Source organism: Methylobacterium sp. GC_Met_2 (genome assembly GCF_026540795.1).
Taxonomy (GTDB): domain Bacteria; phylum Pseudomonadota; class Alphaproteobacteria; order Rhizobiales; family Beijerinckiaceae; genus Methylobacterium.
The window spans coordinates 1-56,858 of the sequence record NZ_JALNUM010000009.1; the positions used below are offsets into that span (position 1 = coordinate 1).

Below are 56,858 nucleotides of genomic sequence, written 5' to 3' on the forward strand. Positions count from 1 at the left end.
GATGGCGACCTGCTGCGGCTGGCCGAGAGCCGCCGGCTCGTTGAAGCTGCATAGATGGCCCAATATCCAAACAGCCAGCACCCCGCGGCGCGCGGCCACGCAAAGACATCCGCCCGCGCGTGCTCGGTGCACTCACGCCGGAGGCCGCGACCGCCACAGAAAACGCCGAGCGCGCCGGTTTGCCTGGGCGGGAGCGAACCTTGCACGCCCTCCGAGCTCTGGTGCCCCTGGAAGCAGAAGGCCTCGCTGTAGGGAAAACTTATCTGAGCCGTACACGGTGGCGAGCGTCCGGCGACGGGGTCCATCAGACATAGGCACCCGCAAGTGTGGCCCATTGGACCCATAGGGGCTCATATAACCGCTGACGACCCAACTAGCCCTATCACGTCAATTCATACTGATTAAAAGAAGCGCCGATTTGGAGGGACAGAATGTCAACTCGGTTGGCCGCGGTTTCGTTCGTGAGTAGTTTGGTGCTGCTGATGACGACGCAAAATGGGCGAGCTGTCGAAACGAACTCCTATTTTGCTCTACAACCACAAATCAAACACGTTGAGCCACGGACAACCGCATCAGTGACGCTTGGCACGTTGAGCGTGCGACAGAACCCCTTGGATCGACCGTGGAACCCCCGTGTCTGTATCGGGTGCGATCGCAATAACGCTCCATCGTCAGATCAGGGGCACGCTCTCCGAGTTCGCTGACGAGTTAGGCCACCCATGCCATGACCCGTCGCCGAGATAAGACGAGATCGGTCCACACTGGATCCGCACGTTCCGTTGAGGGGAAACTAACCGACTTGGCCCGCTCGGCCGCGCCCCGATCTGCTCACGGGGCGGGGAAGCGTCCGATCTCACCAGCGATCGTGCCGATACGCAACGCAGCCCATCAGCATGATGCCAGCACTCTGTTGGGCGCCCTTCTCCGGCGTCGGCTTGACGTCGTCCGCGATTGATACTGGAGCGAACTGTTACTCGAGCCGCGCAGTTAGAGCCGCTCTTGAGGGCGTTGTGACGGAGCGGCGGTTGCCCTGTCGACCGGTTGAAGAACCCGCGATGCTACTACCGTCATTTACGGACGCTCACGGGGTCTGCACGATGGGCTGGCCGGATAGGCCCCGCGGGCCGCCTAGCAGGAGCGCAGCGCTCGCCACGAGAACGGCCGTGATGATCGCGAACATCCCGTGCGGGCCGTAGGCCGTTAGCGCAGGCAAAAGGACGAAGGGGGCCAACGCGGACGCGATCCGCCCACCCGCCCAGGCACAGGTTAGGATCGATGCCCGCCGTCGCGTCGGCAGCAATTCCGTTGCGTAGATCGACAGGATCGCCCCATAGATCGCTGCCGCTGTGTTGAACGCGATACCGAGCAGGACCAGGGTGACGAACCCCGTGCTCGCGGCGAAGGCGGTGCCCAGGCCCGCCATCGTCCCGCCCAGGACGGCAAGGCTGGCGCGCCGTTCCAGCCGGTCGACCACCAGGGCCGTAAGCAGCGTCCCCAGCGGCGGTCCCAGCAGCGAAAGGGCGGCGAAGACCAGGGATTGCTCGACCTTGAAGCCCTTCTCCAGGAGCACGACGGCGCTCAGCAGAGGGAAGCCCAGGGTCGCCCAGGGCGCGAGGGCGTAGAGGGCGATGAATAGGGTAATCCTGCGCATCGCAGGCGCCTCACCGGCGGGCGTCCGAGCATTGGGCGACGCCGGTGGCTCTCCGGTGAGAGCGGTTGATTGTGAGCGTGTTGAGTTCATGAACCGTCGACAAGCCTCCTGGGCCTCGACCGGGCGCCCGGCCGCGGCGAGCCAGCGCGGCGACTCCGGCAGGAACGCGAACAGTACGGCCGCGAGAGCCGCCAGGCCAGCCCCGAGGATCAGCGCCCAGCGCCACGCCTCGATCCCGAGTGGTGCGACCGGCGCGAGGATCTGGACCAGCATAATGACGGCCGAACCGCCGAGGAACCCGATCCCAGCGCAGATCATCAGCATCGCGCCGCGCCGCCGGGGCGGCATCACCTCGGCAAGGAGGGTCGCTACTAGCGGCGGAAAGCCGCCGATCGCGAAGCCCGACACTGCGCGCGTCGCCGTGAGCGACGTAAGATCAGTGCTGAGCGCGGCGGCAAGCGAGCCGATCGCCATCAGCACCAGGGAAGCCTGGAGCGCGCGCTTGCGCCCAAGGCGGTCGCCTAGCAGGCCGAAGACCGGCGCACCAAGCGCCCCGCCGGCGAAGACGGAGGCTAACAGGAGGGACAAGCTGCTGCGCGGCAGGTTGTGGGGCGGGGCGAGGAAGATGGCCGCTAGCGCGTTGCTCAGGGCGACTTCAGCGATATCCGCGAACAGGCCGAGCGTGCTGACGGCAAAAATCGCCACGTGGAGCCAGGTGACCGGCAGAGCATCGAGACGCCGCGCGATCGCCGCGACCGAGCCGTCGCGGCCGTTCTCGGCCTCGCCCGGCGCGTCCAGCCGGTCTCCCCGTGCCTTGATCAAGAGCGTGGTTTCTCCTGCGTCTCAGCGTCGGTCGGTATCCTCGACCGAGCGCTGAGCGCCGTGATTGTCCAACCGATCCATGCCGGGCCCGATCGCCTAAAGCGGCGTCCCGCGATTTAAAAATGTGCGCTACAAGACGAAGCGCATGGCTCTGGGTGCGCGAGCGGTGGGGCAAAAGTAAGCCCGCGGCGGCGGTGAACCAATTTATGGGTCCATCTAACGACGATGGCGCGAAACTCGCTGCGGACAACGTTTAGAACTAATTTACCATTCCATGCTGATCTCGATGCAAGTCGAGGTCACCATGCGACTGTCATTTCTGATCCTTTCTGTAGGCATCACATTAGCTTCGCCAGCTCTTTCGTATGAGAAGCTTGCAGCGCTACCGCCAGAATCGACATACCCATCTATCGAATCGACTACAGATCCGATATTTCACCGTAAAAATGCGGAAGCCAAAGCTATACATGATCAGTTTGATAAAAGATTAGACAGTGATAATCGCAAGATAATTGCATCAGTCTGCCTTGGTTGCAGCCCGGTGCAGCGCGATATCTGGTCGAAATTTCATCGCCAATTTAATGCGCATGAAGGAAGTTTAACATCTGCCGATTCCATCTACTCGAAATGGATGGGATTTAATCCGGCGCAGGCTGGCGGCGGATCCGATCGATAGTTGAAACACAAGTTTCAACCGGCGTACGAAAAAGCCCCGCGCGGCTGAGCCGGCGGGGCTGAAGGAGTGCTTGGGAGGAGCGCGGGCGGTCGCAAGCTACGGCCCAGCTACGGCCGGTCGCTCACCCACCTTGCAAGCCCGTCGCGCGACGGCGGGTGGTATCATCGCTGACCTGCGCACCCCGAAATTAGCTGCTGCGTCGGCACCCATCGAGGGTCGCCGGCGCTCGTCGTCTCTGAATCCATCCCGGCTCGGTCGAACTACCTACGTACTGCGCCGCAGCACGTCAACCACATTAATACTGTGTTAATTTCGCAATTGCGAAATGTCTCAAAATCGGACATAGCCAGTGAATACAGGCTTCGAGCAGCCTTCGGCCCCGCCTTGAGAGGGGGCTCTACAGTAAAGGTGGTAAAGACATGGACGCGACTGAGCGCGAACTGGTCAACCGCGGCGAGGTAGATCTGGCTAGGATGGCCGATCTCTCGGACACGCGTACAGCTCTGCGCTATTGTTTCGACGCATTCATCGCAGCCGTGATCTTGGTTTTGCTCGCCCCCCTGCTGGCCATCGTTGCACTGCTGATTCGCTTGGACAGTCGCGGACCGGCTCTATTCCTCCAGACTCGTACTGGTTTGAATGGAGGCACGTTCCTCATCTACAAATTCCGCACCATGAATGTGCAGGAAGACAGCGCTGTTGTGCGCCAAGCTCAGCGCGGCGATGCGCGGATGACGAGACTAGGCGCGTTCCTGCGCAAGACGAGTCTGGACGAGCTGCCTCAGCTCCTGAACGTGCTGCGCGGCGACATGGCACTGGTTGGTCCGCGTCCACACGCGCTGGCTCACGACAACCACTACGGTGCGCTTATCTCGACTTACCGGCAGCGTTTCGCTGTGCGTCCTGGCATCACCGGCTGGGCCCAGATCAATGGTTCGCGCGGCGCGACGCCTGAAGTCGCCGACATGCAGCGCCGGATCGAGCTCGACCTTTGGTACGTCGAGAACCGCAGCCTCGCCCTAGATATCCGAATCCTGCTCGTGACCGCATTACACATCCTGCCCCACCGGTCCGACGCCTACTAAACCGCGGCTCAAAGCGGCCGCTCGAAGCGCTTCGCTACCAGCGGCATGCGATGACGGGCATCCGACCGTTTTGACGGTGCGTCCACAGGATCGTCTGTCTCGGCATCCTCAATGACGGGCGCACGCAAAGCCTCGATCAAGAAATAGCCGAGACATACTAGTGGCGCGATTGCCCAGAGAATAATCATCTTCGAACCTGGGCCGAAAAATTGGCGGCAATAAATATTTCATAGCTTTGTGACGCAATCGTCAACGTCCGATTCATAAGCGCCAGTGACAAGTCCGACGTCCCGTCGTATTTATGGTTACCCTGGGGTTGCGTCGCCATCGACAGCGCAGGTTGGAAGGCTTCTGAGCCGTGGATGTGGCCACCTGCCAGTACGTTGCAATCGCATGGGTCGCGGGATTGGCGATCTTCTTGCAATTGGTTCATCACACTCCGGTGATGCCCAGGCACGATTAATCGGCCCCGCCTTCGAACTGGACGAAAAAACCGCCGCGGCCGGAGCCGGGTGGTTAAAGGTGGTTCGTGCTTAGGACCAATGGGCTGGTCGACCCTCGGGCCATCGCAGAGGTTCCTGTCACCCGGGCGGCAGCCGCTGCCGGCCTGCGACCCAGCCGCCGACGAACAGCTCGATGAGCAGGCCGATCCCGACTAGCATCATCGCCTCGCCTGGGTGCGTCCAGATCATCGGAGGTCCACCTCCGGAGCCTGGAAATCCGACGCCCCACTCTTGAACACGTCGGCGATGTAGGGCCGGGCCATCTCCAGCACGCCGGCTAGATCCGGCTTGATGAGCATGACGCTGCACGCCAGGAACACGCCCAGGAACGTGCCGATGCCCAAGCCGAGCCGGTTGCGCCGGGGCACCTCGTTTCGCACCAACCCGGGCGCGATGACGTGCATCACCGACGATAGGATGCTCATCGCGATCCAGAGCAGGTTCAGGTCCGAGTTGGCGAACCACCACGGATTACCCGAAACCCGGAACACTATGACGAATATGGCCTGGCAGAAGGTCGCCATCCAGCCGATCGTGACCCCGAAGATCAGGAAGTCACCGAGCTCGGGCTTCTTCGTCCGGAGCGCCTCGATGAAGTCCGGCCAGTAGACCACCACGACGATGGCGGACCCGGCCGCCTGAAGCGTCCGGGCCAGCAGGATCACATCGGCGTTCGGGAGGAAGACGTCGAGCACGCCGACGAGGGCGAAGATGATGATCGCCGCGAAAATCGCCTTGTCTTTGAGTGCTTCCGTCCCCCGGAAATCATAAATCACTGCCGTCGGTCTCCTCGATCTGGCGCTTGTCGTGCAGAAGGCGTTTGACGGCTGAATTGGCAGCGACCCGCATGTCGCTCACCCGGCGGACCTACTTCTCGGCCTCCCGGGAGACAGCGAGGCTGGAAATGGCGTGGAGCTTCTCCGCACGCTCCAGCCGGGTTGTGTCGGCCGTCAGGTCACAGTTCTCGCACTGCGGGCAGACCCAACGGCGGATGCGTTCGCGGTGGCAGTGAAGGATCATTTGGCAGCTCCCGAGGGCTGCCGGTCCTGACCGGTCTTCAGATCCGAGAGCTTCGCGTTGGTCTCACGCCGGCCAGCTGCTGCGGTGAGGGCGGCTTCAGTGGCGACCTTCTGGATCTCGCCCTGGCCGTCCCGCAGCTCCTTCATGTTCTCGGCGATGTCGGCGTTGGTCGCTGCCTGCCGCTCCAGGGCAGTTGCCATCCGCTCGGTGATTGCCTTGTTGTCGTTCAGCCGCTCCTGCATGCAGTCGCGCCACCGGCCGACGACGACCTTCAGCGCGTACAGCAGCAGAGCCACGGCCCCGACGAGGCCGTAGTCTTTCAGAAGCCCTGCGATCTCGACGCCGGTCACGAATCAATGGCTCCCGCAGGTGGCCCGCCACGCGGCGTTCAGCGATCTCAGCCGTCGCCGGGTCTGCGCGTCATCCGTCCGGGCGTAGGCGACCGGCGAGGTCATGACCTCGCAGAACCGGGCCGCGGAGTTGGCCGGCGCGGGGCCTAGGTCGCAGTGCAGGAGGGCGAGGCCGAGGGCGAACCCGAGGCACGTCATGGCTTCGCCTCGGGGAGAATGTCGCGATCGTCGTCCGGCTCGTCGGCAGCGGCGTCGCCGGCAGCCTGGGCGCGAGCCTCCGCCACCTCGGCCGCCGCGGTGGAGACGTTCGCCTGCCGGGCCGCACCGAGGTCGCGCTGATCCTGGTCGTGGCGCAGGCTGTCGACCTCCTTCACGATGACGTCCGAGAACGTCCGCGCGAGGAGGCCGAGCAGCGCGCTCAGCAGGGCTGAGAAGCTGAACATCACGCCAGCTTACGGACCGGGTCGGCGGTGGTGGCGCCGAGCGCCGTCGGGGTGGCCGAGGCCAGCGACGACACGTGGTCCTGGGGCAGCAGGGCGATGATGTGGTCGCGGATCGCCGCCGGGCCACCGACCCACTTCACGAACCACTCCGGCGCGTGGGCGACGGCATAGTTCAGCGCGTTGGCGAGCACCGTGCTGCGGACGTCGACCGACAGCTTCATGCCTACGGCCGCGCCCTGAACCGTGTTGAGGCCGAAGGCGATAGCGCGCTCGACGAGCTGCTGCGTCAGCAGGCCCTTGATCACCGACCCGGCCGCGGCGGGTACCCGGAGGAGATGCTGGCGCAGATCCCGCCGGCCATCCGCCGCCGCTACGTGATGGATTCCCGCGACCCGGGGCGAAAGCTCGGGCGGATCGTGCCCGAATTGCGCGGCCGGGTGCGGTTCAAGCACCTCAACTTGATGGATGCAGCCTACGCGGTCGATCACGACGTGGACGTCATCTTCTGCCGCAACGTCCTGATCTACTTCGACAAGGACACGCAGAAGGCGGTGCTCGGCCGCCTCGCCCTGCACCTGCGGCCGGGTGCCTTCCTGATCGTCGGTCATTCGGAATCGATGACCGGGACCGGCGTCCCGGGGCTCGAACAGATGTCGTCCACCATCTTCCGCAGGATGCGAGACCCCATTCAATGACCCGGCAGGATCCGATCCGCGTCCTGATCGTCGACGATTCCGCCGCGGTCCGGCAGACCCTCGTCACCATCCTGGAGGGCGCGCCCGACATCACAGTGCTCGGTACGGCCGCGGACCCGTTCATCGCGGCCCGGCGCATCCAGGAGGCGGTGCCGGACGTGATCCTCCTCGATCTGGAGATGCCGCGGATGGACGGGCTGACCTTCCTGCGCAAGATCATGGCACAGCGGCCGATCCCGGTGATCGTCTGCTCGGCCCTCACCGAGGCGGGCTCCCGAACGCTGTTCGACGTGCTGGAGGCCGGCGCCGTCGATGTCGTGTCCAAGCCCCGGATCGACACCCGCCAGTTCCTGATCGAATCCTCGGTGCGAGCCTCCGACGCGGTCCGGGCCGCCGCCCGGGCGAAGCTGCGCCCGAGCCGGCCGGAGCCCCGCCGCGTCGAGAAGAAGCTGACGGCCGACGCCGTGCTGCCGGCCCCGACCCCCAACCGGGCGGTGGCCAAGACGGACCGGATCATCTGCATCGGCGCCTCGACGGGGGGCACGGAATCGCTGCGCGACGTGCTGGAGCTGCTTCCGCCGGATTGCCCGGGGGTCGTGATCGTCCAGCACATGCCGGAGCATTTCACCGCCGCTTTCGCCCGGCGGCTCGACGGCCTCTGCGCCATCGCGGTGAAGGAGGCGGAGGAGGGGGACGCGGTGCTGCCCGGCCGGGCGCTGATCGCCCCCGGGGGGCGCCACCTCCTGCTGCAGCGGACCGGCAACCGCTACACCGTCTCGGTGAAGGACGGCCCCCTGGTCTCGCGCCACCGGCCCTCCGTAGACGTGCTGTTCCGCGCGGCCGCGCTGTGCCGGCGCGAACGCGCTCGGCATCCTGATGACCGGCATGGGCGATGACGGCGCCAACGGTCTCCTGGAGATGCGCCGGGCCGGGGCGCTCACGGTGGCGCAGGACGAGGAGAGCTGCGTGGTGTTCGGGATGCCCAAGGAGGCGATCGAGCGGGGCGCGGCCATGAAGGTCCTGCCGCTGGACCGGATGCACCACGAGATCATCCGCTTCGGCGCGATGCCGGCGCTGCGCCAGCCGGCGTAGGATGTGACGGGGAGCCCTGTCCCGGGCGGGTGCAGCGCCCGCGCCTGGCGGATCAACCGAAGCGCGCGAGGGCGAACGGGGCGAGGTCGATGTGCCGCGGCTCGCCGGCGAGGTCTGCGGCGATCGCCTCGCCGATGCCGGCCGAATGCTTGAAGCCGTGCCCCGAGCAGGCCGAGACCACGAGCACCCGGTCCATCGCGGGGTGCCGGTCGATGATGAAGCCGCGGTCGGGGGTCACCGTGTAGACGCAGGCCGCGGCCCGGACGACCGCCGGGGTGGCGCCGGCCAGCCGGTTCTCGACCCGCAGCTGGTACATCTCGGCGGATTCCAGCGGGTCGACGCGGCGCTCCACGGCGTCGGCGGTGGTGCTGGTGCCGTACTGCTCCGTGGCGACCTTGAGGGTGCGCTCCCCAGGCATCGGGGGGAAGCCGTAGAGGTAGTCCGTGTCGCCCGTCCCGTACATCCAGATGAAGACCGGCGCCTGCGGGCCGTAGGCGGCCGTGTCCGTCAGGGCGTACCAGTGCAGCACCTGGCGGCGGATCGTGAGCAGGCGGTCGAAGGGCTGGCCGAGCAGCGGGGCCGTCCATGCGCCGGCGGCGACCACCGCGCGGTCGGCGCGGATCTCGCCGTCGGTGGTCTCCACGCGGATCCCGTCCCCGTCCTGCCGCAGCGCCCGCACCGCGCAGCCGGTCCGGATCTCGGCGCCCGACGCGGCCGCGCAGGCGAGCTGCGCCGCGAGGCAGCGCTCCGGGATCACGTAGCCGCCGCCCGGCTCGTAATAGGCCTTCTCGTCGCCCGCGAGATTCAGGAAGTGCGGGAAGCGGCGGGCGACCTCGGCGCCGTCGAGTACCGCGTGGGCAATGCCCGCGCCCTCGGCCGCACTGATCGAGCGGCCGACGAAATCCGGCTTGCCGTGGTGGGACGAGACCCCGTGGCCGGGCGCCATGACGAGGGCGCCGCAGGCGTTCAGCAGGGTCTCGCCCGTCGCGGCCTCAAGCTCGCGCCAGATGCGGTGCGAGGCGGTGACGAACGGGATGTAGTCGCGCCCTTCGCCGACGGCCTGGCGGGTGATCCGCGTCTCGCCGTGGCTCGACCCGAGGGTGTGGGGCGGCACGAAGCGGTCGATCCCGATGACCGAGGCCCCGCGCTTGGCCAGCTGGTACAGGGTGGCGCTGCCCATCGCGCCCAATCCCAGCACCGCGACATCCACCCGCCGGGTCATCGGGCGTCCCCGGGCGTGCAGGCGCCGTCGTGCAGGTCGGCGACGGAGGGCGGTGCTGCGGAGCCGGGCATTCGGACGCGATCTCGGGAGAACGGTGGATGCCGCCCAGGATGCCGGTCCCGGCCGATTGCGCTTGACCGCAGGAGACGGTTTCTTGCACGCATGAGCCAGACCGGACCGCGGATATCGGAGGAGGGCGATCCGGCCTGCGGGGAGCGCCCGCAGGAGATCGGGTTCCTCCTCGTTCCCGGCTTCGCGCTGCTGTCGTTCGCCTCGGCCTGCGAGCCGTTCCGGGCCGCCAACGACCTCGCCGGGCGGGCCCTCTACCGGCTGCGCTATTTCGGGGAGGCCGGGGGCCCGGTCGTGTCCTCCTCCGGGGCCGAGGTTCCCACCGAGCCGCTGCCCCGCGCGCGCTTCCGTCTCCACACCCTTTTCGTCTGCGCGGGCGGTGAACCGGCGGGCTGGGACAGGCCGGCGATCCACGCGGCCCTGCGGCGGATGGCCCGGTTCGGTGTGCGCATCGGCGGGATCTCGGGCGGCGCCTACCTGATGGCCGCGGCCGGGCTGCTGGGCAATCGCGCCTTCACGATCCACTGGGAATATGCCGGGGCCACGCTCGAGGCGTTTCCGGATGCGCGCCTGACCCGCGCACGCTACGTCGCGGATGCCGACCGGCCGACCTGCGGCGGCGGGGTCGCGCCCCTCGATATGGCCTACGGGCTGATTGCTGAACGCATGGGGGCGGCGTTCGCCCGCCGGGTGTCGGACTGGTTCCTGCACACGGCCGTGGGCGCGGCCGACGACCCGCAGCGCGCCTCCGCGGCGGAGCGGTACCGGATCCATCACCCGGCCCTGCTCGCCATCATAGAGACGATGGAGAAGACGATCGAAGCGCCGCTCGGACGCCACGCCATGGCCCGCCTCGTGTCGCTCAGCGAGCGCCACCTCGACCGGCTGTTCATCGAGAAGCTGGGCCTGAGCTTCACGGCCCATTACCGGGCCATCCGCCTCGCCCATGGCCGGCGCCTGCTGCGGCAGAGCCCACTCCGGATCGGCGAGATCGCGGCGGCCTGCGGCTTCGCAAGCGCAGCCCATTTCTCACGCAGCTACCGATCCCAGTTCGGCTGCAGCCCGACCGCGGACCGATGACGTGCGATCTCAGGACCGGACGAGGCCGGCTCGGGCGGCCGGAATCGTGCCCCGTGCGATCCCGGTCAGCCTCGGCCTAGACACTATCGTCCCGGCAACGGGATGGACCTGACGTTGACCGTCCTGTGCCAGTGAGACGCCGACCATCCCGGCCTTCGCCCTCTCTCGACGCCGCACTGGAATCGTCGAAAGGCCGCCCTTTCTCCTGAGATACGGCATCGCGGCGCTGGCGGTCTTTGCCGTCGCCCTGCTGCGCTTCGCGGTGTTCGCCGCGTTCGCCCCGTGGTTCCTGTTCACGCCCGCCGTCGTGGTGGTGACCCTGCTGCTGGACGGGGGCGCCGGGCTGTGGGCCACGCTGCTGTCGACCCTCTGTGCCGGCTACGTGCTCCTCGCCCCTCCCGCGTCCGGCAACCTCGCGTCGATCCGGTGGACCGCATCCGCGCTCTACGCCGCGACGACGTCCGGCCTTGTCGGACTCGTGGTCGTCCTGCGGCAGGCCCTGTGCGCCTCGGATGCTGCCCGAGACGGCTTGCTCCGCGTGGCGGCGGATGCGGCGGAACGGGAGGCCTTCCTGACGAGCGTCCTGGCCAACTCGACCGACTGCATCGAGGTGCTCGACCTCGACGGCAGGCTGACCTTCATGAGCGAAGGCGATCAGCGTGTGATGGAGGTCAGCGCCTTCAACGCCATCGCCGGCTGCCCGTGGCCGGACTTCTGGACCGGCAGCGGCCACATCGACGCGCTGGCGGCCGTGCAGGGCGCGCGCGGGACGCTCGGCGAGCTTCGTGGGACGCGCCAGCACCCTGCGGGGCACCCCAAGTGGTGGCACGGCCAGTCCGATCCGGGGCCTGGACGGCACGTCGCAGCGCATCCTGTCGGGATCGGGCGACATCACGGCGTTGCGCGAGAGCGCGGAGGAGCGCGACCGCTTCGTGCGGCTGGCCAAGAACAGCACCGGCTTCATCGGCATGGCGCATGTCGATGGGCGCGTGGTCTACATGAACGACGCGGCCCGCGAACCGGTCGGGCTCGGCGCAGCCGACATCACCGAACGCGTCATCGCGGATTTCTTCCCGCCCGAAGAGGCGGTGATCGTGGCGAATGAAGTCCTGCCGGCGGTCGGGCGGGACGGGCACTGGGCCAGCGAGCTGCGCGTCCGCCATTTCGTCACGGGCGAGCCGATCCCCGTGCTCAACGCGATGTTCCCCGTCACCGATCTGGACGGGAACACCCTCGGCTACGGCACCGTCACCCGCGACTTCCGCGCCGGCAAGCGGGCCGAGGAAGACATGCGGAGGATGAACGCGAACTGGCCCACAGGCTGAAGAACGTGCCGGCGGTGGTCCAGTCCATCGTCCTGCAGACCCTGCGCTTCGACATCCTCGACGTCTTCGCGGAGCGGGGCTGGCGCGTGTTCGGGGCGGGCAACGCCGAGGAGGCGATCGCGCTGCTCGCGCGGCACGGCGAGATCCGGGTCGTGCTGACCGACGTGCAGATGCCCGGCGACATGGACGGGTTGAAGCTCGCGCATTACGTGCGCGAACGATTCCCGCCGACGCTCCTCTTCGTGGTCTCCGGGGAGGCGCCGGTCAGCCGCGAGGCCCTTCCGGTCCGTGCGACCTTCCTGCCCAAGCCGTTCGATCTGCATCGGGTCCTGAGCCAGATCGAACGGAGCGAGGTCTCCATCCCGCGGCCCTCGCGCGGATCCACGCGGATCAACGCGCCGCGCGGGCGCCAACCGTCAGCGCCCCGGCCGCGGCTTCAGACGAAGGTGTGTTCCCCACGGATCGCGGACCACGACGGCGTCCCCGTCCGCGCTGACGGTTACACCCACCTCGCGGCATCGAACCCGCGCCGATGCGAGCGTCCGCTCGTCCGTGAGCAGCGTGACCTCCGCGAGACCCGTCGTTCCTTCCGAGCGCATCGGGGTGCCACGGCTGTTCCAGACGTTGCCGGCCAGCTGATGGTGATAGCCGCCCGCCCCCAGGAACAGGGCGCCGGGATACCGGCACATCACGTCGAAGCCGAGCAAGCGCGTGTAGAAGCGCTCCGCCACATCCAGATCGCCCACCTGGAGATGAACGTGCCCGACGCATCCCGCGGCCGGCATCTCCGACCAGGGACGTGTCGCGGCACCGACGAGCCCCGCATGATCGAGCCGTTCGTTGCGCATCGCGACCGAGCCGTCCGAGGCCCGCGGCCACGCGGATGCGGGGCGATCGACGTAGATCTCGATGCCGTTGCCTTCCGGATCGTCAAGGTAGACGGCCTCGCTCACGCTGTGGTCGGCTCCGCCGGTGAGCGCGATGCCGTGCTCTTCCGCGTGCAGGAGCCAGGCACCGAGGTCGCCCCGGCCGGGCAGCAGGAACGCCGTGTGGAACAGGCCGGCCTCTCGGGGCTGCCGAGGCCGCGCATTCGGGTCGTGCCGCAGAACGAGAAGGGTCGTGTCGCCCGTCCCGAGCTGCATGGCGCCATCGGCTTCCGAGAGGATGCGGAGCCCGAGGATGTCCCGGTAGAACCGCGTGAGCCCATCGAGGTCGCGCACGACGACGGTCGCCGCGCCGATCCGGTAGGGTGCCTCGGCCAGGACGCGGTCCGGTCCGCCCGGGGGCTGGCTCGAAGGGGGTGTGGCCATGGTCCGTCTCCAGATCCGTCTGCCCATCTGAAAGATGGGGTCGCCGGCCGGGCCTCAACGGGTCTTCGTCACCCGGGCTGCGGGCTCCGGCGCCCCGCGCCAGGACTCGAACAGGCTGAAATGCGGTCTCTCGCCCGCGGCTTCGACGGCAACCGTCGCGGTGCGGCCCGAGACCAGGCGGGTCTCGTCGGATACGTCGTCCAGCTTGATCCGCACCGGGATGCGCTGGGCCAGCCGGACCCAGGCGAAGGTCGGGTTGACGCTGGCCAGCAGATTCGAGCCGGCGGTGCGCTCGCGGTCCTCGATGCCGCCCGCGAAGCTCTCCACGCGGCCGTTCAGCGTCGACGTCTCACCCATCAGGCGGACGCTGGCCCGGTCGCCCACGTGGATGCGCGGGAGCTTGGTCTCCTCGAAGTAGCCCTCGACGCGCAGCGTGTCGCGGTCGATCAGCGCCATCACCCCGCGCCCGGTGGTGACATAGGTGCCGGGACGCAACTCCATGTTAGTGATTCGCCCGTTGACCGAGGCCTTCACCGCGGAGCGTTCGAGGTTGAGCTTGGCGAGATCGCGGTCGGCCAAAGCCTGTCCGTAGGCCGCCTTGGCTTCCAGGTCGGTCGCCCGGGCCGCCTCGACCCGCTGCTGGGACGCGGCGGCGTCGCTGAGCTTCTGGTAGCGGACGTAGTCGGCGGCGGCCCGCTCGGCGGTCGCCTGCTTGCCCTCGACCATCGCCTCCGCCTGGCGCAGGGCCAGGTCGAAGCGCTCGGGGTCGATGCGGAAGAGAACGTCGCCCCGCTTCACCAATTGGTTGTCGGCGACCAGCACCTCGGTGACGAGGCCGGACACGTCGGGGGCCACCTGCACCACGTCGGCCCGCACCCGCCCGTCCCGGGTCCAGGGCGCCTCCATGTAGTAGTCCCACAGCGCCAGCCCGACGACGATGGCGGCGGCGACCATCCCGAGGGTGACGAGGAGGCGGACCAAGAGGGCGAGCAACCGAGGCATGGGGTCGATCCGGAAGATCTGTGCAGGGGCGAGGGGGGCGGCCGGACGCGCCTGCCGATCAGGAGGTGAGCGGCACCGCGACCGAAACGACGAGGCCGAGGAGCACGACGTAGAGGGCGAGGTCGAACAGGGGCCGGTGCCAGACCATGCGGTAGAACCCGCTCCAGGCCAGCACCCGCCGCAGGGGCAGGCTGACCGCGAGGGCGATCAACATCCAGGCCGCGAGGCTCGGCACGAAGACCCCGTAGAGATCGAGTTCACCCGTCATGCCGCGAGCTCCGGATGCATGGTCCTGGGCAGGGTCGAACGGTAGGCCGGCGCGTCCGGGAACAGGCCGCGCCGGATGCCCACAAGTCCCATCAAGGCGGCCCGTCCGGGCGCCTGCCGCGCATCGCGGGAGACGGCGTCGAGCGCCCCGTCGATGGTGTCGAGCAGGTCGGGGGCGGGCTTTCCCGGCTCGGCTCCGAAGTGGCGTGCCAGCGCGGCCAAGAGCGCCTCGACGGCCGCCCGGGCCGGCTCCGAGAGCTGCCGGCGGTCGCGCCGCAGCTCCACGACGTTGATGCCGACCCGGACCTCGGCGAGGAGGTCGGCGGTCCATTCCGCATCGTCGGACGGCAGGGCGGCCAGCCGCGGCGCGATCAGGCCAACCCGGTCGAGCATCAGGGCCGCGAGTTCGAGGCCGTTCTGCGCGCCCTGGCGCTCGGCGGCGCGGGCGAGGCTGCGGCGGTTGATGGCCCGCAACCGCCGCGCCGACCAGCCGGCGCCGACCGAGCGGACGAGGCGGGTGACGATGGCGGCGACCCACATCCCGACGATGACCGCGACGGACGAATTGGCGAAGGCCACGAAGTCGCCCGTGTAGCTGCCCTGGAGGGCGATCATGGCCGAGCCGTTGAGCGCCGCGCCCATCGCCAGGGGCGCGGTCTTCGGCCGGGCCATGAACACCCCGCAGATCAGCAGGCCCGGGGACAGCGCGAGCGCCAGCATCTCGAAGGAGGTGGCCAGCGGCAGGACGGCGAACAGGTAGGCGCCCGACCCGAGGGCGCCGAGGATGGCCGAGTTGGCGAAGCTCACGATGAATGGCGCGGGGTCGTCCTGGGCGGCGAAGAGGCTGCAGCCGACCGCGGCCATCATCGGGGCGGCCGAGCCGTGCGGCCAGCCGGTCGCGATCCAGATCGCGCAGGTGACCAGGACGGTCAGGAACACACCCAGAGCCGACAGCAGCGCCATGCCGTGATCGCGGTGGCGGATCGTGCGTGCCGCCGCGGTGTACCGGAAGGTCAGGTCCTCGGTGACCGGCGTGCCATCCGCGATGTGCCGTTGCAGGATGCGGGCGTCCTGGCGCAGGTCGATGAAGTCGCGCAGCCGCGCCAGGAGGCTGGCCAGTACCAGGGCGTCCCAGGATGGCCGCTCGCCGAGCCCGGGTTCGAGGGCGTCCGCGTCGGCCTTCAGGCGGTCGGCTTGCGCCTGCTCGGTGGTTCCGGCCGCGAGCCAGGCCGCCATGGCGTCGAGGAGGGTGCGCAGGCGCTGCGGCAGCGCGTTCGCCCGCTCCAGCGTCTCGATACGGTCCGAGACCGCGGAGGCGATGGGCAGGAACATCAGCATGTGCTGGCGCAGGGTCGCCATGGCCTCAGCCGAGCGCTCCGCACCGGTCATGTCGTAGCGCAGCGGCGTCGCCAGGGCATCGAACGCGACCGCATCCGAGGCGAGCTTCAGCCGGGTGGCCTGCGTGTCCCGCGACGCGCGGGTGCGGGCGAGGACGTCGATGGCCCACTCCCGCGCGTCGCGCAGCCAGAGGTCGAGCCGGCCGGAGATCACCGGCGCCACCGATTGCGGCAGCACGACCGTGTTGACGAGGCTTGCGCAGAGGATGCCGAGGGTGATCTCCTCGGCCCGGGCCACGGCGATATCGAACATCGTCCCGGGTTCGCCCACGGCCGGGAAGCCGATCAGCGCCGCCGTGTAGCCGCCGAGCATCATCAGGTAGCTGCGCGGGGTGCGGTCGAGCAGGGAGACGTACAGGCACGTCGCGACCCAGGCCGCGATGGCGAGCGTGAGGAGTTCCGGCGCGTTCACGAGGTTCGGCACGAGGGCGACCGTGACCACCGCCCCGAGCAGGGTGCCGAGCACCCGGTAGAGCGCCTTGGAGCGGGTGGCGCCGGCCAACACCTGGCTGGTGATGTAGACGGTGCCGAGTGCCCAGTAGGGATTCGGCAGGTCGATCCAGAACGCCAGAAACAGAGCCAGCATGCCGGCCCCGAAGGTCTTGAGCGCGAAGGCCCAGTCGCGCCAGCCCGGAAGGGTCATTCCGAGGCCTCCGCCTCGTCGAGCGCGACCGCGCCGCCGATATGGTCTTGCAGGGCCTGGAACACCCGTAAAGCTGCCTCCAGGTCGGCGGCGCTCACCTTGGCGAAGGCCGCATCCCGCAGCCGCTCCAGATCGGCCTCGATTCGCGCCACGACCGCCTGCCCCCCCGGCGTCAGGGTCAGCACCTTCGCGCGCCGGTCGGTCGGGTCCTCCCGGCGGGCGACGAGGCCCGCCTTCTCGAGTTGATCCAGCAGCCGCACCAGCGACGGGCCCTCGATGCCGATCGCATCCGCCAGGGTGGTCTGCCGCGGCGCGCCGCCCATGCGGGCGATAAGCACCAGTGGCATGGCCTTGGCTTCCGAGATGCCATGCGCCTCGGTCGCTGCGTTGGCGAGCCGCCGCCACTGGCGGCCGGACAGCAGCAGCGTTTGAGTGTAGGCCAGACGGAGCTGGCGGAGGGTTCCGGCTGTCATCTCACGCCCCCGGGCGATTGCGAAGGATGATCCTTGACGGCCCCGCGCCCATCGATAGCAAGCTATCAATTAGCGGGGCATCATTCAAGGGCGGGCGTGGATCCCTGGGCCGCCGAACGCTGCATCTCAAGGGAAGCGGACGCCTCGAACAGCACAGTATGTTGCCGGCGCAGAGGGCATCGGCCGCGGATAGCCCGGAAATTCATCTGCGACATCCACAGTGACGGGCTCAGGAAGGCCGCCGGTGACCTGCCGGGCCTCGGGTCGGGTCTGTGCGATGTCTCCGACAGGACGCAGCAGATCGGGCGCGGTCGGAGAGCTCGTCGAAGCACACGGACGCCCCGAGCTGCGCATGAACGACACCATTCTGCCGGGTGCCGTCGACGGCCTGCACATCCGACGGGTGTTCGCTTGGCCCTGCCCCTGAGAAGGGGTTCATGCAGATCCACGGGATCGACGGGGGCCTTCAGGCCGGTGGGCCAAAAACGAGCTGCGATTTCAGTGAGTTGGGTGCCCTGAGTGGCGGAGACGGAGACCGCCCTATTCGATAGTCCAATAAGATCCGGTTGCAGCTAGCGACAGCCAAAAATGGTTGTAGTGGCAGCGATATAGCGGTCAGCGGGCGCAGGCAACGTCGTCCAGCCTAATCCGATATAATCCGCTGGCAGCCCACATCGAATGTGGGCTATAATGGCTTTTTGGAATTGGGCGGACCCGGCAATGGGAGGCAAGGGGCGGCATCCCGAGAAAGCATTGACGAGCGTTCAGATACGCTCCCTCAAAACTCCGGGGCGCTACGCCGACGGCCACGGCCTCTACCTCGTTGTTGATCCGACAGGTTCGAAGCGATGGATCCTCCGCATCGTCATACAAGGACAACGCCGCGACATCGGGTTCGGTGGCGTCGGACTGGTAAGTCTCGCAGAAGCGCGGGAGAAGGCGCTTGCCTATCGCAAGATCGCCCGGAATGGCGGGGATCCGATTGCAGATAAACGTAAGGCAAAGGTGACTGTCCCAACCTTTGCTGAGGCGGCCGAGACTGTGCACGCCGAGCATAAGGCGACGTGGCGCAACCCAAAGCATGCAGCGCAGTGGATTACGACTCTGCGCGCCTACGCCAATCCGCATTTCGGCGCGAAGCGCGTCGATCAAATCGAGACCCCCGACGTGTTGCGGGCATTGTCGCCGATTTGGTTGACGAAGAGCGAGACGGCTAGTCGCGTGCGCCAGAGGATCGGTACGGTGCTCGATTGGGCGAAGGCGGCCGGATATCGCAGCGGCGACAATCCGGTTGAAGGGGTGACACGGGGCTTGCCGAAGCAGGGTGAGCGAGAGGAGCATCACGCGGCGCTGCCCTACGCTGAAGTTCCAGCTTTTATCGCGCGACTGCGGGGCATGGTTGGCCAAGGTGAGATCGGGCGGCTGGCTTTCGAGTTCCTGATACTGACGGCGGCACGCACCGGCGAGGTGCTCGATGCCCGGTGGGGCGAAATTGACGAGGCGCAGGCACTCTGGACGGTTCCAGCATCGCGGATGAAAGCTGGCCGCGAACACCGGGTGCCACTCAGCGGGCGGGCTTGTGAAGTGCTGTTGCGAGCGAAGGTGCTGGCCGGCGACAGCTCGCTTATCTTCCCAGGTCGGTCGGGAACGAAACCATTGTCAAATATGGTTTTTTTGATGGCTTTGCGACGAATGGGTGTACCAATCACAGGACACGGCTTTCGCTCGTCTTTTCGCGATTGGGCAGCTGAGGCGACGAATTTGCCGCGCGAGGTCGCTGAAATGGCTCTCGCGCACACTATCGAAAATCGGGTCGAAGCTGCCTACCGCCGTGGCGACTTGCTGGGTAAACGACGAGAGTTGATGGAGGAGTGGAACACGTTTCTCGCTGAGCCGGACCAATCGTCAAAGAGGGAACAGGGCGGATAAAGTGAAGCGCAACAAACAATCGCCCCGCGCCTTGAAGGGCAAACGGCACGCACCTGCCGAGCAGGACCGTATAATCACGCTTTTCGACGCAGCTCGTGAGCGAGGCCTGCAACCTGCCGAAGCCATCAAAGGTCTCGGAGCATCGCGCGCATCCGTGTATCGATGGAAGCGTGACCGCGATCCATCGCATGGTATGCCGTCTGCAACAGTCGCGCAGGAGATGAGTATCGACGATGCCATCGCGCGTCTGGTTGATACATTTAACACTGACCGGCTTTCATTTCTTGAAGCTCTTTTCAAATTTATAACGTGGCTTCGCTGGCCCACTGCAACTTCGGATCACCCGGCGGCAATAACGATCTGCGTCATTTCTTATCTTTCAAAACATCACGGAGCGATCACGGCTGATCAACTTGATTCTGAGGATCGTGAACTGCTTTTTCGACATCTACGGTTGGACATATTATCGAAATTATTTTCCGACTATATATTCGCGATGCCGTCGTTTGAGCTTTGGAAAATTGACAATCAAAAATACACCGAACTTGATGTATTAGGTCACCTTGCTTGGTTTATCGTTGCCTATAAATCGAAATCGGATGATCACCGCGATGCCGTAAGCTTGAATAAGGCGCACTATGTCTTTCAAAACAATCTATTCGGTCGTAGATGGAAAATTGCACATCGCACTTTTAGATCATTTTGGGTAGCGCATGGGGCCTCCGCCCCCTTTCACTATGTCGAACGCTTTCACCCAACATTGGAATTTACGCTAGATCCCGCAAGTAATGATTTTAGCCGAACAGTAGATGAGTTACTACAGCGTCGGGTCGATCTTCGCTCCTATATGGCTCGATGCCGAACAGTAACTGACATGATATGTCGAAAATTTGATCGACGTGCCATCGAGGCCTTGCACTTCCCGCACTTTCCTAACGACCTCGAATTTGAACTTGTTACGCCACCGCCGCTGCCCATTCTCACTGATGAAATTTTGAAAGGCTTTGGAAGAGGTGATAAACGCTGATTTTGCAATGACTTACTTGTGTTGCAAGGCGGTAGCTCTCTGCCGCGCATAACGTGCAGAGGGCATGTTCTTCCTCGTTCAAAGCGCCACAGCGGCGCTTGTTTGAGAGGAGAACATAGTGGCCACTCAAAATTTAGAGGTTGCAGTTGAGCATAAGGCTGACGGCCTGCCGCCGACCGGCTACGTCAGACTCGTCAACATAATTGCTCCCGGAGGACCGTTGCCGATCAGCAGGTCATCCTGGTGGGACGGCGTGCGCACCCAGCGCTACCCTCAACCTGTAAAATTTGGACCGCGGATTACCGCATGGCGCTGTGAAGATATCCGCGCTCTGATGCAGGGGGGCGTCCGATGAAATCCCGACGTCCCATCAAAGCCGCCCCTACCTCAATCGTCTCCGAGCGACGCCGCGATGCTCGCCAGTGGGCTAAAGAACGGGCCAGTTCGAGTCTGCCCGGCATTGGTGAGCTTCATCGGCGGGGAGGGGTTGAAGGGGCAATCGAGTTGCTTCGGCGGCGCATTGCGCTCGATGATCACAGGCAACGAGCTGCAATCGATCAGCAAGTGAAGTGGTGCCATCTGTTGGCGCGCCACCTAGCAGAACACCCCACGAGCGATCAAACAAGTTTCAACGGGGAATGGGCTAAATTCTGGCTTCGTACCAAGAACAACCCAACTGCTGCTCTGCGTTTTGTGTGCACCAGGGCTTACGTGGATAATAAAAAAGGCAGTTACTACTACCGGGCGACTCGAATGATGTTCGAAGAAGGACTGTCCATTGAAGATCTGCCCGCACGAGTCACCGCCGCTGGTGGTTATGACAAGTTGGTGAAACAGAATGTTCGTTCGCACCGACAGAAAACACCAGATGGGGCAGCGGTCCGCAACGACTCAAGTAAATTGTCTGTCGAGCAAGATGGTCCAAACGCATCGCCCGGCTTTAGGTCGAACGGGCCACGTTCGGCGCAGCACGCAGCACCAGCGACCAACCAACAGGGCAAAGTGGCCGAAGATCAAATTACGCTGCGTGCTGTGCTAGGCCCGAAAGGCGCAAGTTTCGAGCGGTTACAAGATGGCTGTCGTGCCCATGTCGAAGTAGAGATTTTGGGTTTTGATGGCCGCGACTGGCATATCCGCATAATTGCGGCAGCAAGCCTCGAACCTTGATTTCCAGTACTGAGGTTCCTATCACGGAGCTGTTGCGCGAGCCTCAACAGATAGAATTTTTCACAAAACCCCTTGGGTAAACACACCCGCAGCAAAGCGACTAGCTCTGCTGGCTGCGAAGCTATGCCCAAACCGTATAACACACTTCAGCCCCCTGAAAGTACCCAAAACCATGAAAAACCTTATAACGTTCGGCAGTGAAAAGGCCCCTTTTCCCCCCGATTTCGTGTATCGACCCCCCCCACCCTTGGCCTGGGAGTGCTAAGCCACGTGAAATAACTAACCTGCGCACGTTCATCGACGTGCATCAGTGGGCTGACATCAAGATGTGCAACTACATCATTCGGCCGAGACAAAACCATACCGATACGGCGACCGATCCGGCAACCAAGACCTTGTTCGCTGCGAGCGCTCGAAAGCTCCATGCGAATAACGCAGCAGCCCGCATCAACTTCGCCCAGACCGCCCTACGGCAAGTGCTCGCGCATGAGGGAATAGCGGCCGGGCCGCTTCACCTCGTCACCATCACACCCGCGCGTTGTGCCTGTGCGATCAACGATGGAGGGCCAGGAACGCGGCAGATGCGGGCCGCCCGTCGGCACCGGAGTCCGGCTGCGGCCTTTGATGTCGTGACCCTGCAGCAGATCGCCCGGCAAGGAATGGGCGAGATCCCCTTTTTAGGCATGATCGAGGCCGCGTTGTTCTCGAAATGGGGCCCGGATGGCTGGAGTTTTACCGATTCGGTCAGCTGGCACTGTCACCTTCTCACCTGGGGAAAGACAAACGAGGAGGTTAGTGCGCAGGTTGCACCACTTCGCCGTAGGCATCGGAGCATGTTCGAACGCGTCTCAGCGGTTCATATCAAATCGGTCGCCTATGCCGATGTGCCTCGTCAGCTGCTCTACATCTTGAAAGCTCCGCAAAAAGTTTCGCGCGTCGGTCATTTTTCGAGAAGGCGGGCTAGCTCATACGCGAAAAAAACAAAGCCATCAGCGATGCACATTCAAAAGGATTGGCTACGAACTGGGCAACGCATTCGGATGCTCGATATCATGGGCGAGCGGCGCCTCGATCAGCTGCTTTTCGGGAACAGCGCTGGCACGGCTTTAGCTCGCATCATAAGAGCGCAAGCATCGCGGTGTGCGGGTTCGGAACAGCGCCGGCCGGTTGGTGCTGTTCACGACCGGCTCGCCTGATTTTTCGGGGACCCCGAAAAACTTGCTCTCCACCGCGCATGAGGTGCTTGCTTGTCGAGCGCCTCAACTTCCGGTTCGAAGGGTAGTTTGGCCAGCTGAGATTTTTATACTTTATCGTCTGGTCACCAATCATCGACCGTCGGCAATGTGAGGATTGTGCGGTCGCGCCAACGGGCTTGCAAACCCTCGTGGTGATCTGCGAACGCCGGATTTCTGACCCTCATGACGACCCTGATTGCCTAATCTCCCGCAGCTTCGTGCTCATAGATTTTCGTTTGACCAGCAATTTTACCGAGTAGGTTGCTTAGGCCAGCCCCCCTTATGCACCAATGCCTGTTGCAGGGCGCAGGCAAGGCCGCTGAGGCCCTTCTTGCCCTAGCCGCTGTAATGGCGGCGCGGGCCTGCTGGAGCCGTTGGCAAGGCCCTGTGGCCCCACCGGCGAGGCCCTACAAATTCGGCCCTTCGAGCGACACCACCTACGGCAGCCTCGTGGCGCCCACGGAGTTAAGGGCTCCTGCGAAATTGAAGGACTCCGCGACGCTGCCCATGGCTCCGTGGAGCGGTCGCTTCGTCACGTAAAGGCTCTGTGGTGGCACCCCGCTACCTATGGAGAAAAACTATGACCCGACTTCAACAAGCCAGGGTGCGTCGCGCGAAACTGCGCGTGTCGCAGGATCATCTCGAAATTGCCCTGGATGAGGTTATCCCGAAGCTTTCAATTCCGCCTTCGGAAGCCTTCGAGGCAGTGCTCGCCTATTCCATCGACGGTCTGGTGGCGCAGGGAACCCTTCGTGACAAGGACCAAGCGCTCGCGCTGATTTCACGCGTGCTCACCAAGCATGGAATGATCGGCTGAGAAAGGCGCCCCGGACGCTGATTGTGTCCGGGGCCACCATCGGCGACAAACTTCAGTTCAAACGCTTTCGTTCGGGCTCCACATGACCGCCAAGGCGCTGGATCAGGCACGGCGCAACTCCGTCGAGCGAAACGGTTCGAGCGTGTCGATGGCCTCGACCGGATCCTTTTTCTGATTCCAGCGGAAGTAGCGCAGGGTCACTGTCTCGGGCGTGAAGTCCATGATCAGGAAGCCGTTCTCTTCGAGAGGCTTTAGGGTTTCTTCTACGTCAAGATAATTCGGCGGCAGCGCCCCCACCCCGCGGAACTCCGAAGGCCAGCTGCCGGTGCTCGTGCCGGGCGGGCCGGACAGCACTGTCACCACCGGCTTCGCCGAGAAGTCGAGCCGCCCGCTGCGCCGCATGTAGCCCTCGGCGATGTCATGCAGGTTGCCGCTCACGACGAGTGGGATCCGCTCGGGCATCGTCGCTAACGACTGCATCAGCCGGTCGTGCGGTGCAAGCCAGCCGGAGTGCCAGTAGGGCTTCGACTTGGCCACCGAGAGTTTGCCGTTGGGTTCGAGCAGGTCGGGGTACCACTCGCCCCATTTTCCAGCGCTCCAGCCCGGAAGGTTCGGGGGCACGCTGACGACGTGTGCGACCTCGCGCGCCGCTGCGCGAGCTTTCAGCCAGCCCTCAACCTCGGGCGCGACGAAGACCGCGGTGGGGCCGGCCAGAGTCAGGGTGCGGCGCACGTCGTAGAGCAACACCTCGGCGAGGCGCCCGTAGCGCAGCGTCCCGAAGCTCTCGGATGGGCCGGACGGGCGCGAAGCCTCGCGGTCGGGACGGTCGGCGCCGGGCAGCCCGGCCGGGCGGTTCGGGTCGGGCAGAAACTCCGGGTACCACAGGCGCTGCGTCGCCCGCGCGGCCTCCAGCATGAAGGAGTCGGGCGGGAAGGTTACCACAGCGTCGGTCGCTTCGTCGTTGTCGAGGTGGTGGTGATCGTCCTGCAGGAAGAACACTGGCGTCGAGCGACACAGGGTGCCGTAGAGCGGCGCGATCTGCTCGCCGGCCTCGCGCAGCAGCGCCTCCTCGTTGGCGCCGCCGAGCAGGGGCGCGCTGCGGTTGAAGCAGGCGTAGGCGAGCGCGGCCGGGTTACCCCCGAGCTTCGGCGCGGCGCGGGGCGCGAGCAAGTCCCAGTAGACATCTCGCCGTTGGCAATCAGCGCGTTGGGGGCGAACGACAGGCCGCGACGCAGCAGGCGCTGGCGCACCGCGACGGGCAGGAACTCGAAGCCGGTGCCAGCCCGCGCGAACAGGTCGTGCCCGCCCGCACAGGAGTAGACGAGCAGGCGAAGCTTCTCGGGGCGGTCGTCAGGAGCCGGCATCGTGGCGAGGCTCCAGGGCTCGCACAGCGCCTTGCCATCGCCCGCGACCACGGCGAGGCGGTAGTGGGTGCCGGATTTCAGATCCTCGGCCTGGAACTGCCAGAAGCCACCGCGGGTATCGGTGCGCTGCCCGGGGAAGCGCTGCTGGTCGATCAGCAGTGCGGGGGCGCCGTCGAGGGGCTGGCGGAAGGACGCCTTGATGAGGATGCGGTCGTGGCTGCTGGTCGGCAGGAGGTGGGCGACCGAGCCGGGATCCCACTCGGGGGAGGCGGCCGACCTAGGCTGCGCGGTTTGGGCGCCGGCGCCGGTTGGGAGCGTCCCGAGCGCAAGGGAAGCGCCGGCACCGAGCAGTTCACGACGCGTCGTCGGCATGCCCTTCCTCCCTGTCCGCGTCGCGCGGCTTATAGTTGGTGTGAACTGTCCTCCTTCGGCTGCGTCGCCGTCAACAGGCGGTGCGAGTCTGCATAACGGCTCACCGGCCCGGCCGACAGCGGGCTGTGCCTTGCACGATGGTCGCCGAGCTTGCAGGCTCCGGTTGCGGGGTGGCTGCTGTCAGCGCCCTTCTAATGTTCCGCGAGGGCCGCATCGGCTCGGTGACAAACGCGGCCCCACGCGCCAGACTTCTCGGCAAAAGGCGATCAGGGAGGTGACGGTGAAGGCTGTGTCCGCTGTGACGCTTGCGCTCTGGATGCTCTGGGCGACGCAAGCCCAGGCTGACTGGTCAACGCCGGAGGGCACCCAGCGCGTTGTGGTGGATGGCTACCCGCTCACCTACCAAGTGACCGGCTCTGGCGAACCCCTCGTCCTGGTGCACGGCTCGTTGAACGACTACCGCATCTGGTACGCGCAGGTGCCTGAATTCGCCAAGAAGTACCGCGTCATCACGATGAGCCTGCGCCACTACTATCCCGAGAGGTGGGACGGCAAGGGTGACGACTTTTCAGTCAGTCAGCACGCCGAAGACGTCGCAGCCCTGATCAAACAGCTTGGGCTAAGCAAGGTGCACCTGCTCGGGCACTCGCGTGGGGGCGCCGTCGTGCTGATGGTCGCCAAGGCGCACCCCGAACTGATCAAGACCCTGATCCTTGAGGATGCCAGCGGCATGGAGGGCTTGCTGCCCGACACGCCTGAAAGTAGGAAGATGGCCTCCGAGACTAAGGAACTCGTCGGTGGACTGCGCCGCAATCTGGCAGATGGCAACGTCGAGAAGGCGGCTCAAGAGTTCACGGACGGGCTAGGCGGACCCGGGACCTGGGCGAAGCGCTCGCCGGCCCAACGGCAGATCCTACTCGACAATATGGGCACCGGAGTCGATAGCGGTGAGCGCGGCAACATCACCTGCGCCGACATCGCGAAATTCGACTTCCTAGTCCTGACACTCACCGGTGAGCGCAGCCCGAAGCGCTATGGCGAAGCCTTCGCCGCAGCCCAACGCTGCAACGCCGCCGTTCCAACCCCCATCGTCATCCCGAACGCCGCCCACGCCATGAACCGCGAGAACCCGGAGCCGTTCAACGCATCGGTGCTGGAGTTCCTCGCGGTGCATTAACCCGCACCCGCGCTTAGACCACAGTCGCGACTTTCGCCCCGTCCATCGTCACCGTCACCCCGGTCACGTAGCTGGCTCGCGCTGAGGCCAGGAACACCACCGTCGCCGCCACTTCCTCCGGCTCGGCCATGCGCCTGAGCGGAATACCCGCTTCGGCCTGGGCCTGCGCCTCGTCGATGCCCAGGCCCGTGAGCGCTGCCTCAGCCTGCATGCCCTCAGCGACCCGGTCGGTCCGCGTCAGCCCGGGATTGACGCCGACAACGCGCACGCCGCGCCCGGCGTAGGTTTGCGCCAGACCGGCCGTGGCGAGCATCAGGGCCGCGTTCGCCGCCCCACCCGCGACGTGCGTTGGCGCCGCCACCTTGCCGCCATTGCCGATCACGTTGACGATCACGCCGCTGCCCCGGGTCGCCATCTGCTTCACAGCCGAATCGAACATGTTGATGTAGATGAAGAGCTTCGCGTCGAAGGCAGCGCGCCAGTGCTCGGGGGGCAACTCGTCTGGCGGCGTGCGGCGGGCCGCACCGGCACTGTTGACGAGCACATCGACGGGGCCGAGTTCAGTCTCCAGTGCGTCGAGGGCAGCAAGCGCCGCGACCGGATCGCTGAGGTCGGCGGCGTACCCCGTAATCCCGCCGAGTGCCTCGCGCGCTTGGTCAAGGTTGGCTTGTGAGCGGGAGACGATTCCGATCTTCGCTCCCTCGTCACAGAAGGCGCGAGCGCAGGCCAGCCCGATGCCCTTCGAGCCGCCGGTGATGAGAACGACCTTCCCGTCGAGGCCCAATTCCATCGCCTTCTCTCATGCCGCTGCGTCGCCCATCACCTCGCGCTCGTGCCCGCCTCGGCAAATGTGCTGTCCGCACTGGAGCTTTGTGCCTTGCGCAGATGATGCGAAGCGCCGTTGTCCAAGGACCTGAGCCGAGCCGAGCCGCTCGCTTTCTGACCCTAGACTTCAGCACTGCAGGCACGGCGGTTGAGCCTGCGGCGCGCCCTCCATCGACTCGGTCGCGTAAAGGTACCGGCACGGCGACGGGCGTCGTGCGCTACGGAGCCGCGACGATGAACGACAAGACCCTCCTTGATCCCGACGATCTGCCTGAATGGGCTTGGGAGATCGCCGAGCGATATGACCTCATTCCGCGTAGCGACTCGCCATATACGGGTGCCATGGCGTTGGTGATGGATGCGGCCTGCGACCTGAAGAAACTGAGCCGTCGCCTCCGCCGCAAGCCCTGTCTTACGAACGAGATGGTACAGGAAGTCGCCACCTGTGCCGCCATGCTCGCCGATGCTGCTAAGCTCGCGTCGCTTATGCCCGAGCAATTGAGCACCAAGGAAGACGCCAAGGTCGACGATCGCACACAGTGTTCGGTCCGTGCCACGCGCAAATAGATCCGCATCGTGGCGGCCGCCCGCAGCTGAGACGCGAGCGGTCGCCACGCGGCCTCCTTCAAGCGGAGCGATCTCGGGCTTTTCTGGCAGGGTTTGGCCGAAAGCGGAATGACCGCTTCGGAGTAGGCCAGCCGGAAAAGCGAGCCGCCTTCTACCGACCCAACCTCGTTGGGGACCTATTGTAGTCTGCTTCGAAGCAGTCAGTGCGCTGGGAACGAACCCCAAGGAATTCCTCGACGAGATCGTGCGGACCTGCGAACCAACGGCGGATGATGCGTCGCTTCGGACTACTTTCTGCCCTGGATGGTCACGTCGGCCATGATCGACCAATCCCGCTCGCCCAGACCCGCCTCGACGGCCAGCGTCATCTGCCCGCGGACCACGTCCAACATCGGCAGCCGTCGTCCGGCGGCTTCGGCAGCCTCGCTCGCCAGTCCCAGGTCCTTGAGACCGAGGCTCGCCTTGAAGCCGGGCTCGTAGGTCTTCTCGCTGATCTGACGGCTGTAGACCTCGTAGGATCGGCTGCCGAACAGCGTGCCGAGAATGAGTTCGAAGAAGGTCTCGCGCGGCAGGCCGTTCGCTTCGGTCAGCACCACCGCCTCGGCCATCGCCTCGATCGCCATGGTGATCATCATGTTGCAGGCAATCTTCGCCGCGTTGGCCCTTGGGGCTCCTCACCGAGATCCTAGACCTTCTTGGACAACACGTCGAACAGGGGGCGCACGCGCTCGACCGCATCCCGTGGGCCTGCGGCGAGCACGTTGAGTTCGCCCTTCGCGGCCACGTCCGGCCGGCCAAGCACGGGGGCGGAGACGTAGGCGAGACCGGCCTGCGCGTGATGCGCCGCGAGTTCCTCCGCAAACGCGACCGAGATCGTGGACATCACGACGTGCACGACGCCCTCGCGAGCGCCCTGCAACGCGCCGCCGTCGAGGATCGTCGCGCGGATGGCGGCGTCGTCCGACAGCATGGTGAGGACGGCCTCCGCCTGGAAGGCCTCGGCGGCCGAGGTCAGCACGTGGACGCCGAGCTGGTCCGCGGCGATGGGCGAGCGATTCCAGGCGGAGACCGCGTGCCCGGCCGCGACGAGGTTGCGGGCGATGGCAATGCCCATATGACCGAGACCGATGAGTGAAACACGCATGGCGTGATCCTTGTCGGGGTCTTCCGATTCCAGGGCGGCAAGGCTGCGTCGCGGAGCGATCGAACGGCGTCTCCGCAATGCCCGTGCAAGTCGCGGCCAGCCCCGCCCGCACTCGGCAGACGGGGACCTGGATCGGTCCACGCCCGCCGATGAGATCTACGCGTTCGCACCGCCGTCGACGGTGATGGCGGTGCCGGTGATCTGACGCGCTGCCGGGCTCGCCAGGAACGCCACCGAGGCCGCGATGTCCTCGGGCTTCCCGTAATGGCCGAGCGCGGTCATCGACCGCTGCATGTCTGACTGCGCCCCATCCGCTGGGTTCATGTCGGTGTCGGTCGATCCCGGCTGCACGAGGTTGACGGTGATGCCGAGCGGACCAAGTTCGCGTGCCAGCCCCCGCGTGAACGAGAGCAGGGCCGATTTCGACATCGAGTAGACTGTCACACCGGGGAATGGGACCCGCTCCCCGAGACATGAGCCGATGGAGATGATCCGACCGCCCTCCTTGAGGTGCGGGATCGCGGCCTGCGACGCCAACACGACCGAGCGGACGTTGACGTCGAGGATGGCGTCGATGTCGGCGAGGCTCATCTCGGCCACCGGGCCGCCACGGGCGATGCCGGCGTTGTTGATGAGGACGTCGAGTCCGCCGAGGCTTTCGGCCGCTTCGTCGATCGAACGCTTCACCGCCGATGCGTCCGCACTGTCGGCCTGGATGGCGATGGCACGGCGGCCCTTCGCCTCGATGGCGCGGACGACTTCGGCCGCCCGTTCGGCGGATCGCTCGTAGGTGATGGCGACGTCCGCGCCCCGGTCGGCGAGTGCCAGGGCGATGGCTGCGCCGATGCCGCGTGATGCGCCGGTCACCAGGGCGCGCTTGCCTGCCAGTTCGCTCATGGCTCGATCTTTCTGTTGTGAACGATACAGAATGCGCTAAATGCGTTGTCGAACCTGGTCAACGGATTTATCTAACGATCGATGCAGAAATCGAGTCCGACGTCAGCTGAAGCGGAGGCAGCACCGGCCCGCGGGCGCGGTCGGCCCCGCGCCTTCGATCGGCAGGCGGCCCTTGGCAGGGCGATGCGGTTGTTCTGGTGCCGGGGCTTTGCTGCGACCTCCATCTCCGACCTCACTGCAGCGATGGGGATCGGCTCGCCGAGCCTCTACGCGGCGTTCGGCTCGAAGGAGGCCCTCTACGCCGAGGCTCTTCGCCACTACGCCGAGCAGTACGAGGCGATGGCCTGGGCCAATTTCGCCGCAGCACCGACCGCCCGAACGGCCGTCGAGGCGCTCCTGATGGATTCGGCCGCGGCCCTCACGGGATTCTGCGGACGCGAGGAGCCGCTCGGTTGCATGGTGACGCTGTCGGCGGCCGGCAGCGAAGGGCACGCCGAACTTGGCGAACTGGTGCGGACGGCCCGGGCGATCGGACTCAAGGCGGTCCGGGAACGGCTTGATCGCGCGGTCGCGGAAGGCGATCTCGACGCCTCGGTGGACGTTCCGGGGCTCGCCCGTTTCGTGATGACGGTGCAGAACGGCATGTCGCTCCAGGCTCGCGATGGAGCCAGCCGGGAGGAGCTTGAGGTTGTCGCTCGCCTCACGATGTCGGGGTGGGACGCTCGGGTCGGCCGCTGAAGCCTATTGACCCGATGCAAATGCCGGCGAAAGTCGTGGTCGTTCGGACCGGGTGCCAGGAGGCGACTGGATTTGGCCGAAAGCAGCATGTCCGCTTCGGAGAAAATTCGTTGAAAAAGTACACGCGCGGCGTGGCCCAACTGCACGCCTCTACCGACGGCTCGCTGGGCGCGGCCATCGCCTTCATGACCTAGATCTGGCTTTCCACCGTCGTGCTGCTGGGGACCAAGCTCAACGCCGGGATGGAGCATCAGACCACCCGGAACACCACGACTGGCGGTCAGAAGCCTATCGGCGCCCGCCAGGTACGGATGGCAGACACCGTCGCGTCAGCGTAACTCAACGAAGATTGCACGGTCCCGAGCCACGTCGGTCGCCGTCGAGGCTTAGGCGTCCGAGCCGTTCCCGCCGGCATAGGCGCATCGGTTCGGTATGAGATCGGTCCGGCTTCGGGAAAAGCCGGACCCAATCGCCTCGACCTAGTCGTACGGGTCGTAGGCCGGCCCGTACCCGTAGCCGACCGGACGCTGCCCGAACCGGTGCGGTCTGTAGTAGCCATCGCGCTCCACCACGACATCGCGGACCAAGGGGCGCGGGCGGTACACCACAGGCTGCTCCTCGATGACCTCGCGTACGACCCGGCGCGGGGGCACGACCGGACGCTCGACCACCACCTCGCGTACCACCTCGTGCGGTGGCAACAAGACGCGGCGCTCGATCACAGTACGGCGGGTCACGATCGTCTCGGGCGCATCGTAGGCGTCGTAGCCGTAACCACCGGCCCGGGCAGCGGTGCTGCCGAGTAGCCCACCGGTTCCGAGTGCGGCGGCCAGCGCCGCCAGTGCGATCTTTCTCATGGTCTCGTCTCCTCGAACGTCCGCGGCCGCGCGGGGCGGCTTGCCACTGGAACGCAGGAAGGCGGCGTTTGGCCGATTCCGGGAAGTTCGCGCCTTAGTCGCAGCCACCTTGGTAGCCGGCTAGCGGAGCCCCAATGCGCTGACCGCAGGCGTCACCGCGGCTTCTTGGTCGAGGCTGAGACCGCTCTCTGCCGGTGCAGCCTGGCCCTGCTCATCCCCACCGTAGCTGACGCCTGAAGCCTCAATAGGTCAACGTGGCTCGGATGCCGACGACCGTGGCGTTCTTGATGTGTTGTCCGGTCGGATCACGCGGATCGGGGATGTTGCCCCCCGGGTGGAAGACGTACTGCAGGTTCGGTTGCACCGTGACCCCCGGTCCCAGGACCGCCTGATACGTCGCCTCGATCAGCGCCTCGAACCGGCGTCGCGGCATCGCGATACCCGTCTCCAGGATGGTATCCCTGTCGGCCCCCCGGGCGGATGGCGAGATGCGCGCGTAGGACACGGCCACGCCGGCGGTGTCGTTATTGCGCGTGGGCAGCAGCCCGCGGTAACCGATGCCCGCGTCAATGTAGAGGTCGACCAAGTTGCGGTCGCCGGGCGAGCCCACGGCGCGCACGAACGCGCTCGCGCCCTCGTCATCCTTGCCCGGCTCGCGGTACACGGTCTGGTCGATGATCCCGTAAATGCCGTCGTTGCCTCTGAAGCGTCGCGCGATACCGGTCGTCGATGGATCCGCGAAGGAGCGGCCTGTGTTGTCGACCCTCAGCGAGTCGAACCGGCCGAAATGGTGCCAGCCCCCAACCGTCACCGTCCCTGGCTCCTCCAGGACCCTGCCGGATCGGTCCCGCTCCTCGACATTGTAGGCGTACGCGGCCTCCGCGATCAGGAACGGCGGGTCCGACAGCCGGAAGTTCGTCCCGGTGCGGTCACGTCGCTGGGGGTCCGAGTCGTTCCACGTCTGCGCCGGCCCGGCCGGGTCGCCGTCGAACAGGCCGACCTGGAACGAGAGGTTCGGGCTCGGGAGATATTTCACCCGAACGGCCGGGGCGCCGAATGGGTAGGCAGGCCCGCCGCTCGGCAGGTTCGTGCCGGCGATGGTCGGCCAGCCGAACGTCGAGTTGATGAACAGCGTCGCGGTCTGGCTTACGAGGAACTCGGTGTCGGCCGCGACCTGGCCGACCTTGATCGCCAACCCGCCGTCGAAAAGCTGCTGCTCGACCCACAACTCGTACAGACGGGTCGATGGCAGCGCCTCCAGCTCGCTCACCACGGCGAGGTCGTTCACCGCCGCCCGGGTCAAACCCGCGCCGTTGATCTGATACGCCTCGGCGCGGAACGCCAGGCCCTTCCACCCCGCGAGCCGGTCGAGGTCCACGTCGAGCTGCATGTCGAGACGGCCGAGCACTGTCGCGGTCCGCCGCGTGCCGCCGTTCGTGTCCCCGAGGATGTCGGCGATGGCGTTGAAGCTGAGAACGACGCCACGGTCGGATAGGAAGCGGCGCAGGCCGGTTGGGTCCGCCGCGTCGCCCAGCGTCGCATGGATCGAGGTCGTGGCGACAGCCGACGGCTTGCCCGACACTTCCGGCTGGGCCACCGAAGTGCGGGGGTCTCCGCCCGCGCCGGTGTTTGCCGCTTGCGTCCAGCCATCCGCCGGCGTCAGGCAACCAATCACCACGGCGGTTGCGACCGCGGCGCGGAGCATGACGGACGTCCGGGACCGAGCGAAGCTGGCGTCGTACGGGCCCGGTCCGGTCACGAACCCATGCGCCCGGTCGTCGACGGTCGGCGGGCATCGCGCTGGTAGGTCTAGGCACACACGCATGACGCTCGACGGCCACTCGCGGTTTGCGCGCTTGGTACAACCGTATCAACGGGCGTGGGACGGACGAAGCGAAAACCGCACGCGGCCGACCGATGATGCCTGACAACCGTATCACCGCGCCCTGAGGCATGACCGAGATCGTTCTACGGCAGACGACGCATCATGCCATCCACCGCGGTGCCGCTCATTCACGAGGCGCGCGGATACCGAGGATGCGGATGAGCCCGTACGCGAGCACGGCGGAGCCGAGCGACAGCAGCAGCACGATGAGCGTTCCGTGCGGGTTGTCGGCCAGCGGTAGGCCCTTTGTGTTGACCCCGAAGAAGCCCGTGATGAACGTCGGGGGCAGGAACAGCGCCGTGAGCACCGACAGGGTGTAGAGCTGCCGGTTCGACTGATCGGCCACGCGTGCTGAGAGCTCCTCCTGCAGGAGTCGGCTGCGCTCGGCGATCAGGTTCATGTCGCGGTCGAGGGCGTCGAGGCGCTGCGCGATGCGGCCCGCCACCGTCATGGCCTGAGGCGGTAGGTCCTGAGTAGCCCCATCGTCCTCCAGCCGATGGAACACGGCACAGAGCCCGAGGAGCTGACGGTGCAGGCGCACTGCGTCGCGGCGGATCGGGCCCAGGCGCCTGCGGTCGCCGCGCACGCGCTCGTCGAGGATGTGGTCCTCAATACCGTCAACTTCGTCCGAGAGCTTGCCGCCCGAGGCGGCGATGGAGGCGATGACGTAGCCGATCAAGGTCTCCAGCAACAGGACGGGCGAGGCGATGCGCACGCCCTCCGCCGCGGCCGCACGGGTGGCCTCCGGGCTCTCGACGGGCTTCCGCCGACCGCTGACCAGTGCGCGGGGCCCCATGACGAAGTGCAGGCGGCCGGTGACGTCGTCCTGTTCCGTGCCGTCCGCGACGCGGCTGAGGTCGGCCACGACCCCGCCGACATGGTCGCCCTCGACCGTGATGCGCTGGTGCTCATCCGGTCCGAAGGCCGACGTCGCCAGCCGCTGCGGCCCGAGCTGTCCCTGGCCGATGGCCGCGTCGAGTTCCGCCCTCCCCAGGTCGAAGTGCAACCACAGGAAGCCCGCGCCGAACGCCCCGAGATCCGGGAGGTCGACGGCTGCATCGACGATGTGCCCGCAGCCGTCCGCGTCGAAGCGCATCGCCCAGAGCAGGCCGGCTAGCCGGTCCGCCCGGAGCCTGGTCCCGTTCTCCGGCGTCGGCGATGTCATCCGCGTCCGGACCTCTGACGACATGGGCACATCTCCCGAGCGGCCACGGAGGGCCGCTTCCCAAGCCTACGTCTCAGTCCCGCCCTTCGATGAGCCCGAGCAGGAGGCCGTTATTAGACGACCTCGAACGCCCGGCGGCCGGATGGAACGGCTGGACTGCGACCCGCGGCGTCCACCGCCTTCAAGCAGGCCTCGACGCCATCGCGCAGCGAGGAGACGTAGAAGTCCGCGCCGACCTCGCGGCCGATGGCGGCGTCGGTGAGCACCTTCTCGCCCACCGGCCAGAGCCCGACCAGCACCAGCATGTGCGGGGCACGCCGCTTCAGGCGCTCCAGCAGGTAGCGCAGGTGCGCCGGGTTGCCGGAGATGTCGAGGTAGGAGATGCACACCATCGCAACCCCGGTCAGGTCGAGGTCGCGGATGCGCTCGCGCGAGACTGCTTCGTAGCCGGCGACCCGGGCGCCGAGCCCGTGCTTGCGCAGCAGTTGAGCCAACATTGCCGAGGACGCCTCGTCGAGGGGGCCGCGCCCGGCCACGCACAGCACGGGCGCCTCACCGCGCCACGCTTCCGGGAGCGCGTCCCGCGGTGGGGCCTGGCCCGGCACGGCCTCGTTCTTCGGGTGCGACCGCTCGGCCAGGGTCTGCGTCTCGTTCGGATTGACCGTCTTGTTCTCGCCCTTCGGCTCGACGTCCTCGTGATCCTCAAAGTCGTCGACCAGGGAGCGGGAGGAGGCGCGGATGTTCTCCAGCTGCGCCGGCGTGACCACGCCACGCGCGTAGTCGTTGGCGGCGAGCTGCAGGCCCTTGAGCGCGACCTCGTCGTAGTACGACGACAGCGAGCGCTCCTTTAGCATCGCATCGGCGAGGTCGCGCACCTCGTCCGGATCGCCGGCCAGCATGCGCTGGTAGAAGTTCTCCACGGGCGTCAGCGGCGGCCGGTCTCCCAACAGGATGTCGAAGAACTCCAAGCTGTCGACGTGCCGGCCGAGCACAACGAGGCAGACCGTGAACGGCGTGGCCAGGATCAGGCCGATCGGCCCCCACAGGAAGCCCCAGAACAGGGTCGAGACGATCACCGCGAAGGGCGAGAGCCCGGTGGAGTGGCCGTAGAGCAGCGGCTCGACCACCTGCCCGAACACCGGCTCGGCGATCAGGAACAGCGCCGCGGTCTCGATGACCATCGACCAGCCCGGGTCGACGGCAGCCGCCAGTGCCACCGGGAACACCCCCGAGACGAAGGCACCGATGTACGGGACGAAGCGCATGATGGCCGAGAACACGCCCCACAGGAGCGGGTTGGGCACGCCAATGAACCACAGGCCAACCCCGACGATCACCCCGAAGGTGGCGTTCATGCCGAGCTGGGCGAGAAAATAGGTGCCGAGCCGCCCCGCCGCATCGTCCATGGCCACTGTCGTACGGTGGAGGTCGCTCGACCCGAACAGGCGGATCATGCGGTTGCGCAGGTCCTCACGCTGCAGCAGCAGGAACACGACGACGACGAGGACGATGAACACGTCGGTCAGCGGCGACACGACCGGGCCGAGCACCTTCTCGGCCAGCGCCAGCGGCGAGGGTTCGGCCTCCTGGACGCGTACGAGCTGCGCCTTGGGCGTGTCGCCGGCCGGTCCGGTCTCCGCCGTGGTGCCGGCGGCATCAGCCTTCCGGGTGGCATCCTGGACCTCATGGCTGACCTTGCCGAGGACCCGATTGGCCTCGCCGAGCCAGCCCTGCTGCAGGCCCGCGACCTTCTTCTGCACGGTGGCCTGGTACTGCGGCAGGTTGCCGGCGAGCCCGGCGACCTGGGTGCCGATGACCGCGCCGATAGCCCCTATGACGCCCAGCGCGAGCAGGACGGCGACGATGACCGACGGCACCCGCCCGAGCTTGATCCGGCGCAGCAGGCTGACCACCGGGGCCAGGACGAAGCTGAGAAGGACGGCGAGCACGAGGGGAATGAACACCTCGCGCCCGAAATACAAGGCTGCCACGAGCACGACGCCGACCGACAGGGTCAGCAGGCCGCGCAGGCCAGGTACGAGCGGCGGCGGTACCTGGGCGGGCGGCTTTGGGACTTCCGTCACGTCGGTCGGCATACGTTGGCTTCCTCCCCGCCAGATACCAGGCAGCCTTCCCATAACGTCGCCGGCCCCCCTTTCGTCCCACCATCCCTCGCTGTGCGCAGCATCGCCCTGGAACGACCTGCACGCACCCTTTTCATGGCATGCGACCCGGCAGATATCTCGCCTGGACCGGTGTCCCCGGAATGGAGGGTCATCCAGGCGCATCCGGTGTGGCGACACCGTCGCCCTCGATACGTTCGGCCCGACGCCGATGGTGCTGCCGCTCAACGTGCGCCCGGAGAGACAGCACGACTCGCATTCGTGCCAGCTCATCGCGTTCGACCCGTCGGTTCCGAACAGGCAGTTCCGCGACCGGTTCGGCAACGTTGCCACGCGCATCCTCGTCCCGGGGGCCGCATCGCCATATCGGCGGACTTCGAAATCGATGGTGATGGCCGGCCGGACGACTATGGGCCCGAGGCACGGCAGATCCCGGTCCAGGACCTCCCGGACGAGGAGCTGCCGTTCCTTGCCCGGCTCGCGCCACTGCGACACCGATAAGCTGTTCTAAACGGCCTAGAGTCTGTTCGGCGGCACGCCCGAAGGCTGGCTGCGCTTGGACTACATGCAGTCGGATGCCACCTGCAGCGCCTTCGACGGCCAGGGCCAGCAGGTCGGCATGTGCCGCGACTTCGCCCACCTCGCCATCGCGCTCTACCGGTGCATAACCATCCCGGCGCGCTACGCCACCAGCTACCTCGGCGACATCGGCGTACTGAAGGACTCGGCGCCGATGAATTTTTCCGCCTGGTTCAATGTTTACCTCGAGGGTCTGACTGGGCACCGTTGGTAAACGTTCGACGCCCGGCACAATCGGCCTCGGATCGGCCGCATCGTCATGGCCTGTGACCGCGACGCGACCGACTGCGCGATCACGACCAGCTTCGGACCGGTCCCGCTGGCGGGTTTGTCGTGCACAACAACGAGATCCTCGTTGGGGCGTGACCTACGGGTCGGTCGCGCGGGGAGGTAGGGCCGTGCGCAGGTTCATGGAAGCCATTTCGGGCCACAGTTTCGGCCGGGTTGCCCGCTACGTCATGCCCGTGGCAGCGGTCGCAGTCGCCACGTTGCTGCGCTTCCTCGCGCCGCTCGATACCGCCCCGTTCCTCCTCTACCTGCCGCTCGTCTTCCTGGCCGTGCTCGCCCTGGGCCGGGGGCCGGGCTTCCTGGCGGTCGGGGTCTCACTCTTTGCCGCTGCGTGGTTTTTCCTTCGCTCGGACGAGTCGGTCTCGCTCAGCCTCGGGCAGGTCATCGCCTTGGCTCAGTACCTGGTCGTCGCTGGAGCCATGGTGTTGGTGTGCGATGCCCTTCGCCGTTCGATGGTCGAGCGGGAGGAGACACTCGGCCGGCTCGACGCCGCCAACTCCGGCCTGCGCACGAGCCAGGCGGCGCTGGAGGATGCACGCCGCGACGCCGAAGCCGCTCGCGAGGCGGCCGAGGACGCCAACCGGGCCAAGAGCAGTTTCCTCGCCAACATGAGCCACGAGCTACGCACGCCTTTGTCGGCGGTGATCGGATATTCCGAGATGCTGGAGGAGGAGGCGGAGGAACTCGGTCAAGACAGCCTCCTGAAGGACCTCGGCAAGATCAAAGCCAACGCCAAGCATCTGCTCGGGTTGATCAACGACGTGCTCGACCTGTCGAAGGTCGAGGCCGAGAAGATGGAGACCTACGCAGAGGACGTCGACGTAGAGGCGTTCGTGCGCGACGCCGCCGGCACAGTCGACGCGCTGGTCGGCAAGAAGGGCAACCGTCTTGTCATCGATCTCGGGGACGGTCTCGGTCGCGCGCACACCGACGCGACCAAGCTGCGCCAGTGCCTGTTCAACCTGCTCTCGAATGCCGCCAAGTTCACGGAGGCCGGGACCATCACCCTGCGGGTGCGCCGGAACGCAATCCCAGAGGGTGATCGGTTGACTTTCTCGGTCGAGGATACGGGTATCGGCATGACGTCAGACCAGGTCGAGCGCCTGTTCCAGCGCTTCGTCCAGGCAGACGGCAGCACGACGAGACGGTTCGGCGGGACCGGGCTAGGCCTCGCCCTGACGAAGGCGTTCGCCGAGCTGCTGGGTGGCAGCATCACGGTGGAGAGCGACATCGGGCGCGGCACGCGCTTCATCCTTACCGTTCCGGCGACGCTATCCGAGGCCATCGGGGACGTGCCGGAGGAGGTGGCCGGAGAGAGCCTCGGAAGTGGCGCACGAGGCTTGGTCCTTGTCATCGACGACGAGGCGAGCCAGCGCGACCTCATGGGGCGTTTCCTGACCCGCCAGGGCTTCTCGGTACGCACGGCCATGGATGGGCGCACGGGGCTGGACCTAGCGCAGACCCTCGCGCCGCGGGTGATCCTGCTCGACGTGATGATGCCGGAGGTGGATGGCTGGACGGTGCTCGCGACCCTGAAAAACAACCCGGTCACCCGGGACATCCCAGTGGTGATGGTCAGCTTCGTCGCCGATGCAGCGCTGAGCGCCTCGCTCGGTGCGGCGGACGCGGTTCCGAAGCCAGTAGATTGGGTGCGACTGAAGGGTGTGCTCGACCGGCTCGGGACAGGGGCAGGCGATGTCCTCGTCGTCGATGACGATGCGGACATGCGCGAGCGGCTTCGGTCTGTTCTCGAACGCAACGGCTGGTCCGTGCGCGAGGCCGGTGACGGGGCGGAAGCGCTCGATAAAGTCCGCGAGGCGACGCCGCGCCTCGTGCTCCTCGACCTGACCATGCCGGTGATGGATGGCTTCTCGTTCCTTCACCTCCTCAGGGACATGCCGGGCTGCGTCGAGATCCCGGTCGTCGTCCTGAGCGCCCGCGACGTCACCACCGACGAACGTCGGCAACTCGCCGAGGCTGACCGCGTCCTGCGCAAGGGTGACACCAGCCTTCAGGATATCGCCACCGAGTTGCGCCGGCTCGATGACCGCCAGCGCGAGGGTAACGACACCATGCCGTCCGTCGAGGCGTGAGGGCGGGCCACTTGTCCGAGCCGCCATCGGGTTCGCCAACGTGGTCGCCCAGGTGGTGGGGCTTCTCCTACCGAATCCCGACCACCGGCGCACCGGCCATTCACGGAGCTCTGGAGGACGTCTCTTTTGCCTGCGATGATGCTCCTAGGCTTCGCATCAATGGGGTAGGCGTCAGGTTAGCGGGCTGAACTTGATGCACCGCCGACATCGATAGCGGTAAGACGTAGTTCGCTCGCCAAGAGCAGGGTTACTATAAATACCCGCAAGACCTTGCCGCAACGAACGAGCCAGGCGTACGTTGGATCGTCGGCCGAGCCTCATGCTTAGGCACCATCAGCAGGCTGGCTCATGTCGAATGCTCGCAAGACACCTCACGATAGCTCGTCCTCCGCACCTGCATCCCTGGCGTGGACGATCTTCCTCGGCACCGCGCTCCTCGGGGTCGTCGCGCTACCACACCGAAGCGCCCCGCCTTCGAAAGCGGATCGCGGCGACCAATTGGGTGCCGAAGACGCGCCGGAAACGCACGAGGGCCAGGCGGCGGAGCGCGTCGCCGCGGCCGAGGCGGACCGTGGCCGCAAGGCCGAGACCCCGACCGAGATCCCAGCCAAGGGTTGGTGGGACATCGGCAAACGCGTCGTCCAGGAGTTCGGCAACGACCGCGTGCTGCTGATCGCGGCCGGCGTCACCTTCTACGCGATCCTCGCTTTATTCCCGGCCATCGGCGCCCTGGTCTCGATCTACGGCCTCATCGCCGACCCCGGGACCATCAACGATCAGCTCGCCAACCTCCAGGGAATCCTGCCGAGCGGCGCCCTGGACATCGTCGGCGAGCAGGTCAAGCGGATCGCCGCCAAGGGCGGCGGCACACTCGGCTTCACGGCCGCCTTTGGCATCCTCCTGTCGATCTGGAGCGCCAACGGCGGCATGAAGGCGATCTTCGACGCGCTCAACATCGTCTACGAGGAGAAGGAGAAGCGGAACTTCATCTGGCTGAACCTGCGCTCGCTCACCTTCACCGCCGGTGCGCTGCTCTTCGTGGTTGTGGCCCTGGTCGGCATCGTGGTCGTTCCGGCAGCCCTGGCCTTCCTGAACCTGGGCTCGATGGAATGGGTCATTGCCCTTCTGCGATGGCCAATCCTGCTGCTCGTGGTCCTTGGAAGCCTCGCGCTGCTCTACCGCTACGGTCCGAGCCGGGACGCCGCCCAATGGCGCTGGGTGACGTCCGGAAGCGCCGTGGCTGCCCTCCTCTGGATCGCCGTATCCGCCCTGTTCTCCTGGTATGTGTCGAGCTTTGGCAAGTACAACGAGACCTACGGTTCGTTGGGAGCGGTGATCGGCTTCATGACCTGGATTTGGATATCGACGACCATCGTGCTGCTTGGCGCGGAGCTGAACGCCGAAATGGAGCACCAGACCGCCATGGACACCACTGTTGGCGGCCGTAAACCGCTCGGCGAGCGTCGAGCGCGCATGGCCGACACCGTCGCGGCGTCCGCTTGAGGCCGATTTTGGTCGCGGCAGGACGGCTCGGCGTTCAGCCAAACCCAGCACATGTCCGCTTTGGAGATACCATCAAAAGCCGCTGAATGACCGAAATGGGCGCAAAGCCGAACGTCCGGTTCTGCGCGCCATGGCGCTCCGGCGTGACGTAGCCTGGCCGAAAGCAGCCAGTCCGCTTCGGAGCGGGCTCGCCACAAAAGCGGACCGCCTCCTATCGACCCAACGCAGTCGTTCACGTGCGGCTGCGCCCCCCCCCCCGGAAGCGGACACAGCCGCGGACGCCGAGCAGAAGATAGACCTGGGATCTCCCGCAACCACTACATCAAGCCGCGGGACGAGGGCCGACACACTTTTGAGGTCGGTTGAGGGTTGAGGTCGCGGTCAACCCTGGAGCCAGCTCAGGCCATCAGGCGGTGGGTGTTGTCGGCGACGAGCTCCCGGTAGCGGGCGATGACATCGCCGTGGCTGCCGCCTGCCATCAGGGTGTTGGCGGTCTCCATCGCGGCCACGACCTTCTCGCCGACCATCGAAACCATCTCCGCCTGGCCCTCGGCGCCGCCCCAGGCGATCCGCACGAGCCGCAACTCGATAACCTTCTGCGCCTCAACGGCGAGAAGGAACGCGGCATAGAACGGGTTCAACATAACGGCTCCGGTCGGTCGGTCGTGACCGACAACGCGGGGACGGGCCCCCGGTCACTGCGGACGATGACGCAGGTCGACCTCTGCCGGCAGCTTCAAGCCTCGGCGATGAGATCCTTGATGCGGGTGGCGAGAGTCTCCACCACGAACGGCTTGGTCAGCACCTGCATCCCGGGGCGCAGGTAGCCGTTCCCGAGCACCGCGTTCTCGGCGTAGCCGGTGATGAACAGCACCTTCAGGTCGGGGCGCCGCTCGCGGCCGGCATCGGCCATCTGGCGCCCGTTCATGCCCCCCGGCAGCCCGACGTCGGTCACGAGCAGGTTGATGCGCACGTCCGATTGCAGCACCTTCAGCCCGGCGACGCTGTCGGCCGCCTCGATGGCCGTGTAGCCGAGGTCCTCCAGCACCTCGGTGACCAGCATCCGCACCGAGGGCTCGTCGTCGACGATCAGCACCGTCTCGCCCTGGCCGGCCTGTTCCACCTCGGCGAGCCTGCGAGCGACCTCGTCCTCGTCGGCCTCGCCGTAGTGCCGGGGCAGGTACAGGCACACGGTCGTGCCCTCGCCGACCTCGGAATAGATCCGCACCTGCCCGCCGGATTGCCTGGCGAACCCGTAGACCATCGAAAGGCCCAACCCCGTGCCCTCGCCGGTGGGCTTGGTGGTGAAGAACGGCTCGAACACCTTGTCGATCAGGTCCGGCGCCATGCCGGTGCCGGTGTCGGTCACGCAGACGCTCAGGTACTGGCCCGGCGGCAGGTCGTGCTGGCGCCCGCCGGCCTCGTCGATCCACCTGTTGGCGGTCTCGATGGTGATGCGCCCGCCGTCCGGCATCGCGTCCCGCGCGTTGATGCACAGGTTGAGCAGCGCGTTCTCCAACTGACCGGCGTCGATCAGCGCCGGCCACAGCCCCGCGAGGCCGACGACCTCCAGGTGGACCGACGGGCCGACGGTCCGCCGGACGAGCTCCTCCATGTCCTTGACCAAGCGGTTCACGTTGGTGGGCTTGGGGTCGAGCGTCTGGCGCCGCGAGAAGGCGAGCAGGCGATGGGTCAGCGCGGCGGCGCGCCTGGCCGCGCCTTGGGCAACGCTCATGTAGCGGTCGAGGTCACCGATGCGGCCCTGGCCCATCCGGGTCTGCATCAGCTCAAGGGAGCCGGAGATGCCCGCGAGCAGATTGTTGAAGTCGTGCGCGAGGCCGCCGGTGAGTTGCCCGACCGCCTCCATTTTCTGCGAATGCCGCAGGGCGTCCTCGGTCTTGGCGAGGGTTTCGGCCTGTTGCTTGGTCTCGGTCACGTCGCGCACCGAGGCGTAGATCAGCCCGTCGCGGGGCACCGCGTTCCAGGACAGCCACACGTAGCTGCCGTCCCGATGCCGGTAGCGGTTCTCGAAGGTCAGTTGTGCCTGTCCCTGCACGAGGCCCCCGGCCGCCGCCACGGTCGACGCGACGTCGTCCGGGTGGACGAAGTCGAGGAACGGGCGCGCCTTCATCTCCGCGTCGGTCCATCCGAGGGTGCGCGGCCAGGCCGGGTTGAGGCTGACGAAGTAGCCGTCGAAGTTGGCCACGCAGAGCAGGTCGGACGAGGCCTGCCAGATCTGGTCGCGCTCGGCGGTGCGGGCCGCGACTTGGCGGGCGAGGTCGGCCTCGGTCTGCACCCTGACGGTCACGTCCTGCACGAAGACGTGGAAGCCGTCGACGCGGCCGCCGGCGTCGCGGCGCGGCAGGTAACGGATCTCGGCGACGCGGTGGCACCCGTCGCGGTGCGGCCAGTCCATCTCGAAGGTGACCGGCTCGCCGCCGAGCGCCCGGTCGATGAACGGTTGGCGTGCCGCGTAGGCATCAGGCCCGAGCAGGTCACGGACGTCGCGGCCGACGATCTGCCCGGCAGGGACGAAGAACCAGTCGTCGTAGGCCTCGTTGGCGAACCGGTAGACGTGGTCCGCGCCGATGAAGGCGATGAGCACCGGCAGTGCGTCGGCGATCAGGCGGAGATCCCGCTCGCCGGCCTCGGCGCGCCGCTCGACCTCCCGGCGCTCGGTGATGTCGGAGAAGAAGACGGCGACCCGGTTCGCCGTCGGCTCGCCGGTGCGCAGGGCGCGCACGTCGAACCAGCGCCCGAACACGTCGGCGTAGTGCTCGAAGTGAGCGGGCTCGCCGGTCAGGGCGACGCGACCGTAGGTGTCGAACCAGTGCCGTTCCAAGTTCGGCGCGAACTCGCTCACCCACCTGCCGGCGACGTCGGCGCCGGTCTGCCGCACGAAGGCGGGGTTAGCCTCGACGATGCGGTAATCGACGGCGCGGTCGCCCTCGAACCGCATCTCGATGATTCAGAACCCGACCTCAATGCTTTCGAACAAGGTCCGGTAGCGCGCCTCGTTCTCCCGCAGCGCCGCCTCGGCGCGGGTGCGCTCGGTGACGTCGTGGCCCTCGACGAAGATGCCGCTGACCCGCCCGTCCGCGTCGGCGACCGGCTGATAGACGAAATCGAGGTAGCGCTCCGTGACCGGGCCGCCGAGGACGGGCCGCAAGTCGAGCCTCGCGCCCGCGGCCGTGTGGGGCTCGCCCGAGCGGAACACCCCGTTGAGGAGCTCGACGTAGCCCTGGCCGACGACCTCGGGCAGCGCCTCGGCGACGGTGCGTCCGACCACTTCGCGGCCGCCCACGGCGCGCTGGTAGGCGGCGTTGGTCAGGATGAAACGGTGCTCCGGGCCACCCAGGAGGGCGATGAAGCTAGGGGCCTGCTCGAACATCTGCGCGAGGGAGGCCGAGTGCCCGCGCAGCCGGCGGACCTCGGCTTCGAGCTGCTCGCGGGACATCGTGCCCGGGTCCGGTTGAGATGCGTTCATGCGGGATGGCGGTGTGTCGGCCTGGTCGGCCGCGACGGGCCTGGGATGTGGATGCGCCCGGTCGTCGGCTACACCCGGGGGCGGGAAACGGCTGCGGGCCGAAGCGTCCGACGACTTGCCGGATGTCCGGCCGCCAGGGAACCACGTTCATCGGGCCGCGGCGTCGCAACCATGGCGTCGCGGTCCGCAGACGCGTCCCGTCAGGACGCGCTGATCGGGCCGGGCGGCTGCGGCGCTGGCGGCTCGGTCGGCGGATCGCCGATGGGCGGCAACGGGTCCTCACCCGGGCGTGGCGTGTCCGACTGCATGGCTGTCCCCCTTGTCCGCCGACCTGGCGACGCACGTCAACGCGCGCGGGCCGCCGGGGGTGCGCTGCCGGCCCATGCTTTCCACCGCTCGGTTCCCGCTCAGCCGAAGGTCAGGGCGGACCGCTCCCTCAGGGCCTTGCGCAGGGCCCGGCTGAGGTCGGCGACCGAGTAGGGTTTGCCCAGCAGCGGGAAGCCGTCGGTGCCCTCCGAGGCCAGGACGTGGCTGTACCCCGAGGTCAGCACGACGGGGAGGTAGGGCCATCGGCGCCGGATCTCACGGGCGAGGTCGACCCCGTTCATGCCCGGCATCACCACGTCCGAGAACACGACCTCGAACCGTTGGCCCGACGCCTCGATCTCGGCGAGGGCGGACTGCGCGTCCTTCACCCAGGCGGCGTTGTACCCGAGTTCCATCAGGGCCTGGGTCGCGAAGGCGCCGACCTCCAGGTTGTCCTCGACGACCAGGACGGGCGTGCCGTGTCCCTCGGTGAGCGGTCCCGGATCGTCCCGCACGACCTCACGCGCCTCGATGTCGGCGGAGCGCGGAAGGAACAGGGTGAAGGTGGTCCCGACGCCGACGACGCTTTCCACCGCGACGTCGCCCCCCGACTGCTTGGCAAAGCCGAACACCTGGCTGAGGCCGAGCCCGGTGCCGTGGCCGACGCCCTTGGTCGTGAAGAACGGCTCGAAGATGCGCTCCAGCAGGTCCGCCTCGATGCCCGCGCCGGTGTCCGAGACCGACACCGCCACGAAATCGCCCGGCACGGCCGGGTGCGCGCGCAAGGCCGGGATGCGGTCGGCGCGCCTGACCGCGATGCGCAACCGCCCCTCGCCCTTCATCGCGTCGCGGGCGTTCACCACGAGGTTCACGAGCGCCGTGTCGAACTGGCTCGGATCGGCATCGACGTGGCAGGGCAGCCGGTGGCCGAGCCCGTCCATCCCGGCATCGGTATCCGTCTCGACGCGGATGCGCGCGCCGGTCAGCGTGCCCACCATGTCGGCGATGGCCGCCACCGACTGGGTGACGTCGAACACCGCGGGGCGCAACGCCTGCCGGCGCGCGAAGGACAGCAACTGGCTGGTCAACCTGGCGGCGCGGTCGACCGTGTCGGAGATGGCGTCGACGTAACGGACCCGCCGCTCCTCGGCGAGGTTCGGTCGCTTCAGCAGGTCGGTCGAGGACTTGATGACGGTCAGCAGGTTGTTGAAATCATGCGCCACGCCGCCGGTGAGCTGCCCGACCGCCTCCATCTTCTGCGATTGCCGCAGCTGCTCTTCCAGCGTCCGACGCTCCGTCACGTCGCGGCCGGTGGCATGGAAACGGTCCCCCTGCGGGATGGCGTTCCACGAGATCCAGCGATGGCCGCCGTCCGCGGTCCTGAAGCGGACGTCCAGATCGGAGAGGGACCGTCCGACCCGCAGGGGCTCGAACGCCTGCGTCGCCGCCTCCAGGTCGTCCGAATGCACCAAGTCCTCGATGCGGGTGCCGACGAGGCTCCCCGCCGGCCAACCGAGCAGCTCCGTCCAGGCCGAACTGACCGCGCGGATCGTCCCGTCGAGGCCGCAGACCACGAGCAGGTCTCGGCTCGTCCGCCAGACCAGGTCGCGCTCGACCAAGTGGTCGCGGTCCCGCGACTCCCGCCGCTCCTCGCCTTCCTGCCTGGCTGTGGCGTCCTCGAACAGTACCGCCACCCGGTTCTGCGCCTGGCTGCCGATGCGCACCGCGTGGACGTCGAAGATGCGACCCAGCCGTGACGCCGTGCCCCTGAACCGCGCGTCGCGTCCGGTGCGTGCGACCTCGCCGTAAGTATCGAACCAGTGCTGCTCAAGCTCGGGTTCGATCTCGCGCATCCAGCGGCCCTCGGCGCCCGCGAGCCCGGACTGGCGCTTGAAGGCGGCGTTGACCTCGACGAAGCGGTAGTCCTCGGCCCGACCCCGCGCGTCGAAGCGCATCTCGACGATGCAGAACCCGGCCTCGCCGTCCTCCAGCAGGCTGCGGAACGAGGCGCCCCGCCGGACGGCGTTGCCCTCCTGCTCGCGGAAGCGCGTCAGGTCGAGCTGGCTGCCGAAGAAGAACAGGAGCTCGCCGTGCGGGCCGAAGACTGGGCTGACGTAGAGCTCGTTGACGAAGGGGCTGCCATCGCGCCGGTAGTTCAGCAACTCCACGACGACGTCGCGCCGGGCTGCGACCGCGTCCCGGATGCGCGCCACGTGAGCCGGATCGGTCTCCGGCCCCTGGAGGAAGCGGCAGTTGCGCCCGACGAGTTCCTCCGCCGCGTAGCCGGAGAGTTCCAGGAAGGCGCGGTTGGCGAAGACGATGGGGTTGTCGGGCAGGTTCGGGTCGGTGACGATCATCGCCATCCGGGTCTTGTCCGCCGCGGTGAACAGCAGGTCGGACCGGGCGGTGCCGACGCCGGCCTCCGCCGCGGTCGACGGTGCGTCCGGGGTCCGGCCGGCACGCAGGCGGGCGACCTCCGCCAGAAGCGCGGTCTCGCTCCGACGCAGCCGCTCGACCTCCCCCCGAAGATCCTCGATGTCCATGGGCTCGGTCTCTACCCGGCATCCGTACTGGGACCAACGCCTTCCGGGGCGCTTGGCCGGAAGTCGGGTGCGTCCTTTGGTCTGGACGGTGCCCGGTGCCGGCAGGCGGCAAGCTGACCGGTGGACATCATCGGCGCGTGGTCCTGGCCGCCTCGGCCCTGTCGAGGGCGGCGCGGAAGCCTTTTTCCAGGAACGGGCGTTCGACGAAGGGCACGTGGTCTGGCAGGTCGCCGGGCCGCGGCGTGATCTGCGCCGATACGACGACAACGGCCACGTCCGTCCGGCGACGCGTGACCTCGCGCGCGAGCGCCAAGCCGTCCATCGACCCCGGCATACGCACGTCGGTCACCACCAGCACGACTTTGTCGTCGAGCCGTTCCAGCGCCTGGGCGGCGTTGCCGGCCTCGACCACGGCGTAACCCTCCGCTTCGAGGAGGTCGCGGACCTCCAGGCGGAAGAGCATCTCGTCCTCGACCACTAGGGCGGTCTTCGCGTTCGGGGCATCGGTCATGGCGAGCGGCAACGGTCCGCCCGACCCTTCGTTGCGTCGCGGCGTCAAGCGACCGCCTGGAAGTCGGCCAAAGACGCCTCGACGAAACACGCCACGCCTTCCGGGCGGTAGTCGAGGGAGAGGTCGGCGTTGACCTGCGCCGTCAGCCCACGCTCGATCAGCCGCGACCCGAACCCCTTTCGCGATGGCGGCACGACCGGTGGACCGCCCCGCTCGGTCCAGGCGATGCGCAGGCGCGGCGCGTCGTCCGGCCCGACCAGCGACGCCGTCACCGCCACCGTTCCGTCCGGCACCGAAAGCGAGCCGTACTTGACCGCGTTCGTGGTCAGCTCGTGCAGGGTCAGGGCCAGGGACAGCGCGGCCTTGCCGCCGATCTCGACGTCCGGCCCCTCGAAGGCGACGCGCCGCCCCGCCGATTCCTGCACCCCGACACCTTCGCGGACCACCGCCGCCAAGGATGCGCTCTCGGCGGCGCCGCCGAGTAGCACGTCGTGCGCCTTGCCGAGCGCGACCAGGCGGCTGCCCAGGACCTCGCGCGCCGCGTCCATGTCGGTGGCGCCGCGCAGCGTCGAGGCGGCGATGGCCTGCACCATCGCCAGCAGGTTCTTCATGCGGTGCGAGAGTTCCTGGTTGAGCAGTTCCTGCCGTTCCTCGGCCCGCCGGCGGATGTCGATGTCCGAAACCGCCACGACCGCGCCGACCGTCGAGCCGGCCTCGTCGCGCATCGGGACGCCGACGACCTCGATCCAGACGCGGCTGCCGTCGCCGCGCTGGTACTCGCACCGCAGCTCGGCGTGTCCCAGACCCTCGCGGATGATGCGGCTGAGCGGGTACTCCTGAGGCTCGACCCGGCGGCCGTCTTCATGGAAGGCGACCCACTCGCCGTAGCTCTCGGCGTCGGGCGAGGGCAGGACAGGGTGGCGGAAGATCTCCTCCAGCCGCCGGTTGCCGCCGACGATGCGGCCGGACGGCGCATCCGCGAACAGGATACCGACCGGCACGGTGTCGAGGACCGCCCGAAGCGACGCCTCGCTCGCCTGCAATGCCTGACGCGCCCGCTTCTGCTCCGTGAGGTCGCGGGTGACGGTGCCATAGCCGAGCCTGCGCCCGTCGGCGCCCCGCACGGGGAAGAGGTTGTAGAGGACCGGGACCGCCGCCCCGGTCACCACGTGCCGGAAGTTCAGCTCGCCTTCCCAGAAGCCGTCCCGCTCGACCGCCGGCAGCACCTCGTCGAGGACGCGCGCACGCTCCTCCGGCACGAAATAGTCCACGATGGGGATGACCCTAGCCGCGGCGAGATCGGACAGGCCGATGAGGCGCCGGCCAGCCTCGTTGACGAAGTCGACGCTCCCATCTGGGCCCGCCAGTCCGATGAAGTCCTGGCTCTGCTCGACCAAGGCGGCGAGACGGCGGGCCTCGGCGTCGGCCCGACGCTGGTCATCCACGTCGACCAGCACCGTCACCGCGGCCTGGATCGTGCCGTCGCCGTCGCGCACGGGACCGCTCGACACCTCCAGGAGACGCACCTCGCCCGTCCCGGGAATGCGGTAGCGCATCTCCTCGCCGCGCACCGTCTCGCCCCTCCGCAGGGCGCGAAGGGTCGGGTACTCGGCCGGCACATACCGGCGACCGTCCGGGTGCAGGGCGCCGTAGGAGACGTAGCGGGCGTCGCCCTCCGTGCCGAGTCCGTGGCCGAGGATCTCCTCGGCCTTGGCGTTCAGCGACGACGGCATGCCGGCCTCGACCCCGGCGATGGAGATGCCGACGGGGGCTTGGCGGAAGATTGCCTCCAACAAGCCGCGCTCAAGCCCGAGGCGGCGCTCGCTCGCGCGCAGGGCGTCTTCGCCCCGCTTGCGCTCGGTCAGGTCGAGCATCGCCCCGATCAGGCGGCAGGCGCGCTCGTCCTCGCCGCGCATGACGTAACCCCGGTCGAGCACGTGCGCGTAGGAGCCGTCGGCGCGCCGGAAGCGATACTCCTCCGTCCAGGTCGTGCCGTTGCCGTCAATGACCGCGTGGATCGAGGCGTCGACGCGGTCGCGGTCCTCAGGATGGACCTGCGCGATCCACCAGGCGCCGGTCGGCTCCATGGCCCCCGGCGCGTGACCGTAGGCGTCGGAGAGGGCCCCGTTCCAGAGCACGTGGTCGCTGACGAGGTTCCAATCCCGGATCGCGTCGTTGGTCGCCTGGGCCGCAAGCCTGTAGCGGTCCTGGCTCTCCTGCAGGCGGGCGGCGGCTTCCTTCTGCTCCGTCCGGTCGCGCAGGATCTTCACGAAGCCGATGGCCGTGCCAGCCTCGTCGCGCAGCACCATCATCTCGCCGTTGGCCCAGAAGCGCTCGCCGTCCCGGCGCAGGTGCCAGCGCTCGTCGATGCCGGTGCCCTTCTCCAAGGCAGAGTGCATCTCCTGCGCCGGGATGCCGTCGCGCCGGTCCTCGGGGGTGAAGAAGGCGTCGGCGGTCTGGCCGCACATCTCCTCGGGGCGCCACCCGAGGATGCGGGTGGCGCCAGCGTTCCAGTCCGTGACCCGCCCGTCGAGGTCCAGCAGGATGATGGCGTAGTCCTGCGCGCTGTCGAACACGGCGCGGCGCCGGTACTCGGTGAGCGCGGCGGCCCGGGTCGCCTCGCGTTCGCCCGCCTCGGCGAGGCCGGACGCGGCCGAGCCCGCAAAGACGCCCAGAACCTGTAGGTCATCCTCGGCGAAGGCGTCGGGACGGCTGGACTGCAGCTTCAGGACGCCGACGACGACGCCGCCCCTGCGCACCGGCACCATCAGGCAGGAACGCAGTCGCAGTTTCTCGGCGAGATCGCGCTCGACCCGGTGGTCGCGCAGCACGTCCGGCACGCGAAGCGGGACGTCGTCCCGGTAGCAGGCGCCTGCGAGGCTTCCCTGGATCGAAAGGCGCAGGCCGAGTTGCGGCGCGAGGCCGTCCGTTACGGCGCGGTAGACGAGGTCCTCGCCCTCGCGGATCTCGACGGCGCCGGCTTCGGCGGCGGGAACGGCGCGCATCGCGCCGTTGAGCACGGCTCGAAAGCTCGCGTCGAGGTCGCCGCCCGCCGCAGCGACCCCAGCTAGGGTCACCGCGACCGCCTCGCCCTGGCGACCGGCGCGGTCGCGGTCCGAGAGAGACCGGCGCAGAAGAAGTTGGTCCATGACCTGTCGGGCGAGCGCCTCCAGGTCCTCGACCTGCTCCGCGGCGAGGCCGCCCGGGCGCGGAACGTGGTCGATCACGCACAGGCTGCCGAGCACCTGCCCCTCGGGCGTACGCAGCGGGGCGCCGGCGTAGAAGCGCAGGTGAGACTCGCCCGTCACCAGCGGGTTGGCGTGGGTGCGCGGGTCCCTCGTCAGGTCCGGGATCTGCAGGACGGCCGGTTCCGTCAGGACGAACTTGCACACCGAGCGGTCGAGGTCTGTCTCGCACGCTGGGAAGCCGACACGCGCCTTGAACCACTGGCGATCGCGGTCGACCAGGCTGACCAGCGCCACCGGCGCGGCGCAGAGGCGCCGCGCGAGGTTGACGATGTCGTCGAAGCCGCGCTCGGGCGGGGTGTCGAGGACGTCGAACGCTGCGAGCGCGCTCAGCCGCGCGTCCTCGTCGATCCGGGCGGGCCGCATGACTTGGTTCACGGGCTTGCGTCCTTCACAAGCGCCAATGGGGACCTCAGTCTTTCCGGCTCGCCGACGTCGACGGCGACGATGCGTCCGCCGGGTGCGTAGACGGCGCCCATCACCTCCTCGAAGTGTCGCCGGACCGCGGCGTGGCACTCGCACGAGCCGGCCTCCGCGCGGGCCCGATCCGGGAGGGTGATGCGCCCGTGGCCGATGGTGATCAGGCCGTCCCGTTGCATGCGCCCGAGCACCTCGGTCAGGTAGGCGCGGCGCACCCCAAGCATGTCGGCGAGAAGTTCGTGGGTCACCGGGAGTTCTGGCGTGCCGATCCGGTCCTGCAGGGTCAGAAGCCAGCGTAAACAGCGCCGCTCGATGGTATGGGCGGCGTTGCAGGCGACCGATTGCAGCACCTGCGCGAGCAGGCAGTCGGCGTAGCGCACGAAAAGGTCGCGCAGGCTCTTCGACGCCTGCTTTGCCTCGGACAAGCGGGCGGCGTCGATTCGGATGACCGAGCCGCCGACCTGAACGACCGCCTGACCGAAAGCCGGCAGGTAGCCCTGGCTGACGACGCCGCCCATGGCGCCCTCGAGGCCGATCGTGGCCGTTTCGACCGACTTCCCGTCCATGAGCGGGACGACCAGGGTGACGACGCAATGGTGCGCGGGGAAGGTGACGTGGCTGACGTCGTCGCCGGCGCGAAACAACACGTCGCCGCGACGGACCTCGCGGCGTTCCGCGTGAGGCGCGAGCAGGCCACGGTCGTCAGCATCGAGGGCTTCGAGCAGCAGGTTGCCGTCGATAGTGGACGAAGGGCGGATGTTCACGGGGATGGTCGCAGAGGCGGCGGTCGGGTTGTCCAGTAGCGGACTTCCTGGCGCAAAGCTGTCCGATACCTGACAACTCGCGCCGAAGCCCCGGGGCGAGCTTCGATTTTTCTAAGCGGGCCGACGGCGTCAATCGCGTAAGCGTAGGAGCGACCCCTTCCGGGCGGTCAGGATGCCGCAACGCAGTCGGCGTGAACCTGTCCGGGCAGGAGGGGTGTCGGCAGCCGGAACCGGAAGGTCGTGCCGCGGTCGATGGCGCTGGTCACGGTGAGCACGCCGCCCTGTCGCTCGACGAGGTCGCGACACAGCAACAGCCCGAGCCCGCTTCCACGCTCCCCCGCCGTGCCGTTCGTCGTTGTCCGCCGGTCCAGCCGGAACAGGTCGTCGACCTTCCCGGGCGGCATGCCGACTCCCGTGTCAATGACCGAGATCTCGACTTCGTCCCCGTCGCGGTGGCCCGAGACGGAGATGGTCCCGCCGGGCAGCGTGAACTTGACGGCGTTGCCGACGAGGTTGCGCAGCACCGTGGTGAGCATGTCCCGCTGGGCGAGGACGACGATCCCGCCGCAGGAGGCTTCGAGCTTCAATCCCTTGTCGGCGGCGGCTTCCGCGGCGCCGTGCACAACCTCGGCGGCCACGGCGGCGAGGTCGACGTCGGTCAGGGTGACCGCCATCGTGTCCATCTGCAGGCTCGCCCAGGAGAACAGGCTTTCAAGCAGGGCGTAGGCCTGCGTCGCCGCCTCGTGGATGCCCTTCGCCCGGCGCTCGATGGATGTCGGGTCGCGCGCCGCGACGGCCTTGCCGAGCACCTCGGACAGGCCGAGCAGCGCCTGGAACGGGTTGCGCAGGTCGTGGGCGATGATGGAGAACAGCAGCGACTTCTGCCGGTTCAACGTGTCCAGTTCGAGGGACTTCGCCTCCGCCTCGCGGCGCGCCGCGGCGAGCTCCGCCTGGAAGGCCTGCCTGGCCTCCGCGTAGCGGATCGCACGGGCCAGGCCGGAAGGCGTGACCTCCGCCTTGTCCAGGTAATCCAGCGCGCCGGCCCGCATCAGCCGGGTCGCGAGGTCGGGGTCGGCCTCGCCGGTCAGCATCAGCACCGCCCGCGCTTGCCCCTCGGCCGCCAGCAGGGTCCTGAGCAGCGCGAAGGTATCGATGCCCGGCAGCCGGTAGTCGAGCAGCACGCAGTCGAAGGTTTCCGCCGCGGCGAGGTGCAGGCCCTCTTCGCCCCCGGACGCCTCGGCCAGGGTGTGCGCGAGGCCGGACTTGGCGAGCGCCCGCCGGACGGCGGCCCGGTCTACCGCGTCGTCGTCGATCAGCAGGATGCGGGTCGGGGTCGTCACCGGGGTGGCTATGCCGGGAACTCGACGACCTTCCAGTAGTGCTCCAGCAGCGCCACCGCCTCCATGAAGGTGTTGGCCGGATCGCGCTTGACGATGTAGCCGGCGACGTTGTGCCCATAGGCGCGCATCCGGTCCTCGTCGGCCTTCGACGTGGTGATCATGAACACCACCGCCGAGCGCAGGTCTTCGTCGGCGCGCACCGCCTCCAGGAACTCGATGCCGTTCATGCGCGGCATGTTCAGGTCGAGCAGGATCAGGTGCGGCTTGGGCAACCGCTCGCGGCCGTTCTCGCCGCGCAGGGTCTCCAGCGCTTCGATGCCGTCTCGGGCCACCGTGATCGGGTTGCCGATCTTGCTCTTCTTGAAGGCGCGCTTGAGCCCCTGGACGTCGACCTCGTCGTCATCGACCAGCAGGATGTTAACCGTCGAGCCCATCCGCCTGTCCCTTCCCGCTGTCGAGCGGCCACGTGAAATGCACCGCCAACCCGCGACCGTCCGGCCCGTCCGCGAGCCAGACCTTGCCGCCCTGGCGGTCGACCAGCTTTCGCACGATGGCGAGCCCCATGCCGCTGCCCTCGACCTCGTCGCGGGGCTTAAGCGTCTGGAACATGCCGAAGACGCGCTCGCGGAACTGCTCGGGGATGCCCGGCCCGTCGTCCGTCACCACGAACTCGACGGCGATCCCCGCCGGCCTCGCCTCGACCGAGATATGACCCTCGGCCGGCCGGTCGTGGTGCTTGATGGCGTTGCCGATCAGGTTCTGCAAGGCTTGGGTCAGCGGTGCCCGGGCGGCCTGGAGCGTCGGCAGAGAGTTATCCGCCGTGATGGTGAACCCTTCGGGCGGGCTGACCAGGTCGGCGAGCTCCTCGACGAGCGACCTGGTGTCGATCCGGTCGACGGCAGACTCGCCACGGCCCGTCCGCGAGTAGGCCAGGAGGTCGTCGAGCAGGCTGTCGAGCCGGCGCACCCGGCTCTTGAGCAGCTCCATGTTCGTGAGGACGTCGCCGGTCAGCGAGCCTTCCAGGTCCTCCTCGATCCATCCGACGAGGTTCTCGATCCCGCGCAGGGGCGCCTTCAGGTCGTGCGAGGCGACGTAGGCGAACTGCTCCAGTTCCTCGTTCGAGCGGCGCAGGTCAATGGCGTGGCGCGCGAGTCTGCGCTCCATGCCCTTGCGCTCGGTGATGTCCGTGTTGGTCCCGAACCAACGCAGGATGCGTCCGTCCGGCCCGCGATGCGGTTGCGCCAGCGACAGGAACCAGCGGTACTCGCCGTCGGCGCCGCGGAGCGGGAAGGTATCCTTCCACGTCTCGCCGGTTCGGAACGCCTCGCTGATGCGCTCCGCGACGCGCTCGACGTGGTCCGGGTGGTGGACGTCGCGCCAGCCCCACCCGCGCATCTGCTCGATGGTGGTGCCGGTGTAGTCGTACCAGCGCCGGTTGTACCAGATGATGTCGCCGCTCGGCTCGGCGACCCAGGCCATCTGCGGGAGCGCGTCCGCGAGCGCGCGGAAGTCGTCCGCCGTCAGGTTCGCGGCTCGCTCCACGCATGCTCTCCTTCGTCTATGGCGGTAGGGGGGATGATGCCGGCCACCCGCGCCGGGATACGTCGGGCGCGCAATGTGATGACAAAGCGGCGACGGCAAGGCCTGCCAAGGAGTGATCGAATTGACTGGCCGTTGTTGCGCCGACATCTCCACTCCGGCGGGCCCAAGCCCTCGGGCAACGAAGCGACGCGGAACGGGATGCGCGACGGGACACACGGTTTGACGCGCCGCCTGCTGGACGAGGCCGTCGGGCGCGAGATCCATGCCAATGCCCTGGCGGACCTGGCGGTACGCCGGCCCGGGGACGTGCACGTTCCGACCTTGCGCGTACTGGCCCGCGGTCAGCGCATCCGTGCCATGGAGTTGCGTGGCACGGCGGCTGCCCTGCTTCATCTGCAAGGACTTGGCGGCCAATCCACCTCAAGCTGACGGACGCCCACTGCGGTTCGGGCAGGGCGATCATGGTTCGCTTGAGCGCGGCACCGCGGGCTAGCAGCCTAGGTCAGCGGCCTACTAGACGTCGAGGACCTTCAAACCGGCATCATGTTCCCGCAGACGGCACGCTGACGTTCTTCCGGGGCGCTCGTCAGGTCCGGGCCGCCTGACGGCGTCGATGGATAACCGAAGAGTTCGAAGGTTCCCTCCCGAACCGGGTCACCGGTCGCGCTGACCGGAAGGCATCCCTGGATCGACGCGCGTTACCGCGCGGCAGCGGGCTCATGGATCGGGCAGCCGTTGAAGCGCTCCCTGAACTCCGCCGAGTGCCTGTAGGGTGCGTTGCGCGCGCGGTTGACGTTGCCGAGCGGCCGGTGGGCCGCGAGCCCGGTCCAGACCGCGAACCGCATTCGCTCGTTCACGGCGTCGACGCGGCCCGCGTCCCAACTGTCCTGGGGCCGCACGGTGATGGTGGCGACCCGCTGGAACGGCGCCTCCTCTTCGTCCCACGGCACCGTCGGGTCCTCGACTGGCTGGCGTTCGAGGTCGCGGCAGAGCTGCACCCGGAACTCCCAGACGCCCTCGATGCCGGCCATCTCCGACCGTACGGTCTCACGGATCGCGTCGGGGCGGCCCGAGGCGTCGATCTCGGTGCCGGTGAGCGCGGTCAGCGCCGGGGCGACGGGCGCCACCAAGAACTTGGCGATGTGGTCGCCGTACCTGAACGGGGTGACGCTGTAGTAGGTCTCCCCGAGCGGGTCGACGTTCGGCGCGCCGCCGAGCGAGCCCAGGGTCGGGCTCTCGATGCCGACCGCCGTGAGCGCCTTGTTCACCCCGCGCAGCACGGTGGAGGCGGCGACCTTTACGCCCTCGATCCGGTCGGTGGTCTTGGCCAGCAGCTTGAGGCTGCCCAGGAACTTCTCGGCGTTCGGCGCCTGGAAGACGGGGCCGTTGACCATGACGAAGTCCTGGGTCGTCCCTTCCGCGTCCGGCAGGCGCTCGCCGGCCACGTCCAGGACCTTCAGGGCGAAGCCGCGGGGCAGCGAGACCGCGTCGGGCAGGATGTCGCCCGCATTGGTCGACATCCGCATGTAGACCTTGTGCTCGCCTGGCGTCTCGAACAGTCCTTGCGCGAGCTCGGGGGGAAGCCCCGCGTCGATTGCCAGCGTGCCCTCAAGGATGCCGTGCGACTTGGCGTGGACCGAGCGGACGGCATGGCCGGAGTCGTCAGCGACCGTCTTCAGGATGGTGTCGAACGTCTCATTGAGCTGCTCGATGGTCCGGCCCTCGTCGGGCAGCACGTGCTCGACGTCGGGGCTGTAGCGGACGGGTGCTTGCAAGGTCCGGTATCCTTCGTTGGTCTCGGACAGAACCGGTCGAAACGGCCG

Annotated in this window: 49 protein-coding genes and 4 pseudogenes; 20 read left to right on the top strand and 33 right to left on the bottom strand. The window is 67.3% G+C overall.

What is annotated here, in order from left to right:
- Positions 1–1,081: 1,081 nt before the first annotated feature.
- A complete protein-coding gene (locus OXS49_RS05240) occupies positions 1,082–2,473 on the bottom strand; it encodes an MFS transporter (RefSeq protein ID WP_267422451.1) in 1,392 nt (463 codons plus the stop codon).
- Between the two features lie 286 nt (positions 2,474–2,759).
- On the opposite strand from OXS49_RS05240, the gene OXS49_RS05245 reads away from it, so the two are divergent.
- Both OXS49_RS05245 and OXS49_RS05250 read left to right on the top strand, forming a co-directional pair.
- Positions 2,760–3,149 carry a hypothetical protein gene (locus OXS49_RS05245; RefSeq protein WP_267422453.1) on the top strand — a complete coding sequence of 130 codons (390 nt, stop codon included), beginning with the start codon at positions 2,760–2,762 and terminating at the stop codon, positions 3,147–3,149.
- A gap of 419 nt (positions 3,150–3,568) precedes the next feature.
- Positions 3,569–4,234: a sugar transferase gene (locus OXS49_RS05250; RefSeq protein WP_267422456.1), complete on the top strand. Its 666-nt coding sequence runs from the start codon at positions 3,569–3,571 to the stop codon at positions 4,232–4,234.
- Between the two features lie 184 nt (positions 4,235–4,418).
- Here the strand turns inward: OXS49_RS05250 and OXS49_RS05255 are convergent, their stop codons facing one another.
- The 7 genes from OXS49_RS05255 to OXS49_RS05285 form a co-directional block, all read right to left on the bottom strand.
- The gene (locus OXS49_RS05255) at positions 4,419–4,667 is read right to left on the bottom strand and encodes a hypothetical protein (RefSeq protein WP_267422459.1); all 249 of its coding nucleotides are present in this window, start codon (positions 4,665–4,667) and stop codon (positions 4,419–4,421) included.
- 255 nt (positions 4,668–4,922) lie between these two features.
- Positions 4,923–5,513 carry a hypothetical protein gene (locus OXS49_RS05260; RefSeq protein ID WP_267422461.1) on the bottom strand — a complete coding sequence of 197 codons (591 nt, stop codon included), beginning with the start codon at positions 5,511–5,513 and terminating at the stop codon, positions 4,923–4,925.
- 91 nt (positions 5,514–5,604) lie between these two features.
- Positions 5,605–5,757: a hypothetical protein gene (locus OXS49_RS05265; protein WP_267422463.1), complete on the bottom strand. Its 153-nt coding sequence runs from the start codon at positions 5,755–5,757 to the stop codon at positions 5,605–5,607.
- Positions 5,754–6,107: a hypothetical protein gene (locus OXS49_RS05270; protein WP_267422466.1), complete on the bottom strand. Its 354-nt coding sequence runs from the start codon at positions 6,105–6,107 to the stop codon at positions 5,754–5,756. The genes OXS49_RS05265 and OXS49_RS05270 overlap by 4 nt, the downstream gene beginning before the upstream one ends.
- A 3-nt stretch (positions 6,108–6,110) precedes the next feature.
- Positions 6,111–6,305 (bottom strand): hypothetical protein, encoded by a 195-nt coding sequence (locus tag OXS49_RS05275; protein WP_267422468.1) that lies wholly within the window; start codon positions 6,303–6,305, stop codon positions 6,111–6,113.
- Positions 6,302–6,550 (bottom strand): peptidoglycan-binding protein, encoded by a 249-nt coding sequence (locus OXS49_RS05280; protein ID WP_267422472.1) that lies wholly within the window; start codon positions 6,548–6,550, stop codon positions 6,302–6,304. Before OXS49_RS05280 ends, OXS49_RS05275 begins: the two co-directional genes overlap by 4 nt.
- Positions 6,550–6,855: a hypothetical protein gene (locus OXS49_RS05285; protein WP_267422623.1), complete on the bottom strand. Its 306-nt coding sequence runs from the start codon at positions 6,853–6,855 to the stop codon at positions 6,550–6,552. The genes OXS49_RS05280 and OXS49_RS05285 overlap by 1 nt, the downstream gene beginning before the upstream one ends.
- Here OXS49_RS05285 and OXS49_RS05290 point away from each other — a divergent pair.
- Entirely contained in the window at positions 6,832–7,245 is a 414-nt protein-coding gene (locus tag OXS49_RS05290; protein WP_267422609.1) for a CheR family methyltransferase, read from the top strand. The two genes, OXS49_RS05285 and OXS49_RS05290, sit on opposite strands and share 24 nt — an antisense overlap.
- Positions 7,242–8,337: pseudogene (locus OXS49_RS05295) on the top strand (chemotaxis response regulator protein-glutamate methylesterase). Before OXS49_RS05290 ends, OXS49_RS05295 begins: the two are co-directional and overlap by 4 nt.
- Positions 8,338–8,389: 52 nt before the next feature.
- On the opposite strand, the gene solA reads toward OXS49_RS05295, so the two are convergent.
- Positions 8,390–9,559, bottom strand: a complete 1,170-nt coding sequence (solA, locus tag OXS49_RS05300; protein WP_267422473.1) for an N-methyl-L-tryptophan oxidase — start codon at positions 9,557–9,559, stop codon at positions 8,390–8,392.
- 162 nt (positions 9,560–9,721) lie between these two features.
- On the opposite strand from solA, the gene OXS49_RS05305 reads away from it, so the two are divergent.
- On the top strand, positions 9,722–10,708 hold the full coding sequence (locus OXS49_RS05305; protein ID WP_267422474.1) for a GlxA family transcriptional regulator: 987 nt from the start codon (positions 9,722–9,724) through the stop codon (positions 10,706–10,708).
- Positions 10,709–11,493: 785 nt separating this feature from the next.
- Positions 11,494–12,033, top strand: coding sequence for a PAS domain-containing protein (locus tag OXS49_RS05310; protein WP_267422475.1), 540 nt, complete (start codon positions 11,494–11,496; stop codon positions 12,031–12,033).
- Between the two features lie 416 nt (positions 12,034–12,449).
- Here the strand turns inward: OXS49_RS05310 and OXS49_RS05315 are convergent, their stop codons facing one another.
- From OXS49_RS05315 to OXS49_RS05335, 5 genes are read right to left on the bottom strand one after another with little or no spacing between them, the layout of a single operon-like run.
- Positions 12,450–13,343 (bottom strand): VOC family protein, encoded by an 894-nt coding sequence (locus tag OXS49_RS05315; protein ID WP_267422477.1) that lies wholly within the window; start codon positions 13,341–13,343, stop codon positions 12,450–12,452.
- Positions 13,344–13,397: 54 nt separating this feature from the next.
- On the bottom strand, positions 13,398–14,345 hold the full coding sequence (locus OXS49_RS05320; protein ID WP_267422478.1) for an HlyD family secretion protein: 948 nt from the start codon (positions 14,343–14,345) through the stop codon (positions 13,398–13,400).
- A 58-nt stretch (positions 14,346–14,403) separates the two neighbouring features.
- Positions 14,404–14,613 carry a DUF1656 domain-containing protein gene (locus tag OXS49_RS05325; RefSeq protein WP_267422479.1) on the bottom strand — a complete coding sequence of 70 codons (210 nt, stop codon included), beginning with the start codon at positions 14,611–14,613 and terminating at the stop codon, positions 14,404–14,406.
- Complete coding sequence (locus tag OXS49_RS05330; protein ID WP_267422480.1) at positions 14,610–16,652, bottom strand: FUSC family protein; 2,043 nt, start codon at positions 16,650–16,652, stop codon at positions 14,610–14,612. The genes OXS49_RS05325 and OXS49_RS05330 overlap by 4 nt, the downstream gene beginning before the upstream one ends.
- Positions 16,649–17,125 (bottom strand): MarR family transcriptional regulator, encoded by a 477-nt coding sequence (locus OXS49_RS05335; protein WP_267422482.1) that lies wholly within the window; start codon positions 17,123–17,125, stop codon positions 16,649–16,651. The genes OXS49_RS05330 and OXS49_RS05335 overlap by 4 nt, the downstream gene beginning before the upstream one ends.
- Before the next feature lie 690 nt (positions 17,126–17,815).
- Here OXS49_RS05335 and OXS49_RS05340 point away from each other — a divergent pair.
- The 6 genes from OXS49_RS05340 (at position 17,816) to OXS49_RS05365 (ending at position 23,300) form a co-directional block, all read left to right on the top strand.
- A complete protein-coding gene (locus OXS49_RS05340; protein WP_267422484.1) occupies positions 17,816–19,054 on the top strand; it encodes a site-specific integrase in 1,239 nt (412 codons plus the stop codon).
- A gap of 1 nt (position 19,055) precedes the next feature.
- Positions 19,056–20,081: a hypothetical protein gene (locus OXS49_RS05345; protein ID WP_267422486.1), complete on the top strand. Its 1,026-nt coding sequence runs from the start codon at positions 19,056–19,058 to the stop codon at positions 20,079–20,081.
- 118 nt (positions 20,082–20,199) lie between these two features.
- Positions 20,200–20,436, top strand: coding sequence for an AlpA family phage regulatory protein (locus tag OXS49_RS05350; protein ID WP_346016929.1), 237 nt, complete (start codon positions 20,200–20,202; stop codon positions 20,434–20,436).
- The gene (locus OXS49_RS05355) at positions 20,433–21,248 is read left to right on the top strand and encodes a hypothetical protein (RefSeq protein ID WP_267422488.1); all 816 of its coding nucleotides are present in this window, start codon (positions 20,433–20,435) and stop codon (positions 21,246–21,248) included. The genes OXS49_RS05350 and OXS49_RS05355 overlap by 4 nt, the downstream gene beginning before the upstream one ends.
- Before the next feature lie 326 nt (positions 21,249–21,574).
- Complete coding sequence (locus OXS49_RS05360; RefSeq protein WP_267422490.1) at positions 21,575–22,444, top strand: hypothetical protein; 870 nt, start codon at positions 21,575–21,577, stop codon at positions 22,442–22,444.
- Between the two features lie 619 nt (positions 22,445–23,063).
- Positions 23,064–23,300 carry a hypothetical protein gene (locus OXS49_RS05365; RefSeq protein ID WP_267422492.1) on the top strand — a complete coding sequence of 79 codons (237 nt, stop codon included), beginning with the start codon at positions 23,064–23,066 and terminating at the stop codon, positions 23,298–23,300.
- A gap of 102 nt (positions 23,301–23,402) precedes the next feature.
- Here OXS49_RS05365 and OXS49_RS05370 read toward each other — a convergent pair whose 3' ends face one another.
- Entirely contained in the window at positions 23,403–24,470 is a 1,068-nt protein-coding gene (locus OXS49_RS05370) for a hypothetical protein (protein ID WP_267422495.1), read from the bottom strand.
- A gap of 846 nt (positions 24,471–25,316) precedes the next feature.
- On the opposite strand from OXS49_RS05370, the gene OXS49_RS05375 reads away from it, so the two are divergent.
- Positions 25,317–26,213 carry an alpha/beta hydrolase gene (locus tag OXS49_RS05375; protein ID WP_267422497.1) on the top strand — a complete coding sequence of 299 codons (897 nt, stop codon included), beginning with the start codon at positions 25,317–25,319 and terminating at the stop codon, positions 26,211–26,213.
- 13 nt (positions 26,214–26,226) lie between these two features.
- On the opposite strand, the gene OXS49_RS05380 is transcribed toward OXS49_RS05375, so the two are convergent.
- Complete coding sequence (locus OXS49_RS05380; RefSeq protein WP_267422499.1) at positions 26,227–27,003, bottom strand: SDR family oxidoreductase; 777 nt, start codon at positions 27,001–27,003, stop codon at positions 26,227–26,229.
- 269 nt (positions 27,004–27,272) lie between these two features.
- On the opposite strand from OXS49_RS05380, the gene OXS49_RS05385 reads away from it, so the two are divergent.
- Positions 27,273–27,605, top strand: a complete 333-nt coding sequence (locus tag OXS49_RS05385) for a hypothetical protein (protein ID WP_267422501.1) — start codon at positions 27,273–27,275, stop codon at positions 27,603–27,605.
- 287 nt (positions 27,606–27,892) lie between these two features.
- On the opposite strand, the gene OXS49_RS05390 is transcribed toward OXS49_RS05385, so the two are convergent.
- The 3 genes from OXS49_RS05390 to OXS49_RS05400 all read right to left on the bottom strand — a co-directional run bounded on the left by OXS49_RS05390 (position 27,893) and on the right by OXS49_RS05400 (position 29,646).
- Positions 27,893–28,240 carry an NAD-binding protein gene (locus tag OXS49_RS05390; protein WP_267422503.1) on the bottom strand — a complete coding sequence of 116 codons (348 nt, stop codon included), beginning with the start codon at positions 28,238–28,240 and terminating at the stop codon, positions 27,893–27,895.
- A gap of 50 nt (positions 28,241–28,290) precedes the next feature.
- Positions 28,291–28,749, bottom strand: coding sequence for an NAD(P)-binding domain-containing protein (locus OXS49_RS05395; protein WP_267422506.1), 459 nt, complete (start codon positions 28,747–28,749; stop codon positions 28,291–28,293).
- A 156-nt stretch (positions 28,750–28,905) separates the two neighbouring features.
- Complete coding sequence (locus OXS49_RS05400) at positions 28,906–29,646, bottom strand: SDR family oxidoreductase (protein WP_267422509.1); 741 nt, start codon at positions 29,644–29,646, stop codon at positions 28,906–28,908.
- An 81-nt stretch (positions 29,647–29,727) separates the two neighbouring features.
- On the opposite strand from OXS49_RS05400, the gene OXS49_RS05405 reads away from it, so the two are divergent.
- Together OXS49_RS05405 and OXS49_RS05410 are read left to right on the top strand one after the other, a co-directional pair.
- A complete protein-coding gene (locus tag OXS49_RS05405) occupies positions 29,728–30,384 on the top strand; it encodes a TetR/AcrR family transcriptional regulator (RefSeq protein ID WP_267422511.1) in 657 nt (218 codons plus the stop codon).
- Between the two features lie 152 nt (positions 30,385–30,536).
- Positions 30,537–30,722: pseudogene (locus OXS49_RS05410) on the top strand (hypothetical protein); the annotation flags it as partial.
- Between the two features lie 141 nt (positions 30,723–30,863).
- Here the strand turns inward: OXS49_RS05410 and OXS49_RS05415 are convergent.
- The 4 genes from OXS49_RS05415 to OXS49_RS05430 form a co-directional block, all read right to left on the bottom strand.
- Positions 30,864–31,241 (bottom strand): hypothetical protein, encoded by a 378-nt coding sequence (locus OXS49_RS05415; RefSeq protein ID WP_267422513.1) that lies wholly within the window; start codon positions 31,239–31,241, stop codon positions 30,864–30,866.
- A gap of 241 nt (positions 31,242–31,482) precedes the next feature.
- Positions 31,483–32,946, bottom strand: a complete 1,464-nt coding sequence (locus OXS49_RS05420) for a carbohydrate porin (protein WP_267422515.1) — start codon at positions 32,944–32,946, stop codon at positions 31,483–31,485.
- A 304-nt stretch (positions 32,947–33,250) separates the two neighbouring features.
- Positions 33,251–34,315 carry a transporter gene (locus OXS49_RS05425; RefSeq protein ID WP_267422517.1) on the bottom strand — a complete coding sequence of 355 codons (1,065 nt, stop codon included), beginning with the start codon at positions 34,313–34,315 and terminating at the stop codon, positions 33,251–33,253.
- Between the two features lie 89 nt (positions 34,316–34,404).
- Entirely contained in the window at positions 34,405–36,387 is a 1,983-nt protein-coding gene (locus OXS49_RS05430; RefSeq protein ID WP_267422520.1) for an AI-2E family transporter, read from the bottom strand.
- A gap of 238 nt (positions 36,388–36,625) precedes the next feature.
- On the opposite strand from OXS49_RS05430, the pseudogene OXS49_RS05435 reads away from it, so the two are divergent.
- The 3 genes and pseudogenes from OXS49_RS05435 (at position 36,626) to OXS49_RS05445 (ending at position 40,877) form a co-directional block, all read left to right on the top strand.
- A pseudogene (locus tag OXS49_RS05435) lies at positions 36,626–37,387 on the top strand (transglutaminase family protein).
- 4 nt (positions 37,388–37,391) lie between these two features.
- Positions 37,392–39,374, top strand: coding sequence for a response regulator (locus OXS49_RS05440; protein WP_267422523.1), 1,983 nt, complete (start codon positions 37,392–37,394; stop codon positions 39,372–39,374).
- Positions 39,375–39,722: 348 nt separating this feature from the next.
- Positions 39,723–40,877, top strand: coding sequence for a YihY/virulence factor BrkB family protein (locus OXS49_RS05445; RefSeq protein WP_267422526.1), 1,155 nt, complete (start codon positions 39,723–39,725; stop codon positions 40,875–40,877).
- Positions 40,878–41,275: 398 nt separating this feature from the next.
- Here OXS49_RS05445 and OXS49_RS05450 read toward each other — a convergent pair whose 3' ends face one another.
- The 9 genes and pseudogenes from OXS49_RS05450 to OXS49_RS05490 form a co-directional block, all read right to left on the bottom strand.
- Complete coding sequence (locus OXS49_RS05450) at positions 41,276–41,521, bottom strand: hypothetical protein (protein ID WP_267422529.1); 246 nt, start codon at positions 41,519–41,521, stop codon at positions 41,276–41,278.
- 92 nt (positions 41,522–41,613) lie between these two features.
- Positions 41,614–44,364, bottom strand: a pseudogene (locus tag OXS49_RS05455) (PAS domain-containing protein).
- Positions 44,365–44,771: 407 nt separating this feature from the next.
- The gene (locus OXS49_RS05460) at positions 44,772–47,213 is read right to left on the bottom strand and encodes a PAS domain S-box protein (RefSeq protein WP_267422532.1); all 2,442 of its coding nucleotides are present in this window, start codon (positions 47,211–47,213) and stop codon (positions 44,772–44,774) included.
- A gap of 127 nt (positions 47,214–47,340) precedes the next feature.
- Positions 47,341–47,724, bottom strand: a complete 384-nt coding sequence (locus tag OXS49_RS05465) for a response regulator (protein ID WP_267422535.1) — start codon at positions 47,722–47,724, stop codon at positions 47,341–47,343.
- 44 nt (positions 47,725–47,768) lie between these two features.
- Positions 47,769–51,335, bottom strand: coding sequence for a PAS domain S-box protein (locus OXS49_RS05470; RefSeq protein WP_267422615.1), 3,567 nt, complete (start codon positions 51,333–51,335; stop codon positions 47,769–47,771).
- An 8-nt stretch (positions 51,336–51,343) separates the two neighbouring features.
- On the bottom strand, positions 51,344–52,153 hold the full coding sequence (locus OXS49_RS05475; protein WP_267422537.1) for a Crp/Fnr family transcriptional regulator: 810 nt from the start codon (positions 52,151–52,153) through the stop codon (positions 51,344–51,346).
- 167 nt (positions 52,154–52,320) lie between these two features.
- A complete protein-coding gene (locus OXS49_RS05480) occupies positions 52,321–53,493 on the bottom strand; it encodes a hybrid sensor histidine kinase/response regulator (protein WP_267422539.1) in 1,173 nt (390 codons plus the stop codon).
- 8 nt (positions 53,494–53,501) lie between these two features.
- Positions 53,502–53,927, bottom strand: a complete 426-nt coding sequence (locus OXS49_RS05485; RefSeq protein ID WP_267358495.1) for a response regulator — start codon at positions 53,925–53,927, stop codon at positions 53,502–53,504.
- Positions 53,911–55,035, bottom strand: a complete 1,125-nt coding sequence (locus OXS49_RS05490) for an ATP-binding protein (RefSeq protein WP_267422541.1) — start codon at positions 55,033–55,035, stop codon at positions 53,911–53,913. Before OXS49_RS05490 ends, OXS49_RS05485 begins: the two co-directional genes overlap by 17 nt.
- A gap of 219 nt (positions 55,036–55,254) precedes the next feature.
- On the opposite strand from OXS49_RS05490, the gene OXS49_RS05495 reads away from it, so the two are divergent.
- Positions 55,255–55,464, top strand: a complete 210-nt coding sequence (locus OXS49_RS05495) for a hypothetical protein (protein WP_267422544.1) — start codon at positions 55,255–55,257, stop codon at positions 55,462–55,464.
- A gap of 269 nt (positions 55,465–55,733) precedes the next feature.
- Here the strand turns inward: OXS49_RS05495 and OXS49_RS05500 are convergent, their stop codons facing one another.
- Positions 55,734–56,810, bottom strand: coding sequence for a catalase family protein (locus OXS49_RS05500; protein ID WP_267422547.1), 1,077 nt, complete (start codon positions 56,808–56,810; stop codon positions 55,734–55,736).
- Positions 56,811–56,858: the final 48 nt, after the last annotated feature.

What these genes read in the sequence shown, in the direction of transcription:
- OXS49_RS05380 (WP_267422499.1), bottom strand. Translation starts at nt 27,003, where the DNA reads ATGGAATTGGGCCTCGACGGGAAGGTCGTTCTCATCACCGGCGGCTCG.
- OXS49_RS05245 (WP_267422453.1), top strand. Translation starts at nt 2,760, where the DNA reads ATGCAAGTCGAGGTCACCATGCGACTGTCATTTCTGATCCTTTCTGTA.
- OXS49_RS05255 (WP_267422459.1), bottom strand. Translation starts at nt 4,667, where the DNA reads ATGAACCAATTGCAAGAAGATCGCCAATCCCGCGACCCATGCGATTGC.
- OXS49_RS05425 (WP_267422517.1), bottom strand. Translation starts at nt 34,315, where the DNA reads ATGTCGTCAGAGGTCCGGACGCGGATGACATCGCCGACGCCGGAGAAC.
- OXS49_RS05395 (WP_267422506.1), bottom strand. Translation starts at nt 28,749, where the DNA reads ATGCGTGTTTCACTCATCGGTCTCGGTCATATGGGCATTGCCATCGCC.
- OXS49_RS05365 (WP_267422492.1), top strand. Translation starts at nt 23,064, where the DNA reads ATGACCCGACTTCAACAAGCCAGGGTGCGTCGCGCGAAACTGCGCGTG.
- OXS49_RS05325 (WP_267422479.1), bottom strand. Translation starts at nt 14,613, where the DNA reads ATGACGGGTGAACTCGATCTCTACGGGGTCTTCGTGCCGAGCCTCGCG.
- OXS49_RS05320 (WP_267422478.1), bottom strand. Translation starts at nt 14,345, where the DNA reads ATGCCTCGGTTGCTCGCCCTCTTGGTCCGCCTCCTCGTCACCCTCGGG.
- OXS49_RS05420 (WP_267422515.1), bottom strand. Translation starts at nt 32,946, where the DNA reads ATGCTCCGCGCCGCGGTCGCAACCGCCGTGGTGATTGGTTGCCTGACG.
- OXS49_RS05470 (WP_267422615.1), bottom strand. Translation starts at nt 51,335, where the DNA reads ATGCGGCCCGCCCGGATCGACGAGGACGCGCGGCTGAGCGCGCTCGCA.
- OXS49_RS05335 (WP_267422482.1), bottom strand. Translation starts at nt 17,125, where the DNA reads ATGACAGCCGGAACCCTCCGCCAGCTCCGTCTGGCCTACACTCAAACG.
- solA (WP_267422473.1), bottom strand. Translation starts at nt 9,559, where the DNA reads ATGACCCGGCGGGTGGATGTCGCGGTGCTGGGATTGGGCGCGATGGGC.
- OXS49_RS05400 (WP_267422509.1), bottom strand. Translation starts at nt 29,646, where the DNA reads ATGAGCGAACTGGCAGGCAAGCGCGCCCTGGTGACCGGCGCATCACGC.
- OXS49_RS05280 (WP_267422472.1), bottom strand. Translation starts at nt 6,550, where the DNA reads ATGTTCAGCTTCTCAGCCCTGCTGAGCGCGCTGCTCGGCCTCCTCGCG.
- OXS49_RS05390 (WP_267422503.1), bottom strand. Translation starts at nt 28,240, where the DNA reads ATGATGATCACCATGGCGATCGAGGCGATGGCCGAGGCGGTGGTGCTG.
- OXS49_RS05330 (WP_267422480.1), bottom strand. Translation starts at nt 16,652, where the DNA reads ATGACCCTTCCGGGCTGGCGCGACTGGGCCTTCGCGCTCAAGACCTTC.
- OXS49_RS05485 (WP_267358495.1), bottom strand. Translation starts at nt 53,927, where the DNA reads ATGGGCTCGACGGTTAACATCCTGCTGGTCGATGACGACGAGGTCGAC.
- OXS49_RS05450 (WP_267422529.1), bottom strand. Translation starts at nt 41,521, where the DNA reads ATGTTGAACCCGTTCTATGCCGCGTTCCTTCTCGCCGTTGAGGCGCAG.
- OXS49_RS05415 (WP_267422513.1), bottom strand. Translation starts at nt 31,241, where the DNA reads ATGAGAAAGATCGCACTGGCGGCGCTGGCCGCCGCACTCGGAACCGGT.
- OXS49_RS05465 (WP_267422535.1), bottom strand. Translation starts at nt 47,724, where the DNA reads ATGACCGATGCCCCGAACGCGAAGACCGCCCTAGTGGTCGAGGACGAG.
- OXS49_RS05430 (WP_267422520.1), bottom strand. Translation starts at nt 36,387, where the DNA reads ATGCCGACCGACGTGACGGAAGTCCCAAAGCCGCCCGCCCAGGTACCG.
- OXS49_RS05445 (WP_267422526.1), top strand. Translation starts at nt 39,723, where the DNA reads ATGTCGAATGCTCGCAAGACACCTCACGATAGCTCGTCCTCCGCACCT.
- OXS49_RS05460 (WP_267422532.1), bottom strand. Translation starts at nt 47,213, where the DNA reads ATGGACATCGAGGATCTTCGGGGGGAGGTCGAGCGGCTGCGTCGGAGC.
- OXS49_RS05340 (WP_267422484.1), top strand. Translation starts at nt 17,816, where the DNA reads ATGGCTTTTTGGAATTGGGCGGACCCGGCAATGGGAGGCAAGGGGCGG.
- OXS49_RS05355 (WP_267422488.1), top strand. Translation starts at nt 20,433, where the DNA reads ATGAAATCCCGACGTCCCATCAAAGCCGCCCCTACCTCAATCGTCTCC.
- OXS49_RS05360 (WP_267422490.1), top strand. Translation starts at nt 21,575, where the DNA reads ATGTGCAACTACATCATTCGGCCGAGACAAAACCATACCGATACGGCG.
- OXS49_RS05315 (WP_267422477.1), bottom strand. Translation starts at nt 13,343, where the DNA reads ATGGCCACACCCCCTTCGAGCCAGCCCCCGGGCGGACCGGACCGCGTC.
- OXS49_RS05385 (WP_267422501.1), top strand. Translation starts at nt 27,273, where the DNA reads ATGAACGACAAGACCCTCCTTGATCCCGACGATCTGCCTGAATGGGCT.
- OXS49_RS05250 (WP_267422456.1), top strand. Translation starts at nt 3,569, where the DNA reads ATGGACGCGACTGAGCGCGAACTGGTCAACCGCGGCGAGGTAGATCTG.
- OXS49_RS05265 (WP_267422463.1), bottom strand. Translation starts at nt 5,757, where the DNA reads ATGATCCTTCACTGCCACCGCGAACGCATCCGCCGTTGGGTCTGCCCG.
- OXS49_RS05405 (WP_267422511.1), top strand. Translation starts at nt 29,728, where the DNA reads ATGCAGAAATCGAGTCCGACGTCAGCTGAAGCGGAGGCAGCACCGGCC.
- OXS49_RS05275 (WP_267422468.1), bottom strand. Translation starts at nt 6,305, where the DNA reads ATGACGTGCCTCGGGTTCGCCCTCGGCCTCGCCCTCCTGCACTGCGAC.
- OXS49_RS05305 (WP_267422474.1), top strand. Translation starts at nt 9,722, where the DNA reads ATGAGCCAGACCGGACCGCGGATATCGGAGGAGGGCGATCCGGCCTGC.